Annotated in this window: 53 protein-coding genes (1 of these 53 running past the window's edge); 29 read left to right on the top strand and 24 right to left on the bottom strand. The window is 67.8% G+C overall.

Translation table 11 applies throughout. From position 1 onward, the window contains the following. Positions 1-436, top strand: the 3' portion of a protein-coding gene (locus tag H0X90_RS16395) for an MOSC domain-containing protein (RefSeq protein WP_058902432.1). 269 nt of this gene lie to the left of the window's left edge; the window shows 436 of its 705 coding nt (coding positions 270-705); its start codon lies beyond the left edge, outside the window; it ends in the stop codon at positions 434-436. Positions 437-453: 17 nt separating this feature from the next. Here H0X90_RS16395 and H0X90_RS16390 read toward each other — a convergent pair whose 3' ends face one another. Then, the gene (locus tag H0X90_RS16390) at positions 454-1,215 is read right to left on the bottom strand and encodes an SDR family oxidoreductase (protein ID WP_077189881.1); all 762 of its coding nucleotides are present in this window, start codon (positions 1,213-1,215) and stop codon (positions 454-456) included. A 404-nt stretch (positions 1,216-1,619) separates the two neighbouring features. On the opposite strand from H0X90_RS16390, the gene H0X90_RS16385 reads away from it, so the two are divergent. Then, the gene (locus H0X90_RS16385) at positions 1,620-2,330 is read left to right on the top strand and encodes a YceH family protein (RefSeq protein WP_012493633.1); all 711 of its coding nucleotides are present in this window, start codon (positions 1,620-1,622) and stop codon (positions 2,328-2,330) included. A gap of 43 nt (positions 2,331-2,373) precedes the next feature. Here the strand turns inward: H0X90_RS16385 and H0X90_RS16380 are convergent, their stop codons facing one another. After that, complete coding sequence (locus H0X90_RS16380) at positions 2,374-3,639, bottom strand: hypothetical protein (protein WP_006494324.1); 1,266 nt, start codon at positions 3,637-3,639, stop codon at positions 2,374-2,376. 55 nt (positions 3,640-3,694) lie between these two features. Continuing rightward, a complete protein-coding gene (locus H0X90_RS16375; RefSeq protein ID WP_077189914.1) occupies positions 3,695-4,249 on the bottom strand; it encodes a hypothetical protein in 555 nt (184 codons plus the stop codon). A 403-nt stretch (positions 4,250-4,652) separates the two neighbouring features. On the opposite strand from H0X90_RS16375, the gene H0X90_RS16370 reads away from it, so the two are divergent. From H0X90_RS16370 to H0X90_RS16360, 3 genes are all read left to right on the top strand, one after another. Continuing rightward, positions 4,653-5,969 (top strand): lipase family protein, encoded by a 1,317-nt coding sequence (locus tag H0X90_RS16370; protein ID WP_077189882.1) that lies wholly within the window; start codon positions 4,653-4,655, stop codon positions 5,967-5,969. A gap of 192 nt (positions 5,970-6,161) precedes the next feature. After that, complete coding sequence (locus tag H0X90_RS16365) at positions 6,162-7,292, top strand: 3-deoxy-7-phosphoheptulonate synthase (protein WP_077189883.1); 1,131 nt, start codon at positions 6,162-6,164, stop codon at positions 7,290-7,292. Positions 7,293-7,722: 430 nt separating this feature from the next. Next, on the top strand, positions 7,723-8,151 hold the full coding sequence (locus tag H0X90_RS16360) for a PRC-barrel domain-containing protein (RefSeq protein ID WP_006485034.1): 429 nt from the start codon (positions 7,723-7,725) through the stop codon (positions 8,149-8,151). A gap of 56 nt (positions 8,152-8,207) precedes the next feature. Here the strand turns inward: H0X90_RS16360 and H0X90_RS16355 are convergent, their stop codons facing one another. The 8 genes from H0X90_RS16355 to dapF all read right to left on the bottom strand — a co-directional run bounded on the left by H0X90_RS16355 (position 8,208) and on the right by dapF (position 14,466). After that, positions 8,208-8,960, bottom strand: coding sequence for an SDR family NAD(P)-dependent oxidoreductase (locus H0X90_RS16355; RefSeq protein WP_006485028.1), 753 nt, complete (start codon positions 8,958-8,960; stop codon positions 8,208-8,210). Between the two features lie 40 nt (positions 8,961-9,000). After that, positions 9,001-9,516 carry an Ohr family peroxiredoxin gene (locus H0X90_RS16350; protein WP_006485024.1) on the bottom strand — a complete coding sequence of 172 codons (516 nt, stop codon included), beginning with the start codon at positions 9,514-9,516 and terminating at the stop codon, positions 9,001-9,003. A gap of 25 nt (positions 9,517-9,541) precedes the next feature. Next, a complete protein-coding gene (locus H0X90_RS16345) occupies positions 9,542-10,297 on the bottom strand; it encodes an SDR family oxidoreductase (protein WP_077189884.1) in 756 nt (251 codons plus the stop codon). A gap of 205 nt (positions 10,298-10,502) precedes the next feature. Then, positions 10,503-11,507 (bottom strand): LysR family transcriptional regulator, encoded by a 1,005-nt coding sequence (locus tag H0X90_RS16340; protein WP_006485021.1) that lies wholly within the window; start codon positions 11,505-11,507, stop codon positions 10,503-10,505. 110 nt (positions 11,508-11,617) lie between these two features. Beyond that, a complete protein-coding gene (locus H0X90_RS16335) occupies positions 11,618-12,022 on the bottom strand; it encodes a cupin domain-containing protein (protein ID WP_048988824.1) in 405 nt (134 codons plus the stop codon). A gap of 76 nt (positions 12,023-12,098) precedes the next feature. Then, the gene (locus H0X90_RS16330) at positions 12,099-12,578 is read right to left on the bottom strand and encodes a carboxymuconolactone decarboxylase family protein (protein ID WP_006485066.1); all 480 of its coding nucleotides are present in this window, start codon (positions 12,576-12,578) and stop codon (positions 12,099-12,101) included. Positions 12,579-12,772: 194 nt separating this feature from the next. Then, entirely contained in the window at positions 12,773-13,657 is an 885-nt protein-coding gene (locus tag H0X90_RS16325; protein ID WP_060211052.1) for an RNA polymerase sigma-70 factor, read from the bottom strand. Further along, a complete protein-coding gene (dapF, locus tag H0X90_RS16320) occupies positions 13,654-14,466 on the bottom strand; it encodes a diaminopimelate epimerase (RefSeq protein ID WP_077189885.1) in 813 nt (270 codons plus the stop codon). Before dapF ends, H0X90_RS16325 begins: the two co-directional genes overlap by 4 nt. 268 nt (positions 14,467-14,734) lie before the next feature. Between dapF and H0X90_RS16315 the strand changes: the two genes are divergently transcribed. From H0X90_RS16315 to H0X90_RS16305, 3 genes are all read left to right on the top strand, one after another. Further along, positions 14,735-16,813 carry a carbon starvation CstA family protein gene (locus H0X90_RS16315; RefSeq protein WP_006485014.1) on the top strand — a complete coding sequence of 693 codons (2,079 nt, stop codon included), beginning with the start codon at positions 14,735-14,737 and terminating at the stop codon, positions 16,811-16,813. A gap of 12 nt (positions 16,814-16,825) precedes the next feature. Then, entirely contained in the window at positions 16,826-17,032 is a 207-nt protein-coding gene (locus tag H0X90_RS16310) for a YbdD/YjiX family protein (protein WP_006480280.1), read from the top strand. A 208-nt stretch (positions 17,033-17,240) separates the two neighbouring features. Further along, the gene (locus tag H0X90_RS16305; protein ID WP_006494332.1) at positions 17,241-17,861 is read left to right on the top strand and encodes a hemolysin III family protein; all 621 of its coding nucleotides are present in this window, start codon (positions 17,241-17,243) and stop codon (positions 17,859-17,861) included. Positions 17,862-17,920: 59 nt separating this feature from the next. On the opposite strand, the gene H0X90_RS16300 is transcribed toward H0X90_RS16305, so the two are convergent. Beyond that, positions 17,921-18,346, bottom strand: a complete 426-nt coding sequence (locus H0X90_RS16300) for a nuclear transport factor 2 family protein (RefSeq protein WP_077189886.1) — start codon at positions 18,344-18,346, stop codon at positions 17,921-17,923. A 118-nt stretch (positions 18,347-18,464) separates the two neighbouring features. After that, positions 18,465-18,818 (bottom strand): DOPA 4,5-dioxygenase family protein, encoded by a 354-nt coding sequence (locus tag H0X90_RS16295; protein ID WP_006494334.1) that lies wholly within the window; start codon positions 18,816-18,818, stop codon positions 18,465-18,467. A gap of 489 nt (positions 18,819-19,307) precedes the next feature. Here H0X90_RS16295 and H0X90_RS16290 point away from each other — a divergent pair, with 489 nt between their 5' ends. From H0X90_RS16290 to H0X90_RS16280, 3 genes are all read left to right on the top strand, one after another. Next, complete coding sequence (locus H0X90_RS16290; RefSeq protein WP_006485009.1) at positions 19,308-19,685, top strand: hypothetical protein; 378 nt, start codon at positions 19,308-19,310, stop codon at positions 19,683-19,685. A 223-nt stretch (positions 19,686-19,908) separates the two neighbouring features. After that, on the top strand, positions 19,909-20,388 hold the full coding sequence (locus tag H0X90_RS16285; protein ID WP_006485040.1) for a hypothetical protein: 480 nt from the start codon (positions 19,909-19,911) through the stop codon (positions 20,386-20,388). A 166-nt stretch (positions 20,389-20,554) separates the two neighbouring features. After that, entirely contained in the window at positions 20,555-20,815 is a 261-nt protein-coding gene (locus H0X90_RS16280) for a hypothetical protein (protein WP_006485063.1), read from the top strand. Positions 20,816-20,971: 156 nt separating this feature from the next. On the opposite strand, the gene hpnH is transcribed toward H0X90_RS16280, so the two are convergent. Both hpnH and ispH read right to left on the bottom strand, forming a co-directional pair. Then, positions 20,972-22,132 carry an adenosyl-hopene transferase HpnH gene (gene hpnH / locus H0X90_RS16275; protein ID WP_006480287.1) on the bottom strand — a complete coding sequence of 387 codons (1,161 nt, stop codon included), beginning with the start codon at positions 22,130-22,132 and terminating at the stop codon, positions 20,972-20,974. Between the two features lie 12 nt (positions 22,133-22,144). Beyond that, positions 22,145-23,086 (bottom strand): 4-hydroxy-3-methylbut-2-enyl diphosphate reductase, encoded by a 942-nt coding sequence (gene ispH, locus H0X90_RS16270; protein WP_006485062.1) that lies wholly within the window; start codon positions 23,084-23,086, stop codon positions 22,145-22,147. Positions 23,087-23,488: 402 nt separating this feature from the next. On the opposite strand from ispH, the gene H0X90_RS16265 reads away from it, so the two are divergent. Beyond that, positions 23,489-24,676 (top strand): glycosyltransferase, encoded by a 1,188-nt coding sequence (locus H0X90_RS16265; protein ID WP_077189888.1) that lies wholly within the window; start codon positions 23,489-23,491, stop codon positions 24,674-24,676. Between the two features lie 108 nt (positions 24,677-24,784). Here the strand turns inward: H0X90_RS16265 and H0X90_RS16260 are convergent, their stop codons facing one another. Both H0X90_RS16260 and hpnA read right to left on the bottom strand, forming a co-directional pair. Then, positions 24,785-26,200, bottom strand: a complete 1,416-nt coding sequence (locus H0X90_RS16260) for a hypothetical protein (RefSeq protein WP_060266885.1) — start codon at positions 26,198-26,200, stop codon at positions 24,785-24,787. Positions 26,201-26,308: 108 nt separating this feature from the next. After that, on the bottom strand, positions 26,309-27,316 hold the full coding sequence (hpnA, locus tag H0X90_RS16255) for a hopanoid-associated sugar epimerase (RefSeq protein ID WP_006494341.1): 1,008 nt from the start codon (positions 27,314-27,316) through the stop codon (positions 26,309-26,311). A gap of 152 nt (positions 27,317-27,468) precedes the next feature. Here hpnA and H0X90_RS16250 point away from each other — a divergent pair, with 152 nt between their 5' ends. From H0X90_RS16250 to H0X90_RS16240, 3 genes are all read left to right on the top strand, one after another. Continuing rightward, a complete protein-coding gene (locus H0X90_RS16250) occupies positions 27,469-27,765 on the top strand; it encodes an acylphosphatase (protein ID WP_006480292.1) in 297 nt (98 codons plus the stop codon). Positions 27,766-27,781: 16 nt separating this feature from the next. Continuing rightward, complete coding sequence (rarD, locus tag H0X90_RS16245) at positions 27,782-28,681, top strand: EamA family transporter RarD (protein WP_043204482.1); 900 nt, start codon at positions 27,782-27,784, stop codon at positions 28,679-28,681. Between the two features lie 429 nt (positions 28,682-29,110). After that, the gene (locus tag H0X90_RS16240; protein ID WP_006490174.1) at positions 29,111-30,235 is read left to right on the top strand and encodes an OpgC domain-containing protein; all 1,125 of its coding nucleotides are present in this window, start codon (positions 29,111-29,113) and stop codon (positions 30,233-30,235) included. Positions 30,236-30,277: 42 nt separating this feature from the next. Here the strand turns inward: H0X90_RS16240 and H0X90_RS16235 are convergent, their stop codons facing one another. After that, positions 30,278-30,484: a hypothetical protein gene (locus H0X90_RS16235; protein WP_006490170.1), complete on the bottom strand. Its 207-nt coding sequence runs from the start codon at positions 30,482-30,484 to the stop codon at positions 30,278-30,280. 120 nt (positions 30,485-30,604) lie between these two features. Beyond that, positions 30,605-32,125, bottom strand: a complete 1,521-nt coding sequence (locus H0X90_RS16230) for a peptide MFS transporter (protein ID WP_006490183.1) — start codon at positions 32,123-32,125, stop codon at positions 30,605-30,607. A 496-nt stretch (positions 32,126-32,621) separates the two neighbouring features. Between H0X90_RS16230 and H0X90_RS16225 the strand changes: the two genes are divergently transcribed. From H0X90_RS16225 to H0X90_RS16195, 7 genes are all read left to right on the top strand, one after another. Next, complete coding sequence (locus H0X90_RS16225; protein WP_006490124.1) at positions 32,622-33,200, top strand: cupin domain-containing protein; 579 nt, start codon at positions 32,622-32,624, stop codon at positions 33,198-33,200. Positions 33,201-33,379: 179 nt separating this feature from the next. After that, a complete protein-coding gene (locus tag H0X90_RS16220) occupies positions 33,380-34,993 on the top strand; it encodes a peptide ABC transporter substrate-binding protein (protein WP_077189889.1) in 1,614 nt (537 codons plus the stop codon). An 11-nt stretch (positions 34,994-35,004) separates the two neighbouring features. Next, complete coding sequence (locus H0X90_RS16215) at positions 35,005-35,943, top strand: ABC transporter permease subunit (RefSeq protein WP_006490137.1); 939 nt, start codon at positions 35,005-35,007, stop codon at positions 35,941-35,943. A 13-nt stretch (positions 35,944-35,956) separates the two neighbouring features. Then, positions 35,957-36,859, top strand: coding sequence for an ABC transporter permease (locus H0X90_RS16210; protein WP_006490122.1), 903 nt, complete (start codon positions 35,957-35,959; stop codon positions 36,857-36,859). Positions 36,860-36,861: 2 nt separating this feature from the next. Beyond that, positions 36,862-37,854, top strand: coding sequence for an ABC transporter ATP-binding protein (locus tag H0X90_RS16205; protein WP_048988809.1), 993 nt, complete (start codon positions 36,862-36,864; stop codon positions 37,852-37,854). After that, the gene (locus H0X90_RS16200) at positions 37,851-38,870 is read left to right on the top strand and encodes an ABC transporter ATP-binding protein (protein WP_006490168.1); all 1,020 of its coding nucleotides are present in this window, start codon (positions 37,851-37,853) and stop codon (positions 38,868-38,870) included. The genes H0X90_RS16205 and H0X90_RS16200 overlap by 4 nt, the downstream gene beginning before the upstream one ends. Positions 38,871-39,035: 165 nt before the next feature. Then, entirely contained in the window at positions 39,036-40,502 is a 1,467-nt protein-coding gene (locus H0X90_RS16195; protein ID WP_034178623.1) for an OprD family porin, read from the top strand. A gap of 61 nt (positions 40,503-40,563) precedes the next feature. Here H0X90_RS16195 and H0X90_RS16190 read toward each other — a convergent pair whose 3' ends face one another. The 3 genes from H0X90_RS16190 to H0X90_RS16180 all read right to left on the bottom strand — a co-directional run bounded on the left by H0X90_RS16190 (position 40,564) and on the right by H0X90_RS16180 (position 44,596). Beyond that, the gene (locus H0X90_RS16190) at positions 40,564-41,556 is read right to left on the bottom strand and encodes a DedA family protein/thiosulfate sulfurtransferase GlpE (protein ID WP_006490157.1); all 993 of its coding nucleotides are present in this window, start codon (positions 41,554-41,556) and stop codon (positions 40,564-40,566) included. Between the two features lie 154 nt (positions 41,557-41,710). Further along, positions 41,711-41,980 (bottom strand): hypothetical protein, encoded by a 270-nt coding sequence (locus H0X90_RS16185; RefSeq protein ID WP_012493620.1) that lies wholly within the window; start codon positions 41,978-41,980, stop codon positions 41,711-41,713. Positions 41,981-42,256: 276 nt separating this feature from the next. Then, positions 42,257-44,596 (bottom strand): phosphocholine-specific phospholipase C, encoded by a 2,340-nt coding sequence (locus tag H0X90_RS16180; RefSeq protein ID WP_034203163.1) that lies wholly within the window; start codon positions 44,594-44,596, stop codon positions 42,257-42,259. A 581-nt stretch (positions 44,597-45,177) separates the two neighbouring features. Between H0X90_RS16180 and H0X90_RS16175 the strand changes: the two genes are divergently transcribed. Next, complete coding sequence (locus H0X90_RS16175; RefSeq protein WP_006490146.1) at positions 45,178-45,678, top strand: GNAT family N-acetyltransferase; 501 nt, start codon at positions 45,178-45,180, stop codon at positions 45,676-45,678. Positions 45,679-45,937: 259 nt separating this feature from the next. After that, entirely contained in the window at positions 45,938-47,533 is a 1,596-nt protein-coding gene (locus H0X90_RS16170; protein ID WP_077189891.1) for a thioredoxin family protein, read from the top strand. A 39-nt stretch (positions 47,534-47,572) separates the two neighbouring features. On the opposite strand, the gene H0X90_RS16165 is transcribed toward H0X90_RS16170, so the two are convergent. Together H0X90_RS16165 and H0X90_RS16160 are read right to left on the bottom strand one after the other, a co-directional pair. Further along, the gene (locus tag H0X90_RS16165) at positions 47,573-47,824 is read right to left on the bottom strand and encodes a DUF4148 domain-containing protein (RefSeq protein ID WP_006490126.1); all 252 of its coding nucleotides are present in this window, start codon (positions 47,822-47,824) and stop codon (positions 47,573-47,575) included. 345 nt (positions 47,825-48,169) lie between these two features. Further along, positions 48,170-49,573: a GntP family permease gene (locus tag H0X90_RS16160; RefSeq protein WP_034203165.1), complete on the bottom strand. Its 1,404-nt coding sequence runs from the start codon at positions 49,571-49,573 to the stop codon at positions 48,170-48,172. 316 nt (positions 49,574-49,889) lie between these two features. Here H0X90_RS16160 and H0X90_RS16155 point away from each other — a divergent pair, with 316 nt between their 5' ends. The 5 genes from H0X90_RS16155 to H0X90_RS16135 all read left to right on the top strand — a co-directional run bounded on the left by H0X90_RS16155 (position 49,890) and on the right by H0X90_RS16135 (position 55,641). Continuing rightward, a complete protein-coding gene (locus tag H0X90_RS16155) occupies positions 49,890-51,377 on the top strand; it encodes a sigma-54-dependent Fis family transcriptional regulator (protein WP_006494351.1) in 1,488 nt (495 codons plus the stop codon). Between the two features lie 54 nt (positions 51,378-51,431). Further along, positions 51,432-51,959, top strand: coding sequence for a BON domain-containing protein (locus H0X90_RS16150; RefSeq protein ID WP_006490158.1), 528 nt, complete (start codon positions 51,432-51,434; stop codon positions 51,957-51,959). A gap of 61 nt (positions 51,960-52,020) precedes the next feature. After that, the gene (locus H0X90_RS16145) at positions 52,021-52,293 is read left to right on the top strand and encodes a hypothetical protein (RefSeq protein ID WP_012493616.1); all 273 of its coding nucleotides are present in this window, start codon (positions 52,021-52,023) and stop codon (positions 52,291-52,293) included. 103 nt (positions 52,294-52,396) lie between these two features. Continuing rightward, the gene (locus H0X90_RS16140; protein ID WP_006494353.1) at positions 52,397-52,702 is read left to right on the top strand and encodes an H-NS family nucleoid-associated regulatory protein; all 306 of its coding nucleotides are present in this window, start codon (positions 52,397-52,399) and stop codon (positions 52,700-52,702) included. Positions 52,703-53,283: 581 nt separating this feature from the next. Next, the gene (locus tag H0X90_RS16135) at positions 53,284-55,641 is read left to right on the top strand and encodes a GNAT family N-acetyltransferase (RefSeq protein WP_077189892.1); all 2,358 of its coding nucleotides are present in this window, start codon (positions 53,284-53,286) and stop codon (positions 55,639-55,641) included. Positions 55,642-56,198: the final 557 nt, after the last annotated feature.

Genomic DNA, 56,198 nt, shown 5'->3' with positions numbered 1-56,198 from the left:
GCCGGGCGCGTTCGGCGAGAACCTGTCGACGCGCGGCATCACCGAGCACGACGTGTGTCTCGGCGACGTGTTCACGCTGGGCGGCGCGGTGCTCCAGGTCTCGCAGTCGCGGCAGCCATGCTGGAAGCTCAACGCACGCTTCGACCATCCGCGGATGGCGGCGCTCGTGCAGCACAGCGGCCGGACCGGCTGGTACTACCGCGTGCTGCAGGAAGGCTGGGTGGCGGCGGGCGATGTGCTGGCGCTGCACGAGCGCCGCTACCCGCAGTGGCCGCTGTCGACGGTGCTCGACGTGCTGTATCGCCGCACGCTCGACATGGCCGCGCTCGATGCGCTGTGCGACGTGCCGCTGCTGCCGCCCGGCTGGCGCGCGATGCTGGAAAAACGCCGGACGGCGCGGCAGGTCGAGGACTGGACGAAGCGGCTCGAAGGATGACGGGCCGCGTCCGACGCCTACTGCGTCGGCAGATTGCGCACGTCGGCCGTCGGCTCGGTACCGAATGCGTCGCTCAGCGCATAGCCGATCAGTTGCCGGGCGGTCGCCTCGGGCGTCGCGAGCGCGCCGCTCGATTTCAACTGGTCGAATTTCTCGCGCATCGGGAAATTGTCTTCGTCGGTCGCGCGGATCGTGGCCTGCATGCCCGTATCGACGACGCCCGGCGCCACGCTGCAGATGCGCAGCCCGCCGTTCGCGTCGAGCGTGACCGCGCGCGCATGGTGATCGAGCGCGGCCTTGGTCGCGCAGTAGATGCTCCAGCCCGCATATGCGTTGCGGGCCGCGCCGCTCGACAGGTGCACGATCCGGCATTCGGTCGCGGCCGATGCGGCCTGCGCGAGCGCGGCCGACAGCATCAGCGGCGCGGCGACGTTCAGGCCGACCGCGCGGGCGACGATCGCCGGGTCCTGCGTGGCGAGCGGGCCGATCGGATCGACGATGCCCGCGTTGTTGAACAGCAGCACGAGCGACGCGCCGTCGACGAAGCGGCGCAGCGTGTCGCCGGCCAGCCAGCTCGCGATCGTCTTCGAGTCGGACAGATCGAGTTCGACCTCGGTCAAGCGCTCGCCGGCCCGTGACGCGAGCGACGGATGACGGCTGCGCGACACGCCGAGCACGGCGATGCCTTCCTGCAGCAGTTGTTCGGCGAGCGCCGCGCCGACGCCGCGGGTGTGTCCGGTGACGATGGCGCGCACGGGTGCGGAAGAAGATGCAGTCATGGTGGTGAACCGGTGAGGGGGTGAACGGGTTTGACGAGCGGCGCAGGCACGGCGGCAGCGCATTCAACGCGGGTGCTGCGTGGTGTCGACGTGTGACGGCGGTCGTGTGCGGCGCCGCTGATATCGGGATGAACGTCTATCGTAGCGCCGGCATGCGCATCGCGCAAACGCCCGGCGCGCGCGAAGGATGACGCTGCGGTGCCGCGCACGCGCATCGCCGCGCTGCGCCGCACGCTATCGCGCGCGCCGCTACGTCCGACGAAAGCCCGCTGCGGCAAGTCCGCACGCTGCTGCGCCAAGGGCGCCGGGCCGAGCGTCGCGAGCTATCATATGGCTCGCCCGTGCGCGATGCCGGACGGGCCGCGACCGTTTCCCTTCACCTGCTGCACGCTGCGATGTCACTCATGAACACCACGCCGGATACGCCCACGCCCCGCGCCCTTCGCGAACTCACGCCCCTCGAGGCCCGCATTCTCGGCGTGCTCGTCGAGAAACAGCACACGGTGCCGGATACCTACCCGCTGTCGCTGAACGCGCTGACCGCGGGCTGCAACCAGAAAACCGCGCGCGCGCCGGTGATGAACGTGAGCGAGGACGAAGTGACGACCGCGCTCGACGGGCTGAAGCACCTGAGCCTCGTGATGGAGGGCAGCAGCAGCCGCGTGCCGCGTTTCGAACACAACATGAACCGCGTGCTCGGCATCCCGAGCCAGGCGATCGCGCTGCTGACGATCCTGCTGCTGCGCGGCCCGCAGACGGCCGCCGAGCTGCGCCTGAACAGCGCGCGCCTGCACGGCTTCGCGGATATCTCGTCGGTCGAGGCGTTCCTCGACGAACTCGCGGCGCGCGCGCAACCGCTCGTCGTCCGGCTGCCGCGTGCACCGGGCGCGCGCGAGAACCGCTGGATGCACCTGATGTGCGGCGAGGTGAACATGGCCGACTTCGCGAGCGCGGACGCGGGCGGCGGCGCGGATTCGGTGCCGCCTTCCGAATTCGAGGCGCTGAAGGCCGAACAGAAGCGCCTTGCGGACGAAGTGACGCGCCTGAATGCGCTGGTTCAACGGATGGCGAGCGAACTCGGCATCGACGTTGACACGCCGGGCAACGCGTCCTGATCGCTTCCTGATGCAGTGCTGGCGGTGCGCGCGCACCGCCGCGTCACTTCAGCTTGACGCCCGGGACGAGGTAGCGCGCGCCGCCCGGTCTCAGGATCGGCTTGAGCGCGGCAAACGGCGCGTCGAGCTGCGGGCCGAGACAGGCACCCATTGCGTGACCGATGCCGGATACGACGAACGACAGCTTGCCCGGTGCATCGAGTTCGAACGCCAGATACTGCGGGAACACGTCGGCGCACGACAGCGAATCGCCGTCGCCGTCCGTCGGCTGGTTGCCCGGTGCGGCTTCGTCGCGCAGCCGCGCAATGAACTTCACCATCGCGGCGCTCGTTGCCGATTCACGGTCGTCGGCCGGCGCGGCCGCATCGATCACGCGATTCCAGTCGAGATACGCACCGCGCAGCAGGTCGAACGTGACCGGATCGTAGTGATTGGCCGGGTGCGCGCCGCCGCAGTACGTGCTGCCGGCTTCCACGATGCCCAGTGCCGCACGCGACAGCCACGTGACCGTCACGCGCTCGTCGTCGTAGCTGCCGAGCGTGCCGGCGGCCGGGCCGTCGTCGGTATAGCGGGTCGACGCGCATTCGAGCGCCGCGAGACTCATTTGCCAGTGCCGCTGTTCGAGCAGATGGTTGACGCGCGCCATCACGGCCGGGTCGGGATGGCGGCTCAGGCGCGGATACGCGAGCACCGTGCGCGGATCGCGCCACATCCGGTACGCCACCGTGCCGTCGCCAACCTCGGGGCCGACCGGCTGCGCATGCCCGGCGAGCTTCAACGCGGCGTAAGGCGCGTGCTGCATGTCGATGTCCGCGCCGCGGGCGATGCCGCTGCCGACACCGCCCGCCACGAGCGCGGTGACGGCTTCGACCGAGCCGGGCGCAACCGAGTCGGGATCGTATGCCGCCACGCGGCGCAACGCGAAGGTACGTGTCTTGCCTGAACGCGCATCGGTCCATCGGCCGCGATAGCCGTCCTTGTCCCGCGTGCCCTGCCAGGTGGCCGCCCCATGATCGAAATCGGGCTTGTCGCTGTATTCCGGCGCGGAGCGCGCATCGTCCGGCAATTGCGTGCGCACGAGCGGCTCGACGAGTCGCGCGGGCTTGCCGCGCAGCGGAATATCGACGCCGAACTGCGCGTAGAAATAGCGACCCGAGATCGTGCCGTCCGCGGCCGGGCGATCGTCGAGTTCCATCACGACGGTGCCGGCGCCTTGCAGCGTCCCTTCATAGACGGTGCGCGGCGCGGCATTCGCAGAGCCCGCGTGCAGTGCGATCAGGACGCACGCGCTTCGGAAGAACGGGCGCATCAACGGCGATAACCGGGTGGTTTTCATGAGGATGGGGGAACGATGAAGGTGCATATCAACCAACACGGATCCGCGTTGCGCCCGCGTCGACGAGCCGGAACAGCAGATCCTCGACGGCCGTCTCCGGCGCGGAACCGAGATCCGCGTGGATGCGCCAGCCCTGTTCCGTGCGAACCGGTTCCGACAGGTAGTGAACGATGCCGTGCAGCCCGTCCTCGGCCGGCGTGTTCTCGTCGTCCGCGTCGAACCACGCGAGGAACCACGTCTTGAACGCATCGTTCGCGGTGCTTTCGTCGAGACCGTCGGCTTCGACCGCGGCCCAGTCCCACACGAACGGCTGGATCGACACGGCCGCCGTTTCCAGTTCGAAGGCGAACGGCTCGAAATCCAGCTGCGTGGCCGAATCGACCATCGCGGGCTGGCCGGCCGCCTCGCCCTCGGTCGCGATGGTGTCGGCGCGGCACGGCAGCGCGAGCGGGCCTTCGGTGGCCAGCGTGCCGTCGGCGCGCCGGTAGGCCGGTTCGACGACGATCGCCGGTTGCGTGGCCGCTTTCGCGAGCAGGTCGGCATAGGGTTGGCGGATGGCGCGGAGCAGTTCGGAGACGGTCATCGTGGCGTGTCGGTTGAGCAGGAAACGATCGGTCACAGGCAAGCGGTGCACGGGGCGGCCGACGTGGCACGAGGGGCCGCCTCGCTATCGGACAGCCATGATCGTACGGTACTTCGCTCGAACGCGAACATTCGGCCGAACGGCCGGGGCGCTCGCCTCGCGTGGCAAGCCGGTTTAGACGTTTACCTTCAAACAGTCGAAAACGCATCTCGAACGCATTCGCGTTGTGCTTCAATGAATCAGCTTTGCAGTCCTACCAAATTACAGAACCGGAACAAACCGGATCATTCACTTACAGGAGACAGTCGATGGCAGGGAAACGCCGTTGAAGCGGCAATCGAGATGGTCTGCAACACCGCCGAATTTCCTTCGATGCAGCAGGTTATCCCAGGGGCCTCCACCCATGTCCTCCAGACGTTTCATGATGGCCGCGGCCGCGGTGTCGGCCGCACTGGCCGTCGCCGCACCGCCGGCCGGCGCAGCCGCACCGGCCGTTTCCGATCCGTTCTATACATACACCGGCACCACGCCGCTGGCATCGGTTCCACCGGGCACCGTGATCAAGACGCGCAACGTCACCTATCACGTGGCCGGCATGCCGACCGCGGTGACCGCGCAGCAGCTGCTGTATCGCACCCACAACGCGCTGAACCAGCCGGTCGTCAACGTGACGTCCGTGATCCGCAGCCCGGTCAGCAACGGCCGGGCGATCTCGTACCAGTCGGCTTACGATTCGCTGAACCCGTACGACGAGCCGTCGCAGGTGATCGCCGGCGACCGCGACGTGACCAAGGTGATCAACGTCGGCACGTTGCTGTACAGCGCGGAATCGATCCCGCTGGCGACGCTGCTGCTGCTCGGCTACAACGTCATCGTGCCCGATACCGAGGGCCAGACGGCCGATTTCGCGGCCGGCCCCGAATACGGGATGACGACGCTCGATTCGATCCGCGCCGCGCTCAATACGCCGTCGACCGGGCTGAGTCCGTCGAGCAAGGTCGCGATGATCGGCTATTCCGGCGGCGCGATCGCGACCAACTGGGCCGCGCAACTCGCGCCGAGCTATGCGCCCGACGTCAACCGGCAACTCGTCGGCGCGGCGGAAGGCGGCGTGCTGGTCGATCCGGCGCACAACCTGCGTTACGTCGACGGCAGCATCGTGTGGGGCGGCGTCGCCGCGGCCGCGCTGGCCGGGCTGTCGCGTGGCTACGGTTTCGACCTGACGCCGTACCTCAGCGAGACGGGCGTCGCCGTGTTCAAGGACATCCAGAGCCAGTCGCTCGCGTACATCCTGCCGAAGTACACGGGCTTGCGCTGGGGCACGCTGTTCAAGCCGCAATACGCGAACGACATCAACAGCATTCCGGTGTACGTCACCTATGCGAACAAGGTGAACGCGGGGCTGGCCGCGTCGCCGACGATCCCGATGTTCATCGGCCAGGGCACCGCGGGCGCGCTGGACGGCACGTTCGGCAGCCAGGTGGGCGACGGCGTGATGCTCGCGTACGATGTGCGCGCGCTGGCGCAGAAATTCTGCGCGAGCGGCACGGCGGTCACGTACACCGAGTATCCGCTCGAACACGCGGGCGCGATCGTGCCGTGGGTGGCCGGCATGCTGCCGTGGCTCTACGACCGCTTCAACGGCAAAGCCGCGCCGAACAATTGCTGGCTGACGTCGCTGCTGCCGAGCAATTCGCTCGCGCCCGAGACGCTGCACTAGTCGCTGCCGCGCAACGCGGCGAACGGCGGGCGACCCTTTTACGGGTCGCCTTTTTTGTCTCGTTTCGACGTCGGTCGCGTGACTGCGGCGGCCGCCGCCCGCACTGCCTCGCCGTACCCCGCTGCCACCTCGTCCGGGTGCCATAATCGAGCCTGCCCATCATTCCAGACAGACGTCCCCCGGAGAATCACCATGCAGAACCTCGACAATCCTTCCCACGATCGCGAGGTAGGCAGCGCCGACGCGACGCAGGACACCACCCGCATCGACGACGTCCGCATCGGCGCCGTGCGTCCGCTGATTTCGCCCGCGCTGCTGCTCGACGAGCTGCCGGTGCCGGCCGCCACGCAGACGCTCGTCGAGGATACGCGCCGCGCGATCGGCGACATCCTGCACGGCCGCGACGACCGGCTGCTGCTCGTCGTCGGCCCGTGCTCGATCCACGATCACGACCAGGCGCTTGATTACGCGCGCCGCCTGAAGGCCGCCGCGGACGCGCTGAAGGACGACCTGCTGATCACGATGCGCGTGTACTTCGAGAAGCCGCGTACGACGGTCGGCTGGAAGGGGTACATCAACGATCCGCGCCTCGACGGCAGCTTCCGCATCAACGAAGGGCTGCGCGCCGCGCGGCAACTGCTGCTCGACATCAACGCGCTCGGCCTGCCCGCATCGACCGAATTCCTCGACCTGCTGAGCCCGCAGTACATCGCCGACCTGATCGCGTGGGGCGCGATCGGCGCACGCACGACCGAGAGCCAGAGCCATCGCCAGCTCGCGTCGGGGCTGAGCTGCCCGATCGGCTTCAAGAACGGCACCGACGGCGGCGTGCAGGTCGCGTCGGACGCGATCGTCGCCGCGGCCGCGAGCCATGCGTTCATGGGGATGACGAAGATGGGGATGGCCGCGATTTTCGAGACGCGCGGCAACGACGATGCGCATGTGATCCTGCGCGGCGGCAAGAACGGCCCGAACTACGATGCCGAGCATGTCGAGGCGTGCTGCGCGGTGCTGCGCAAGGCCGGCTTGCGCGAGCAGGTGATGGTCGACTGCTCGCATGCGAACTCGAACAAGTCGCACGAGCGGCAGATCGAGGTGGCGCAGGATCTCGCGCGGCAATTGGGGCAGGGCGAGCACCGGATCGTCGGCGTGATGGTGGAAAGCCATCTCGAAGCCGGGCGGCAGGACCTGAAGCCGGGCGTGCCGCTGAAGTACGGCGTGTCGATCACCGATGCATGCCTGAGCTGGACGCAGACGGAGCCGGTGCTCGACGTGCTGGCGGAGGCGGCGCGGCATCGCAGGGTGTATTCGCGGAATGCGTGATACCGCGTCGCGTCCCGGCGCCCGCCGCGTCATTCGCGGCGCTGCGACGATCGGCGGCGCGTCAGCGACGGCGTCCTGATCGACAGGCCGCGGCGCCTTTATTTTCGCGCCGCGCGCCCCGCTGTTCTGCGTGGTCCTTGATCCTGATCCGGTTTGCCCCACCGGCCACGTCGCACGCCGAACGCACGATCCGCCGATTGCCGCTACCATGAACTCCGTGTTGCACGCTGCGGCCCGGCCATGCCGGTCCGCCACGCACACACGCAATGGCGGCGCGGCCGGCCGCCATGCGACCGACGAAGCGCGGGGCGGCCATCCGCGGGGCGGCCATCTGTGGGGCGTCCATCCGCTGGGTGCGTACCGATCAGCCGTTGCGCCCGCGCCGCTTCGTTCCCGGAATCCACAACAACCGAACCGGAGTGCAACGCATATGAAGTTCTACAAGACCCTCATCGCAGCAACCGTCCTCGCGTCGAGCGTCAGCGCGCATGCGCAGATCGCGGGCGCGCAGCCCATCAGCGTGACCGTCGAGCAATCGCAGGCGCTCCTCGAAGGCTGGAGCGTGAAGAAGAGCGTGCTCGGCAAGACCGTCTACAACGACGAGAACCAGAAAGTCGGCAAGGTGCGTGACCTGATCGTCGCGCCGGACGGCTCGGTGTCGGCCGCGATCGTGTCGGCCGGCGGCTTCCTCGGCGTGGCCGCGCACGACGTCGCGGTGCCGATCGCGTCGCTCGACGTGCGCAACGGCAACATCTACCTGCCGGGCGCGACGAAGGAGGCGCTGAAGGCCACGCCGGCGTTCCAGTACGCGAAGGTGCCGTCGCCGCCGAAGCCGAAGAAGCTCGACGAAAAGCACTGATTTGCCCCTTCGCGCGGCACGCGTCGTACGTCGCGTGCCGCGCGTCCTCGCGACGGTCAGGTTGCGTCGAGCCCGCCGTCGACCGTGATCACCTGCCCCGTCATCCATGCCGCCAGCGGCGACGCGAGCGACACGATCCAGTTCGCGACGTCCGCGGGCTCGCCGCGCCGGCCAAGCGGAATGCGCGTGCGCTCCTGCGCCTTGATTGCTTCGATGTCGGGCGCCGACAGCTTCATCCGTTCCGACAGGAAGTCCGTTTCCGTCGGGCCCGCCGCGACGGCGTTCACGCGTACGCCCGCCGATGCGAGCTCGAGCGCCCAGCAGCGCGTCAGATGCTCGAGCGCGGCCTTGCTCGCTGCATAGTGCGACAGCAGCGCCGCAGCCTTGTGTCCGAACGTGCTCGACACGTTGACGATGCTGCCGCGGGCTGCTTTCAGATGCGGCAATGCGGCGGTCGCGAGCATCGACGGTCCGAGCGTATTGACTGAAAAGATCGCGCTGATCGCTTCGAAGGTCGCCGACCCGAGCGGCAGGATTGCACCTGCGCCCGCATTGTTGACCAGCACATCGAGCCGCCCTGCGAGTGCGACCGCTTCGTCGATCGTGCGCGCGGCATCGGCCGGATCGCCGGCGTCCGCGACCACGTAGTCGATACCGGGCGCGCTGCGCGCGGCGGCGGACAGCGCATCTTCGCGGCGGCCCGTGATGACGACGCGCGCACCTTCGCGTGCGAACGCGACGGCCGCTGCCAGCCCGATGCCGGCGCCGCCGCCGGTAATGAGGACCACCTTGTTGTCGAATGACTGCATGACTTTCTCGTGAAGATGATGGGTTGAACGTGCGTGCCGTTTAGCGTTCGTGCGCATCGTCCGTCGGCGCCAGCGCCACCACGTGGCTGATCCCTTCGTGCGCCATCTTCGTATACGGACTGAAACGCTCGGTGTTGCGGACGAGTTCTTCCGCCACCGCGCGTTCGACGCCCGGCAGCCGCACGCGAATGTTCGCGTTCAGCATGAACAGTCCGTCCATCGGATCGCGGCAGAAGTCGATCGATGCGGACACCGAGGCACCGGCGATCGACACCCCCGCCCGTGCGGCCAGCAGGCTCAGCGCGCCATGAAAGCACGCCGCATAGCTGGCGGCGAACAACTGCTCCGGATTGGGGCCGTCGCCGGGCCCGCCGAGCGCGGACGGCAGGCGCAGCTCGACATCGAGCCGCCCGTCGTCGGAACGCGCGACGCCCGATGCGCGGCCGTGCTCCGCCGCGCCGCCCGTGACGGTCACCGTCGTCGAGTACAGCGTCTGCGGTTCTCGTCCGCGATACCGGTCGAGCAGCGAGAGCGGCGGCGGGCGCAGCGGCGTCATGGCGTGCGTGATCCGGCTGTGGCGTTCAGCGCGCGAGCGCGTTCTGCCGGAACCACGCGTCGAAGGTCGTCGCGCCGAGGCGCGCACCGGCTGCCGGCACGAGCGTGTCGTCCTGCAGCACCGCGCCGAAGTAGTCGGCGCTGGCGTCGCGCGTCACCGTGCGCGCGTCGTGCGTCGCCGACAGGAAACGCTCGACCAGATCGGCGATCCGTACGTGCTCGGGGCCGCCGATTTCGGCGATGCCGTTGCGCGGCGCGTCGAGCGCGAAGTCGGTCACGGCGGCCGCGACGTCGTCCGATGCGATCGGCTGGAAGTGCGCGGTGGTCAACCGGACCGTATCGCCCTGCGCGCCGGCCTGCGCGATCGCGCCGACAAATTCGAAGAACTGCGTCGAGCGCACGATCGTGTACGGCACGCCTGCTTCGCGGATCAGGTTTTCCTGGATGATCTTGCCGCGGAAATATGCGCTCTGCTGCAGCCGGTCGGTGCCGACCACCGACAGCGCGACGTGATGGCGCACGCCGGCCGCGCGCTCCGCGGCGAACAGGTTGCGCCCCGACGCCTCGAAGAACGCTTTCACGGCCGCTTCCTCGAACGACGGCGAATTTGCGAGATCGACCACGACCTCCGCGCCGGCGAGCGCGTCGTCCAGTCCCGCCCCGGTGATCGTATCGACGCCGGTCGACGGCGCCGCCGCCACCGCGTCGTGGCCGCGTGCGATCAGGTTCCTGACGACCTTGCTGCCGATGAGGCCGGTACCACCAATCACGACGATTTTCACGATTGCTCTCCTTGAACGGGCGCGCGACATGCGCGCCGCTTGAATCTGCCGAAACCGGCGCTCATCGCGTTCGCGCGATCGGGCCCGGACCTTGCCGAACGGCGCCTTGCCGGATCCGGATGCGTGTCGAACAGCCTGCATCGTAGGCATGCGCCGCCCGATCCGGTAGGGTCCGGCAGGCCCTCGCCGTGTTGTCGTGCATGCATCAATCGACGGTCTCCAGCGGCGCCATCGTCGTCATCGTCGTCAGGCACTGCAGGTCGCGCGCACGCGTCTGTTCGATCATGTAGTCGATGAACACGCGGATGCGCGTGGGCAGGTGCTTGCGGCTCAGGTAACAGAGATAGTGGCCGCCGTCGTCCGGCGCGTGCTGGCCGAGACAGCTCACCAGCCGGCCGTCGGCGAGCAGGTCGCACACCTGGTACGCGGGCAGTTGCGCGATGCCGAGGCCGTCGAGCGCCGCGCGCACGACGAGATCGATGTCGTTGAACGTGTGATGCGCGGCGAGCTGGCGCTGCTGCGTCAGCCCGTCGATCCTGAATTCCCATTCCGTCACGCGGCCCGATGCGGTGCACAGGTTGATGCAGCGATGTCGCGCGAGGTCGTCGACGTGGCGCGGCAGGCCGTGCCGGTGCGCGTACGACGGCGACGCGCAGACGATCATCTGCATCGGAATCAGCCGGCGCGCGACGATCGCGCTGTCCTCCATGCGGCCGTCGCGAAACGCGACGTCGATGCGGTCGGCGGAGAAATCGGCCGGCCGGTCGTTCAACAGCAGGTCGAGCGTGATGTCCGGATAGCGCGCATGGAAATCGCGCAACAGCGGCGCGACGACCTTGCGGCCGAAGCCGGGCGTCGAGCCGATGCGCAGGTGCCCGCTCGGCGGGCCGCTGCGCAGCTCGCGCATGTCCTCGAGCGCCTGCGCCAGGTGCTCGATGCCGGGCCGGCAGTTTTCGTAGAAGAGCTCGCCTTCGCGCGTCAGCGACATGCTGCGGGTCGTGCGCTGGAACAGGCGGGCGTCGAGCCGGTCCTCGAGCCGTTGCACGTGGCGGCTGACCGACGAGCGGCCGACGCCGAGGCGATCGGCCGCGCGTGCGAAGCTGCCCTCGGTGACGACGGCGAGGAACGTGACCACGCCGGCATAGCAGGTCGAGAAGCTGCGCGCGAACGGATCGTCGGCATCGGGGCGGCGAATGGAGGTGTCGGGCATGGGGGCGCTGGAATCGTGGTGTCCGTATGCGACTAGACGGTTCAGCGCTGCCGCCTGTGACACCGCCCGCCGCATTTTTTCAAAAAAGGGCGCGGCGGCGTGCGAGCCGGTTATTTTTCCGGCACGAGCACGGGCGCGCCCTTGCCCTTCAACAGCAGCACGATGAACTTCGCGGGCCGCGTCCGGCTCGCGTTGCGTCCGACCGTGTGCAGATCGTTCGGGCCCTCGTAGAAGGTCTGGCCCGGTTTCAGCGTGACGGGCTCGCCGCCCTTCACCTGCATCACGATCGAACCCTCGACGACATAGACGAACGCGTCGGCGTGGTGGCGATGGACCGGGTCGACCGCGCCGGGTGGATACTCGACCGAGATCATCAGGGCTTCCTTGCCCGGGTACGCGTCGAGCGGCTTCGTCATCAGCGGCGTGACGATGGCCGAGGGCGCCGCTCGGGCGACGCCGGTCGCGGCGCCCGCGACGACGAGCGCGGCCGCGAGCACGTGTTTCATGCGAATCATGGTGGTGGCTTCCGGTGGGCCGCCGGCCGACGGCCGGCAGCGAGGGAGGGGCGTGGCCTGCCGTCGGGCGCGGCCGTCAGGCGAGATTGGCCTTGTCGAGACCGAAGGCCTTGTCGGACGAGCCCGGCACGGTCCGGAACGCGACATTCGCGCGGTTCCAGCCGTTGATCGCCATCACTTCGAACGTCAGGTCCGACAATTCCTTTTCCGAGAGCTGGCCGCGCACGCGGTCGTAGAGGTCGTCCGGCACGCCGTGCGCGGGCAGTGTCGTCAGTGCTTCGGTCCACGCGAGCGCGGCCCGCTCGCGCGGCGAGAAGAGCGTCGATTCGCGCCACGTCGCAAGATGATGCAGGCGCAGCTCGCGCTCGCCGTGGATGCGCGCCTCCTTCACGTGCATGTCGAGGCAGAACGCGCAGCCGTTGATCTGCGACGCCCGGACGGACACGAGATCGCGGATCGATTCCTCGATCGCGCTGTTGCGCAGCAGGTTGCTGAGTTCGAGGAATTTCCGGAACAGCTCGGGCGACTGTTGAATGTAGTTGAGACGCTGCGTCATGATTTCTCCTGGCGACGAAGAGGCTGGCCCGCGTTGCGCGGGCGTCGTGGGCGGCAGGGCGCCGCGCGAAATCATCTTAGGAGTGTGCACCGGGGCGCGGTAGCCACGTACAGGGACGCATCGTGTTGCGCGCGCTGCACCAATCCGGGCTCGACGGCGAGCGCGGCCGGCGCCGGCGCGCGGCGATGCGCGCGTCAGCCGGCGGCGCAGGCGCTCGCGATCCGGGCGAGCTTCTCCGGGTTGCGCTGCACGAGAATCCGGCCGATGCGCGTGCCGTCGGTGTCGAACGACATCGCCGATTCGAGTTGTCCGTCGATGAAGCGCAGCATCGCCCACTCGCCGTTCAGCACGACCGGCCGCATTTCGACGCCGCTGCCGCAGCGCAACCACGTCGCATAGAACAGTTGAGCGATGCGCCGGCCGCCGACCATCGGTTTCGGGAAGCTCTGGACGTGGCCGCCGCCGTCGCCGATCAGCATCGCGTCTTCGGCGAGCAACGCCTGGATCGACGGGAAGTCGCCTTGCGCGAGCGCATGCGTGAACGTCTGCAGCAGCCGGCGATGCGTTTCATGCGGCACCGCATGCCGCGGCGGGGTGTCGTCGCGCAGCCGCGCGCGGGCCCGGCTGACGAGCTGCCGGCACGCGGCTTCGGTCTTGCCGATCGCGTCGGCGATCCGGTCGTAGTCGAATTCGAAGACTTCGTGCAGCAGGAACGCCGCGCGCGCTTCAGGCGTCAACCGTTCGAGCAACAGCAGGTACGCGACCGATACGTCGCTCGCGCGCTCCGTCATTTCCTCGGGCGTCGCGGGCGATTCGCCGAGCTCCGGTTCGGGCAGCCAGATACCCGTGTAGTGCTCGCGCCGGATCTTCGCCGCGCGCAGGCGATCGATCGACGTGCGCGTCGTGACCGCGACGAGCCACGCCTCGGCGTTCTCGATGCTGTCGCGCGCCGCGTCGTGCCAGCGCAGCCACACGTCCTGCACGATGTCCTCGGCATCCGCGACGGAGCCGAGCATCCGGTACGCGATCTTCTGCAGGCGCGGGCGCAGCGCGTGGAAGGTTTGTGCGTCGTCGGTCATGACGGCCACACTCCGCTGAAGCCGGCCGTCACGGGCCCGCTCAGGAACACGCTGCCGGCGCCGTCCCAGTGAACGGTGACGTCGCCGCCGTCGCAGGTCACCCGCACGGTATCGTCGAGCAGCCCGCGCCGGATGCCGTTGACCACCGCGCCGCACGAGCACGAACCGGAACCGAGCGGCACGCCGCCGCCGCGTTCCCAGATGCGCAGGCGAATGTGCGTGCGATCGATGACCCGCACGAAATGGACGTTGGTTTTCTGCGGAAACAGCGGATGTGCTTCGATCGCCGGGCCGAGTGCGGCGACGTCGAGCGTGTCGGGATCGTCGACGAAGAACGTGCAGTGCGGATTGCCCATGCTGCAGGCGGCCGGCGTGCCCGGCAGCGGCAGCGCGAGCGTGTCGGCGGCTTCGGCGAAGGGTATGTCCCGCCAGCCGAGCCGCGGCGCACCCATCTCGACCTTGATCAGCCCGTCCGCATCCTGCGAACAGTGCAGGCGGCCGCGATTCGTGCGCAGCACGATCGACGCCGCGCCGGTTTCCCGCATCAGCTTCCATGCGACGCCGCGCGTCGCGCTGCCGCAGGTATCGAGCGCCGAGCCGTCGGGGTTCCAGAACGCGACGCGCGCGGCCGCGTCGTCGCCGTCCGAGATCACCGCGAGCTGGTTGAAGCCGATGCCGCGATGCCGATCGCCCATGCGCCGCACGAGGTCGCCGTCGACGGGATGCGCGCGATCGTGTTTCCGACCGCGCAGGTCGACGATGACGAAGTCATCGCCATTCGCGTTCATCTTCTGAAATGCGATCGGCATGGGGATTCCGGAATGGAGGCAGGCAAATACTGTACGTGGCTCGCCGGTCGCGGGCAATCGTCGCCCGACGAGGTGCACGCGCCAACGATCTACGTAATTCTACGTAGATCGTCATACGTAGTTGTCCGCTTGTAAGCGGCCCCCGTCGCGCGGAATACTACGGCCCATCGCCGCAGTCTCCGCGAGGCTGCGGCACGGCGCATCGACGTCACGCGGGTTCGGCCCTCGCCGCATCCACTCAAAAACACATTGGAGACCAGGAGACGCCATGAATCGGGCTTCCAGTACCCTGCTCTGGATCGCGGTCGCGCTACTCGGCGCGTTCGCATTCGGCACGATCGCACTCGCGCACGGCGAGCGCGTCAGTGCCCTCTGGATCGTGATCGCCGCAGTCTGCGTGTATCTGATCGCGTATCGCTTCTACAGCCGTTTCATCGCCAGCAAGGTCATGCAGCTCGACGGGCTGCGGATGACGCCGGCGGTCAAGTACAACGACGGCCTCGACTACGTGCCGACCAACAAGTACGTGCTGTTCGGCCATCACTTCGCCGCGATCGCCGGCGCCGGGCCGCTGGTCGGCCCCGTGCTCGCCGCGCAGATGGGCTACACGCCCGGCATGCTGTGGATCCTGGCCGGCGTCGTGTTCGCCGGCGCGGTGCAGGACTTCATCGTGCTGTTCATCTCGACGCGCCGCGACGGCCGTTCGCTCGGCGATCTCGTCAAGATGGAGCTCGGCACGGTGCCCGGCGTGATCGCGCTGTTCGGCGCGTTCCTGATCATGGTGATCATCCTCGCGGTGCTCGCGCTGATCGTCGTGAAGGCGCTGACCAATTCGCCGTGGGGCACGTTCACCGTCGCCGCGACGATTCCGATCGCGCTGTTCATGGGCGTCTACACGCGCTACATCCGTCCGGGCCGCATCGGCGAAGTGTCGATCATCGGCTTCGTGCTGCTGATGGCGTCGATCGCGTTCGGCCAGCAGGTGCACGATTCGCCGACGCTCGCCGCGTGGTTCACGTTCAGCGGCACGCAGCTCACGTGGATCCTGATCGGCTACGGCTTCGTCGCGTCGGTGCTGCCGGTGTGGCTGCTGCTCGCGCCGCGCGACTACCTGTCGACGTTCCTGAAGATCGGCACGATCCTCGGCCTCGCGATCGGCATCCTGGTCGTCGCACCGGAACTGAAGATGCCCGCGCTGACGAAGTTCGTCGACGGCACGGGCCCGGTGTGGTCGGGCAACCTGTTCCCGTTCCTGTTCATCACGATCGCGTGCGGCGCGGTGTCGGGCTTCCACGCGCTGATCTCGTCGGGCACGACGCCGAAGCTGATCGACAACGAAACCAACGCGCGCTTCATCGGTTACGGCGCGATGCTGATGGAATCGTTCGTCGCGATCATGGCGCTGGTCGCCGCGTGCGTGATCGAGCCGGGCATCTACTTCGCGATGAACGCGCCGGCCGCCGTGCTCGGCTCGACGCCGGAAGCGGTCGCCAACACCGTCACGCAATGGGGCTTCGTGCTGACGCCCGACATGCTGACGCAGACCGCGAAGGCCGTCGGCGAAACGACGATCATCGCGCGGGCGGGCGGCGCACCGACGCTGGCCGTCGGCATGGCGCACATCCTGCACCAGGTGATCGGCGGCGAAGCGATGATGGCGTTCTGGTATCACTTCGCGATCCTGTTCGAGGCGCTGTTCATCCTGACGGCCGTCGATGCCGGCACGCGCGCGGGCCGCTTCATGCTGCAGGATCTGCTCGGCACGTTCCACCCGGCGCTCAAGCGTACCGAATCGCTGCCGGCGAACCTCGTCGCCACCGCGCTGTGCGTGGCTGCGTGGGGTTACTTCCTGTACCAGGGCGTGGTCGATCCGCTCGGCGGCATCAACACGCTGTGGCCGCTGTTCGGCATCTCGAACCAGATGCTCGCCGCGATCGCGCTGGTGCTCGGCACCGTCGTGCTGTTCAAGATGAAGCGCGAGCGCTATGCGTGGGTGACGATCGTGCCGACCGTCTGGCTGTTGATCTGCACGCTGACGGCCGGCTGGCAGAAGATTTTCGACGCGAACCCGAAGGTCAGCTTCCTCGCGCACGCCGCGAAGCTGCAGGCCGCGGTGGACGAAGGCAAGGTCCTCGCGCCGGCGAAGTCGATCGCGCAGATGAAGCGGATCATCTTCAACGACTACATCGATGCGGCGCTGGCCGGGTTGTTCATCTTCGTCGTCGTGGCGATCGCGGTGTACGGCGTGATCGCCGTGCTGCGCGCTCGCCGCGAGTCGAAGCCGACCGTGCGCGAGACGCCGTACGAAGCGATGCCGGCCGCGCAGGCGCTCGGCAGCGGACGTTAAGGGGAGGCCGCGATGTTCAGCGATCTTGGCAGCGACCTGCGCAGCGCGGGGCGTTACCTCGGGCAGGCGTTGCGGCTGATGGTCGGCCTGCCCGACTACGATACCTACGTCGCGCACATGCGCGAAACCCATCCGGACCGCGAGCCGATGACGTATGAGGAATTCTTCCGCGAGCGTCAGAATGCGCGCTACGGGTCGGGTGCCGGGAAGTGTTGCTGAACCGGGCCGTTGCAATCACCTGACGAATCGGTCCGGTGATCGAAAGGGAAGCGCCGCGACGAATGTCGCGGCGCTTTTTCTTTGGCGGGCCGGCGGCGCGCCTCGCACGGCGCGCGCCAGCCGTTTGCCCGGGCGCAGCACGGCGATATCCGGCCGCCGGTATCATAGGGCTCCCTCTTTTCCCGATGGCCCCGCAGGAGAACACGTCGTGCATGCCGGTGAGCGTTTCAACAGCATTTCCCATCTCGTCGGCGCGGTACTGTCGGTGGCCGGCCTCGTCGCGCTCGTGACGATGGGCGCGCTCGAAGGCGACCCGTACAAGGTGGTGAGCTTCAGCGTGTACGGCGCGATGCTGATCCTGCTCTACGCGATCTCGACCGCGTATCACAGCGTGCGCAACCCGCGCCTGAAGGCGATCCTGCAGAAATGCGACCATTCGGCGATCTACCTGCTGATCGCCGGCAGCTACACGCCGTTCACGCTGGTCACGCTGCGCGGCCCGTGGGGCTGGTCGCTGTTCGGCGTGAGCTGGGGGCTCGCCGTGTTCGGCATCGTGCAGGAGCTGACGCTCGGGCGCCGCACGCGCCTGCTGTCGATGATCCTGTACGTGCTGATGGGCTGGCTCGCGCTCGTCGCCGTGCGTCCGCTGATCCATGCGCTGCCGCCGATCGGCACCGCGTGGCTCGTGGCCGGCGGCGTGATCTACAGCGCGGGGATCTACTTCTTCATCAACGACGAACGCATCCGCCACGGCCACGGCATCTGGCACCTTTTCGTACTGGCCGGCAGCCTGTGCCAGTTCGTCAGTGTCGCGATGTATGTCGCGTGAGCGGCACGGGGCGTCGAGCGGGTGACGCCGCGTGCGCGGCGCGTCGGCCGGAGTAGGCGCTACCGGCGCGCGGCGCCGCGCAGCGCGCTGAACCCGACCCATCCCCAGTACACGCGATGATGCGCGATCAGCCCGTCGCGCAGATCCATCACTTCGACGAGATCCACCTGATCGCCGTCCGGCGTTGCGCGCGGGTATTCCCAGACGAGCTGACGGCCATTCGAGAAGAACAGCCCGGTCCGGTACCAGCGCCCGAGCGGGTTGTCCGGATTGCGCAGGCCGGCCGCGAAGAATGCGCCGATCGCGGCCTTGCCGTGCAGCACGCCGGAGCCGTGCGCGGGCAGCGTGGCGACGACGAGCGGGGTTTCGAGCACCGCGTCGTCGGCATACAGCGACATCAGCGCGTCGAGGTCGCGGGCGACGACGGCGGCGTGCCAGTCTTCATGGATGCGCCGGGTGTCGGCGTCGGTGTCTGCGGGTGTCATGGCGGGTTTCCGGAAGTCGATCACGGAAACCACTGTACGGGCGTACCGTCGCGAGACGTTTCACGTCGACCCGAAACGTGGATGCCCCGCCGCGGCGAACGCGGCCGGACGTCGGCCCTCAGCCGGCCAGCGCGTCGAGATTGAGCGCATACGACTTGCCGATCCACACCGCGCAATCGCGATGGTCGCGCAGTTCGTCGTGCGTATTCGGATGCAGGAAGATGTCGAGCGCGCCGTGGTTCAGCACGAGCCACGGCACGATGTCGTCGAATCGGGCGGCGTCGAACGCGATCTGGTACGACCAGGCCGGATGCGGGCCGACGAGGCGTTCGTGAAAGCGGCCGAGTTCGATGACCGCGCCGAACCGCGCGTCGACGACCTGGCGAAACGCCCAGGCCGCGTCGCGGCTCGCCGCATCGAAATAGACGTGCGCGTGCCAGCTGTCGATGGCGGTAATGTCGAGGGCAGCCATGGAGGGACTCGATTAAAAAGTGAAATGCGTGAGATGCCGTGCGAAACGACCGATGCGTGATTATCGCGCGTCCTCGCCGCTTGCGTCGTGTCTCGATCCGGCAAGTCGATGCGGATGATTTGTCCTGCATCAGGAGAATCGGCCGATCCGCTGAGATCGTTTCGGCGCGATCCGCGTGCGCGATATCACGCCGGAGCCTTGCGGGCGGGCGCGCTGGCCGGCATCGCACCGGCAACACGTCATTTCGAAAATTGAAAGAGCGGCGTGAGCGCCCCACCGGATCGTCGCTAAAAATCCGATCAGGTCATTGAATGAAATAAAGAAATTCCATGCCGGCGGGATTCGCGAATGACGCGGTGCGCACGCCGAATGCCGCACCTGAAAATAACAATTGCGGATTCGGCTATTCAAGCGGGATGCGGCCCGACATACGATGATTTCAACGCATCGATGATGGATCGATGCGGAGACAACCATCTGGAGGCCATTATGCGATCCCTCGTTCCCGTTGCTGTTCTTTCCTGCGCACTGGTTGCGCTGCCTGCCGTCGGTTTTGCGCAGTCGATCGGCGCTGGCGACACCCCGCATGCCGCGCCGTTGACCTGGTCGGCGGCGCGTGCCGAGACCGATGTGCAGTTGATGCAGATGACGCGCGCAGGCTATCGCGCGACGACGGCCGGCAACCAGAACTATCCGCTCGCGATGCAGCGCGCCCTCGCGCGCGTGAACAACCCGATGCCCGACCGGTGGCGCGACGAGAAGGCCGCGATGGAAGCGCGGGCGGCCCGCGACGCGCAGACCGGCCATCCGGTGAAGGCGTTCTTCGTGAAAACCGCGTACTACCTGAAGGGCGAGAACACGTTTTGATGCAGGAGACGAACATGGCATGCCCCAACCGATTGTCCGGCGTGTGGCGTGCGTCGGCGATACGCAGGCTGCCGGAAGCGGGCTCGACGCGACGGCGCGCCGATGTACACGGCATGCGACGCCGGGCGAACGCCCTGCGCGACGCGGGCCGCGGCGCCGTCGTGTGCCGTGGCGCGTGGCCGGGATCGGCGAAGGGCGACGTGTCCGCGAGCGGGGGCGAATCATGAAGGCTGCCCGAAAAGGTCGTCGCCATCCGCCATTGACGCGCGAATGGCTGCTGCCGCTGCCGCCCGCGCATGCCCGCGACATCTCGCTGAAATGCCACATGGCGCTGGTCGCGCTGCGCGGCGAGCACGGTAGCGAAACGCTGCTGATGCGGCTGCGCACGAGCGTGTATCTGGTGTTCCTCGCGCTCGACGATGCGGTCTCTCCCGATGCGACCATCGACCTGTGCGTCGACGCGGAGCGCGTGCTGGACGCGAGCGTGGCGCGCGCCGCGCAAAGCGGGGCATGGACGCTGCACGACGACGAATGCGCGGTACTCGAACGCGTGCTCGCCGCGAACGACGCGTGCGTCGCGACGCTCACGCGGCATCGGCTGGCTGAGCTGTGGCGTCATGTCTGCACGTTCGCCTCTGCCGAACAGCCGGGGCTCGTCGCGCAGGCCGCGGCGAAGATGCGGGAGCCGGCCGTTCTGCATTGAGTGGCTGCCCACGGGCCGTGTTTCATACGCGTCCGATTCCATCGCGCGGCCGCGCGCCGTCTAATGCCATGACTGGAACCCGGCGTGTCCGGACGACGATCCATCCTCGCGTTTGCGACGAACGTGCGTGTCGGCGCGAACGCATTCGTTTCGGTCAGGAGGAGCGATGGCGCTATACAGGAGCGGCGGCTACTTCACGTGCGGAAGTGGCCGCGCATTCAGCGAGAATCTGCCGCCGGGCAGCAAGGTGACGGTGGCGGGCATCTATCGATGCACCGTATGCGGCGACGAAATCGGCATTGCGAAAGCGCAGACGTTGCCGTCCGAGGAAGCGCATCCGCACGATCTCGATCCGCCGTCCGACCCGCTGCTCGATCCGGGGCCGACCGCCTGGCAGCTGATCGCCGCGGCGGAGTCGCGAAGCTAGGCAACCGACGTTCGCCCCCGCACGCAGGGCGCAAGCGCTGCGCGTCACACGGCGTCCGTCAAAACAAAAAGCGCCACGGAGCGAATGAACTCCGTGGCGCTTTTTCGATTCCAGCCGCTGCGAAGGCGCGAACCTTCTCGCGGCGCAACGCGCGACTTAAGCGGCCGTTGCCGACTTCGCCGGCTTCTGCAGCTTGCCCTTGCCGGCGCGCTGGATTTCCTCGAGCTTGATCTCGACGTGGCGCGAGAACACGTACTCGGCCGGACGCTGCTTCGCGATCGAGATGTCCGGTGCGAACGGGCCGTCGGTCTTGATGCCCTTGCGGCTCACGCGCAGCGCCTTCAGCGGGTTCGAGATCGTGTCCATCACGGCCGTCGCCTCGAAGCCGCAGTGGACCATGCAGTCCGCGCACTTCTCGTAGTTGCCGACGCCGTAGTTGTCCCACTCCGTCGTTTCCATCAGTTCCTTGAAGGTCTTCACGTAACCTTCGCCGACCAGGTAGCACGGCTTCTGCCAGCCGAACACCGTACGCGCCGGGTTGCCCCACGGCGTGCACTTGTACGTCTGGTTGCCGGCCAGGAAGTCGAGGAACAGCGACGACTGGCTGAACGACCAGCGCTTGCCGCCTTCGCCGCGCTTCAGGATTTCGCGGAACAGGTTCTTCGTCTTGTCGCGGTTCAGGAAGTGCTGCTGATCCGGCGCGCGCTCGTACGCGTAGCCCGGCGACACGGTGATGCCGTCGACGCCGATCGGGCCCAGCGTGTCGAAGAACTTCGCGACGCGCTCGGGGATCGCATCGTTGAACAGCGTGCAGTTGATGTTCACGCGGAAGCCGCGGCGCTTCGCTTCCTTGATCGCCGCGACCGCCTTGTCGTACACGCCTTCCTGCGACACGGAATGGTCGTGCATGTCCTTGTCGCCGTCGAGGTGGACCGACCAGACGAAATACGGGCTCGGCTGGTAGTCGTCCATCTTCTTTTCCATCAAGAGCGCGTTCGTGCACAGGTACACGAACTTCTTGCGCTTCATGATGCCCTTGACGATTTCCGGCATTTCCTTGTGGAGCAGCGGCTCGCCGCCGGCGATCGACACGACGGGCGCGCCGCACTCGTCGACGGCCTGCAGGCATTCCTCGACGGACAGGCGCTGGTTCAGGATCGGATCCGGATAATCGATCTTGCCGCAGCCGTTGCACGCGAGGTTGCAGCGGAACAGCGGCTCGAGCATCAGCGCGAGCGGATAGCGTTTGTTGCCGGACAGGTGCTGGCGCACGATGTAGGCGCCGACACGGACTTGCTGGAGCAGCGGAATAGACAAGGGATGTCCTCCTTAAACTTCGCGGGCGACAGCTTGCGTGAGCTTCGCCGGCAACTTGAATTCGACTTTTTCTTCACGGCCCGCCATCGTCGCGACATCGACGGGCCCCAGCGCGCGCAGCGCGCTGATTACATCCTCGACCATTTCTTCGGGCGCCGACGCGCCGGCGGTCAGGCCGACCGTCTGCACGCCCGCGAACCATTCGGCCTTCACTTCCGAGCCGTCGGCGACGAGATAGCTCGGCACACCGCTTTCGGTGCCGATCTCGCGCAGGCGGTTCGAGTTCGAGCTGTTCGTCGCACCGACGACGAGCAGCACGTCAACCTGTTCGCTCAGCTCGCGCACGGCGGCTTGGCGATTCTGCGTGGCATAGCAGATGTCGCGCGTGTCCGGGCCGACGAGGTCGGTGAACCGGCGCTGCAGCGCTTCGATGATGCCGCGCGTGTCGTCGACCGACAGCGTGGTCTGCGTGATGTACGCGACCGGCGTATCGACGGGCAGCGTCAGCGTATCGACTTCGGCTTCGCTCTGCACGAGGATCACCTCGGCCGGAATCTGGCCGATCGTGCCCTCGACTTCCGGGTGGCCCGCATGGCCGATCAGGATCAGCCGGCGGCCCGCCGCGACGTACTGGCGCCCCTGCACGTGCACTTTCGTGACGAGCGGGCAGGTTGCGTCGAGCACGTCGAGCCCGCGCGTCTGCGCGTCGCGCTCGACCGTCTGGGCGACACCGTGCGCGCTGAAGATCGCGACAGCGCCGTGCGGCACCTCGTCGAGCTCCTCAACGAATCGTGCCCCTTTATTACGCAGATTTTCGACGACATGCCGGTTATGCACGATCTCGTGACGCACATAGACCGGCGCACCGTGCTGTTGCAGCGCGCGATCGACGATCTCGATCGCACGGACAACCCCCGCACAAAAGCCGCGGGGCTGGGCAAGGATGACTCGCATAGGTGAGCGAACTCCGACGACAGACGCCGGGGTTCGAGGAGCTGGCACTCGCTCGCTCGCCCCGGCTTGATGTTATGAAGGCAGGAACGAACCGGCCGGCCAGGCCCCGGAACCCCGAATTAATCGCGCATTTTAACCCTATCGGGCCGTCCGTGCTTTGGTGCTGTGTCGGCACCGTTGCAATTGCGGGAGAGCCGCGTCGGCGCTGGCGGGCGCGGAACCCAGTAAACTACGCGGTTTCGCGGGCGGCCGCTCCGGCTGCCCGGCGTCGCGCTCATTTCAAGGCCATTCGATGACCGTCGATTCTTACGCGTATTGCCCTTCCGCCCGTGCGGTTTCGGGCGTTTTGTTCCCGACCCCTATTAATTCCTACCCGGCCCGCGGGCGGCAGGAGGCAGGCCGATGATGCTGGCGCTTGCTTTCCTGGTGTCCGGCCTGTCGCTGGTGATCTGGATCGTGCTGCTCGTCGCGCGCGGCGGCTTCTGGCGCGCGCAGCCCGCGCGGCCGCTGCCGCCCGAGGCTCGCGGCGCGGTGGCCGAGGCGGGCTGGCCGGCCGTCGTGGCCGTGGTGCCGGCGCGCAACGAAGCCGACGTGATCGCTCGCGCGGCGACTTCGCTGCTCGAGCAGGACTATCCGGGCGAATTCCATCTGATCATTGTCGACGACCACAGCGACGACGGCACCGCCGACGCGGCCCGCGCGGCCGCGCTCGCGATCAACCGCGCCGACCGGCTGACGGTGCTGACCGCGAAGCCGCTGCCGGCCGGTTGGTCGGGCAAGGTGTGGGCGCAGTCGCAGGGGATCGCGGCCGTGCAGACGCTCGGCCTGCCGGCCGACTACCTGCTGCTGACGGATGCCGACATCGGCCATCCGCCCGACGCCGTCGCGCAACTCGTCACGCGTGCGCAGGCCGAGCGTCGCGATCTCGTGTCGCTGATGGTGCGGCTGCGCTGCGACTCGTTCTGGGAAAAGGCGTTGATTCCGGCGTTCGTGTTCTTCTTCGCGAAGCTGTACCCGTTCTCGTGGATCAACAACCCGCGCAACCGGACGGCCGGTGCGGCCGGCGGCTGCATGCTCGTGAAGCGCACGGCGCTGGAGGAAGCGGGCGGCATCGAATCGATTCGCGGCGCGCTGATCGACGACTGCAGCCTCGCCGCGCAGATCAAGCACCGCGGCAGCGGCCGCCATCCGATCCGGCTCGATCTCGCCGATCGCAGCGTGTCGCTGCGCCCGTACGACAGCTGGCGCGACATCTGGAACATGATCGCGCGCACCGCGTTCACGCAGCTGCACTATTCGCCGCTGCTGCTGGCCGGCACGCTGCTCGGGATGACGATCATCTACCTGGTGCCGCCCGTCGTCGCGCTCGCCTACGGCGCGCGTGCATGGCCGGCCTGGCTCGCGTGGGCGTCGATGTGCGCCGCGTATGCGCCGATGCTGCGCTACTACCGGCGCTCGCCGCTGTGGGCGCCCGCGCTGCCGCTCGTCGCGCTGTTCTATGTGGGTGCGACGTTCGCGTCCGCGTGGCGTTACTGGCGCGGCAAGGGCGGCCAGTGGAAGGCGCGCGTGCAGGCGCCGGTGGATCGCTGAACGGGGCCGGGAGGCATGCCTCCCGGCAGCCGGACAGCAAACAGCCCGATCGGTGCGAACCGGTCGGGCTGTTTTATTTTCTGCCGTGTCGTATACCGATGCCGGCGCTTACCGCTGGGTCAGCATCATGTACATCTGGACCACGACGTCCGGCGAGAACGTGAACGGCACCCAGCCGTAGCCTGTGTGGCGAGCGACCAGCAGACGGTCGCCGTTCGACTGCTTCTGCACGGCCATCATCGGGTTCTTCGTCGTCACGAAACGCCAGCCGGCCGGAATGCCGGGCGGCGGCTCCGGCTGCATCGACGCGCGTGCGTGCGCGAGTTCCTCGATCAGCTGGCCCAGTTGCTCCGGATGCAGCGTGATCGATTCGCCGTTGATGGTCAGCGTGAGTTCGTTCTGGGACGGGCGCGCGACGTGCAGCGTCGCCTTGTCGGCCGGCGCGGCAACGGTGTCGCTGTCGGTTTCGGTTTCACCCGCGGCGCCGGCTTGCGCCGCCGGGACGATCGCGGTTTCGGCGTCGGCGCCTGAAGTCGGCACTTCGGCTGCTTCGGCCGCAACCGGCGCGACTGCGTGCACGGCCGGCTCCGCTGCCGGCGTATCCGCCGGTGCCGGCTCGACGGCTTCGGCCGTCACCGCCGTGGCGGCCACCGCGTTCGTCGCGGCTTCCTTGACGACGGCCTCGACCAGCGCCTCGGCGTCGGCGATGGCCTTCGCGTGGTGCTGCGCGGCCGCTTCAGCCTGAGCGATCGCTTCGGTATGGCGCTGCGTGAGGGCTTCGGCTTCGGCGGTCGCCTCGGCGTGGCGTTGCGCGGCGGCTTCGGCCTGGGCGATCGCTTCGGCGTGACGCTGCGTGATGGCTTCCGCCTCCGCGGTGGCTTCGTCGTGACGCCGGGCGGCGGCCTGCGTGTCGGCGAGCGCCTGCGTGTGACGCTGGGCGAGCGCCTCGGCCTCGGCAATCGCGGCCATGTGGCGCTGCGCGGCTGCTTCGGCTTCGGCGGTCGCTTCCGCATGGCGCTTCGCGGCGGCTTCCGCTTCGGCGGTCGCCGCGGCATGACGTTGCGCGGCCGCTTCGGCTTCGGTCGCGGCGGCGTGATGACGCTGCGCGGCGGCCTCGGCTTCGGCGATCGCCGCCGCGTGACGCTGCGACGCGGCTTCGGCATCCGCGTGACGTTGCGCGAGCGCTTCGGTCAGCGCGGTGGCTTCCGCATGGCGCTGCGAAGCGGCTTCGGCCTGCGCGGCGGCATCCGTATGACGTTGGGCGGCCGCTTCGGCGGCGGCGGTGGCATCGGCGTGGCGCCGCTGCGCGGCTTCGGCATCGGCGGCAGCGGCCGTGTGGCGCTGCGCGGCGGCCTGCGCGTCGGCTTCCGCCGCGGCGTGGCGCTCGGCCGCGGCCCGGGCTTCCGCTGCCGCGGCGCGCGCGAAGGCTTCCGCGCTGCGTGCCGCCTGCTGCGCGGCGTGGTGATCGTGGAGGAGCTGATCGACGCCCGTGGCGAGCGAAGCGATCTGATCGTTCAGGTTCATGCGTGTCTTCTCTGCGTAAGACCCGCGATTTTAACCGCTGCGCCGATGCCGGTCCGCGCGCGACGTGTAACAAAGTGCGCAAAGCGGCGCGAGGTGCGCCGCTTTGTGTTACTTGAGGTAGCCCGCCGAGCCGAACCAGTCCAGCGCATCGCGCAGCCCTTCGCGATACGGGCGCGCACGGTAGCCGAGCTCGCGCTCGGCTTTCGCCGACGTGAAATACATCTTGTTCTTCGACATCCGCAGCCCGTCGACGGTGACGAACGGCTCCTTCTTCGTGAACTTCGCGACCGCTTCGGCGCCGAGCGCGAGCGGGTACAGCGGCCAGCGCGGCAGCGCGATCGTCGGCGCCTTGCGGCCCGTCATCTGCGCGATGTCCGCGAGCATCTGCTGCAGCGGCAGGTTCTCGCCGCCGAGGATGTAGCGCTCGCCGATCCGGCCGCGCTCGAGGGCGAGGAAGTGGCCGTGCGCGACGTCGTCGACGTGCACGAGGTTCAGCCCCGTATCGACGAACGCGGGAATCTTGCCGAGCGCGGCCTCGACGATGATGCGGCCGGTCGGCGTCGGCTTCACGTCGCGCGGGCCGATCGGCGTCGACGGGTTGACGATCACGGCCGGCAGCCCTTCGTCGGCGATCATCCGTTCGACCGCGCGCTCCGCGAGCACCTTGCTGCGCTTGTAGACGCCGATCGCCTGCTCGGCCGTGAGCGGCCGGTTCTCGTCGGACGGATCGCCGGCGCTCGTCACCTTCAGCGTCGCGACGCTGCTGGTGTAGACGATCCGCTCGACGCCTGCCGCGCGGGCCGCGCGCATCGTCGCGACCGCGCCTTCGAGGTTCGCGCGCTCGATCTCGTCGGGGTCGGGCGCCCACAGCCGGTAGTCGGCCGCCACGTGCAGCAGGTAGCGCACGCCGCGCAGCGCGGCGCGCATCGACGCCTCGTCGCGCATGTCGCCGGTGACGATCTCGGCGTCGAGATCCGCGACGTTCGTGCGCGGGCTGGTCGGGCGCACCAGCACGCGCACCGCATAGCCTTTCTGCTGCGCGATGCGCGCGACGGCCGAGCCGACGAAACCGGACGCGCCGGTGACGAGAACGAGATCGCGGGAGGTATCAGTCATGCGTTTCCTTCAGGGCCGCGCGGGCGGCGCGGCGGTTGGGCATCGGCGAGATTGTACGTGGTCGGCGTGCGCGGCGACGCCCGGCCGGCGCGTGTGCGAAGCGGCCGACGCGACTACAATGCCGGGCTTGAATGCAACGGGAGGGCGACGCAATGAGCCGCAATGAGCTGGACGAACGGATCGAGACCTACTACGTGCGGGTGCGCGGCGTCGTGCAGGGCGTCGGCTTTCGTCATGCGACGGTGCGCGAGGCGCATGCGCTGAAGCTGCGCGGCTGGGTCGCGAATCTCGAGGACGGCACCGTCGAGGCGATGATCCAGGGGCCCGGCGCGCAGATCGACCGGATGCTCGCATGGCTGCGCCACGGGCCGCCCGCCGCGCGCGTGACCGAGGTGACGTTCGAGGAACGCCGGACCGAGAAGCGCTTCGAACGCTTCCAGCAGCAGTAAGAGGCGCACAACGATCATGACGGGGTATCCGGAGGCGGGGCGCGGCCTCATGCTGTCGGTGATGGCGTCGACGCTGTTCGCGCTGATGTCGGCTTACGCGAAACTGCTCGCGCCGCTCACGGGCCTCGACATCTTCGCGTGGCGCGTCGTGTGGACCGCGCCGGGCGCGCTCGCGCTGATCGCGCTGCGCGGCCGCTGGCCGGCGCTCGTCGGGCTGGCGCGGCGCAGCGCGCGCGACTGGCGCCTGCTGATCGCGCTGCCGGTGAGCGCGGCGCTGCTCGGCGTGCAGCTGTGGCTGTTCCTGTGGGCGCCGCTGCACGGCCGCATGCTCGAAGTGTCGCTCGGCTATTTCCTGCTGCCGCTGACGATGGTGCTCGTCGGCCGCTTCTACTATCACGAGCGGCTCGACCCGCTGCAATGGGCGGCGGTCGCCTGTGCGGCGCTCGGCGTCGCGCACGAGGTGTGGGCGACGCGCGCGTTCGCATGGCCGACGCTGGTCGTCGCGCTCGGCTATCCGCCGTATTTCGTGCTGCGCCGGCGCATCAACGCCGATTCGCTGGCCGCGTTCGCGATCGAGATCGCGCTGCTGTGCCCGATCGCGCTCGCGATGGTCGCGACGAGCACCACGCGCGTCGCCGGCCATCCGCTGCTGTGGGCCGTGCTGCTGCCGGGGCTCGGCATCCTCAGCACGCTCGCGCTGGCGAGCTACCTGAAGGCGAGCCGGATGCTGCCGATGGCGCTGTTCGGGATTCTCGGCTACGTCGAGCCCGTGCTGCTCGTCGTGGTGTCGCTGCTGCTGCTCGGTGAAACGCTGAGCGTCGCGCAGCTCGCGACGTACGGGCCGATCTGGATCGCCGTCGCGCTGACCGCGTGGCACAGCGCGATGCTGATGCGGCGCCTGCCCGCGCGCGGATAATCGCCTCGTCGCGATGCGCCGGCCGTGCGAAACGTGCCGCGCAGCGCGCTTCATCCCGAACGTCGAACACCGCGCGTGGCGCTGCCGACTTCCGCCGACTCCCGCCGAATCCCTCGATCCTGACCGCCAACTGGCGACGCGCTGACGCGAATCTGGCGACGCTGCCTGCTTCGCCGCGCAACGCTCGCGCTTGTAATCGAACAGAAGATTCGGTTGCACTTTGTTACTTAGGGTCTCCCCTGATCGGCTACTAGACTGGCCTGACCGACTTCCCTTCGTATGCAGCTTTTCCATGAACGGTCACCTCCGCGCCAAGCCGGCCGGGTTGGCGCGATGCGAGCATACGCGTATCGCCGCCGATCGCGCTCGCCTGCCTTTTCCCGATCCTTTCCACGGTGCGCGTCGCACCGCCGCCGCACAGGTGGGCTCATGTCGTTGAGCCCGCCGCCTTCCGTCACGGTCCAGCCGTCGCGCGGCGGCCGCCTGATCGAAATCGACTTCTTCCGCGGGCTCGTGCTGTTGATGATCGTCGTCGATCACATCGGCGCGAGCGTGCTGTCGCGCGTGACGCTGCACGCGTTCGCGCTGTGCGACGCGGCCGAGGTGTTCGTGTTCCTCGGCGGCTTCGCGACCGCGAGCGCATACGGCGCGATCGCCGAGCGGCACGGCGCGCGCGCCGCGCAGCGGCGTTTCGTGCGGCGCGCGATGCAGATCTACCGCGCGTTTCTCGCGACGTCGACGCTGATGCTCGTCGTGTCGGTGGTGCTCGATCACTACGGGATCGATGCGCCGAACCTCGCGCTCGACGACGTCAGCGTGATGCTCGCGTCGCCGCTCACGGGCGCCGCCGAGCTGCTGACGTTCCAGCGCCAGCCGTATCTGGCGTCGGTGCTGCCGATGTACGTGCTGTTCGCGCTCGCGTCGCCGGTGCTGGTGCCGTTCGCGCGGCGCCATCCGTGGCTGCTCGTGGCGCTCAGCGTCGCGTCGTGGCTGGCGGCGGGCTGGCTCGGCCCGGAACTGCTGGACACCGACGGTTTCCGCTGGAGCTTCAATCCGTTCGCGTGGCAACTGATGTTCGTCGCCGGCGTGCTCGCGCGCTGCCAGCCGTTCTACCGCCGCATCGCGCTCGGCCGCTGGGGCGCCGCGGCGACCGGGCTCGCATGCGCGATCGTGCTCGGCTGCGCGAGCTACAAGCTGTTCTCGGGGCTGCCGGTGCCGGAAGGCGTGCTCAAGCGCGATCTCGCGCTGCCGCGCGTCGTGAGCTTCGCGGCCGTCGCGTGGCTGATGGCCGATTGCGTGCGCTTCGGCTGGATCGCGCGGATCGCACAGGGCGTGCGGCCCGTCGTGGCGGTCGGCCAGCGCGGGCTGATCTGCTTCGTCGCGGGCGCGGCGATCTCGCTCGTGATCGATTCGCTGCTGCATCCGGCCGTGCGCAGCGCCGATCTGCGGCATGTCGGCGTGGGCCTCGTGGCCGACGCATGCGCGGTCGGGCTGATGATGGCGGTAGCCGGTTCGGGAACGTGGATCGCGCGATGGCGCGGCGCGGCGGCGTAGGCGCGCGACGGATGCGGGCGGCGCGGCAGGCGCCGCGCGGCGTCAGTGAGGTGAGCCGATACGGGAGCGGGGCGTGGCGGATGCGTCGTCGGATTCGGCGTCTTCGCGTTCGTCCTGCGCCGGGTCGTCGCGCTCCGCGAGGACCGCATCGGCTTCGGCCGCGGCCCGGGCGGCGCGCATCGCGGTGCAGCGCTGCGCGTGCCGGATGTCCGACAGAATCCTCAAAAGCCGCGTCGTCTTGCTTTTCATCGTGTTCTCCCGCCAGTGCGCATCGCGCGAAGCGGATGCGTTGCCTGCAACCAGTGTAGGACGCGTTCGCGTGTCTGGCGGGAGAATGTGGCGTGCGAGCCGCACGCCGAGGGATAGTCCTTACTGCGCGGCGGTGGCGGCCTGCGCCTGCAGCGCTTCTTCGCGGCGCTCGTCGGTGCAGCGCTGATGCTGGCGCGACAGGCGGTTCATCAGCGGCAGCAGCAGCAGCGCGAGCAGCATGCCGATCGCGGCGAGCCAGCCGAGCTTCTCGAACAGCGACAGGTAGAGCGGCAGCGATTCGGTGGCCGGCAGTTCGTGCGACGGCATCTGCGCGAAGTTCGCGACGACGCTGCCCAGATACTGCGACACGCCCGTCGCGACGAAATACGCGCCCATCATGAAGCCGCTCATGCGCGCCGGCACGTAGCGGGCGATCATCGCGAGGCCGAGGCCGCTCACCAGCAGCTCGCCGAGCGAGTACAGGCCGTAGCCCCACACCATGAACCACGACGACACGCGGCCGTCGACCGCGTAGCGGCCGCTGATCGTGAACACCAGGTAGCCGGCGGCGACCGCGCCGAAACCGAGCGCGTACTTCGCCGCGACCGGCAGGTCGCGGCCGCCCTTCGCGACGGCGTTGTAGACCCACACGAGCACCGGGCTCAGCAGCATGATCCAGATCGGGTTCAGCGCCTGGAACTGCGCGGCGCTCCACGTGAACAGCGTCGTGCCGAACAGCATGAAGCGCGGATCGACGTTGCGCAGCGCGAACAGCGTCAACGACGTCGACATCTGCACGTAGAAGATGAAGAACAGGATCACCTGGCCGATCAGCACGAGCGCCGCGATCAGGCCCGCGCGCTCCGAGCGCTCCGACTTCGCGATCATGTACGCGAAGATCGCGAGGATCGCGAATGCCGCCGTCCACACGCTCGCGACCGCGAGCTGCTTGTGCTGCAGCACGTACAGCGTGATCAGCGCGAGCCCGACGCCGCCGGCCGCGACCGCGCCGAGGCGCTTCCAGCGGATCGGCTCGTCGTCCGGCTGCGAGCCGACGTGCGCGAGCGTGCGGTGCATCAGCATGAAGTTGAGGATCGCGAGCAGCATGCCGCCGCAGCAGACCGCGAACGCGGTGTGCCAGCCCCAGTGATCCTTGATCCACGGCGTCGCGAGCATCGACACCGTCGAGCCGATGTTGACCGCCATGTAGTAGATCGTGAACGCGCTGTCGATGCGCGCGTCGTCGCCTTCGTAGATGCGGCGCACGAGGTTCGCCGCGTTGGCCTTGAACAGGCCGTTGCCGACGACGATCACGCCGAGCGACGCATACATGTACGTCAGGTGATCGTTCGGCACCGCGAGCATCAGGTAGCCGGCGCACAGCACCGACGCGCCGATGATCATCGTGCGGCGGGCGCCGAGCACCTTGTCGCCGATCCAGCCGCCGATCGACGGCGCGGCGTAGACGAGTGCGGTGAACGCACCCCAGGTCAGGTTCGCGTGGCTGTCGGTGAAGCCGAGCCGGTCGACCATGAAGAGGACCAGGAGCGCGGCCATGCCGTAGTAGCCGAAGCGCTCCCACATTTCGATGAGGAAGACCGTCGTAAACGATCGGGTTTGGGAAACAGGTGAATGCATCATCAATCTCGTTGAAACGGACGGCACGGATCACGCGTCGTCTTGGGTCGAACTGGCGCCGGTGCACAATCGGCCGGATAGGCTTGTGCAGGCGATGGAACAGTCGGGCGGTTAGCCCGGGCCGGGGTCGGACACCGCCTGATGGGGCGGGGAAGGTCCCCGACCGGCGCGCGCATGGTAGCGGGTGCCGGTCCGGTGCGACAGGTGGGCGCTACCTAGGGAAACTCCCGATGTGGCAGCAGCTTTCAGCAACATTCGTCTCATCATCTAGTTGTAAGCATTGGCGCAGGTCCTCCGAAGATTCCCGGAGAGCCGCTTGCAGCTTGCCTGTGAAGCCGGCGAGTCTGGCAAGATAGCGCGTCGTTTCGTTCGCTTCGTGCCCTGTTTAGTGCACCAGGCTCAACACCGAAGACGTGTACGAACCCGAAGATTAAGCTATCTCTAATTAACTTAGTTACTTTCCATCAAACATTTTTTGACGATCACTTTTCGGCCTGCTATGGTTCCCCCCACTGAAAACTCGCGATCGGCAGACGCTGTCGCACTCGGCAGCAAGATTCGCGCGTTGCGCCAACGTCTGAAGCGCACGCTCGACGACACCGCTACCGCCGCGGGGATTTCGAAGCCGTTTCTGTCTCAAGTCGAGCGCGGGCTCGCGTCGCCGTCACTGACGTCGCTGGCCGGTATCGCCCACGCGCTCGGTGTGACGGTGCAGTACTTCGTGGATACGCCGAGTGAAGAACGCTCGGTCTGCCGAGGCGATCAGTTGCGCTTCTTCGGGTTCGCCGATTCGACGAACCTGTTCGCGAGGCTGACGAACGTGTCCGAAGGGCGCCAGCTGGAGGCGATCCTCGTGAGGATGCCGCCGGGGCAGAAACGGTCCGAGGTGACGACACATGCAGGAGAGGAGTTCCTGTACGTGATTGAAGGGGAAGTGTCGCTGACGCTGGAAGGCAAGACGTTCGTCCTGCAGGCCGGTGACAGTTCGCACTATCAGTCGACGGTCCCGCACAGCTGGGTCAACACCGCGAAGATCGAGTCGGTGGTGGTCTGGGTCGGGACACCGAGGCTGTTCTAACGCACAGGTATTCCTTCGTTTCTTCGACGGGATGCCTGTCGAAAGAAATGTAAGGAATACTAACATGCAATACGAGAACCACGGGCCTCCTCAATCGCTGCACCCGTCAGCGTCTCACGCGTAAGCCGCGGCATCCGCCGCGCGACGCTCACCGAACACACCTTCTCAAGACTGCCACGATGAAATCCTTGCATGCCATGTCGGCCGTGCTGGCCGTGCTCGCCCTGACGACGCCCGTCGCCCACGCCGTGACCGTTCCGTCCAACGTCACGCTCGCTCCGCAACAGGACCTGACGCGACAGGTGCCCGCCGAAGTCGAGTCGCTCGACCCCGCGCACATCGAATCGTGGACCGGCAACACGATCGGCCTCGACCTGTTCGAAGGGCTCGCGCGCATCGATGCGGCCGGCCAGGTCGTGCCGGGCGTCGCGCTGTCGTGGGAACGCAAGACGCCGCAGACGTGGATCTTCAAGCTTCGCCACGACGCGAAGTGGAGCAACGGCCAGCCGGTGACGGCCGCCGATTTCGTCTATTCGTGGCAGCGCCTCGTCGATCCGAAGACGGGCTCGAAATACACGATCCTCGTCGAGTTCATCAAGAACTCGAAGGACATCATCGCGGGCAAGGCCGCGCCGTCGACGCTCGGCGTGCGCGCCGTCGATCCGTACACGCTCGAGGTGACGACCGACGTGCCCGTCGCGTTCTTCCCCGAACTGACCGCGATGGCGCCGCTCGCGCCGGTGAACAAGGACGTGGTCGCGAAGTTCGGCGACGCATGGACGCGCCCGGGCAACATCGTCAGCAACGGCGCGTACCAGCTCGTCGACTGGCAGCCGAACAACCGCATCGTGGCGACGAAGGACGCGAAGTACTGGAACGCATCGAAGGTCGTGATCAACAAGGTCACGTACCTGCCGATCGAAAGCGACGAAACCGCGATGCGCATGTACCAGGCCGGCCAGATCGACTACAGCTACTCGATCCCGTCGGGCATCTTCCAGCAGGTCAGCAAGCAGTTCGGCGCTGAACTGCGCCCGGGCCTGCAGCTCGCGACCTATTACTACTACCTGAACAACAGCGACGCGGCGCTGAAGGACAAGCGCGTGCGCCAGGCGCTGTCGATGGTGATCGATCGCGATGTACTGACGTCGAAGCTCACGCAGGCCGGCGAGAAGCCGATGTACGGGTTGATGCCGAACGGCACGAAGGGCGTGCAGCCGTTCACGCCGGAATGGGCGTCGTGGCCGATGGCCAAGCGCATCGCGACCGCGAAGGACCTGCTGAAGCAGGCTGGCTACTCGGACGCGAAGCCGCTGTCGTTCACGCTCACGTACAACACCAACGACCTGCACAAGAAGGTCGCGCTGTTCACCGCATCGGAATGGCGCACCAAGCTCGGCATCACCACGAAGCTCGAGAACGTCGAGTTCAAGGTGCTGATGAAGCAGCGGCATGACGGCAAGGTGCAGATCGCGCGCGACGGCTGGTTCGCCGACTACAACGACGCGATGACCTTCTTCGACCTGATTCGCTGCGGCAGCTCGCAGAACACCGTCGGCTACTGCAACAAGCAGATGGACGCGCTCGTCGACGAAGGCAACCAGAAGCTCGACGACCAGGCGCGCACCGCGCTGCTCACGCAGGCGCACGACATGGCGATGAAGGACACGCCGATGGTGCCGCTGTTCCAGTATTCGGCCGATCGTCTCGTGAAGCCCTACGTGGGCGGCTATTCGCTGAAGAACGTGATCGACATGCGTGCTTCGCAGGACCTGTACCTGATCAAGCACTGAGCGGAGCGATCATGCTGGCCTATGCATTGAGGCGCACGTTGTGGGCGGTGCCGACGATCCTCGCGGTCATCACCGTCTGCTACCTGCTGCTGCATTTCACGCCCGGCGGCCCGTTCGATACGGAGAAGCAGCTGTCCGCCGCGACGCTCGCGAACCTGAACGCGAAATACCACCTCGACGAGCCGCTGTGGAAGCAGTACCTGCTGTATCTCGGCTCGCTGCTGCACGGCGATCTCGGCCCGTCGTTCCGTTACGTCGACTGGTCGGTGAACGATCTCGTGAAGAAGGCGCTGCCGGTGAGCCTCGGCGTGGGCGGCGTGTCGATCCCGGTCTCGATCGTGCTCGGCGTGCTGCTCGGCACCGTCGCGGCCGTGCGCCGCGACAGCGTGATCGACCGCTTCGTGATGCTGATCGGCAACTTCGGCAACGTCGTGCCGCCGTTCGTGCTCGGCCCGGTGCTCGTGTGGATCTTCGCGATCCTGCTGAAGACGTCGGCCGGCAACGGCTGGCTGCCGGCCGGTGGCTGGGGCGACGGCGGCTGGCAATACCGGCTGCTGCCGATCGTGCTGCTGACCTTCATCAACGTGTCGCTGCTCGCGCGCGTGATGCGCGGCTCGATGATCGAGACGCTGTCGAGCAACTACATCCGCACCGCGCGCGCGAAGGGCCTGCCGGGCTCGACGATCGTGCTGCGTCACGCGCTGAAGCCCGCGCTGATGCCGGTGGTGTCGCTGTTCGGCACGGTCTGCATCACGTCGATCACGGCGGCCGTCGTCACCGAATCGGTGTTCGCGCTGCCGGGCCTCGGGCAGCTCGTCGTGAACGGCGCGATCAACCGCGACTACACACTGGTGCTCGGCCTCGTCGTGCTGACGACCGTCTGCGCGGTGCTGTTCAACCTGCTGGTCGACCTCGCGTACGCGTGGCTCGATCCGCGCATCCGTTATTGAGCGAGGCACAGCGATGACTCCGACCACTCCCGTCGTCGGCCTGCCCGTGCAGACCGATTCGCCGCCGCGTTCGCGCTCGCCGCTCGAGCTGGCGTTCGCGCGCTTCCTTCACAACCGCGCGGCCGTGTTCAGCCTCGTGCTGCTCGCGCTGATCACGCTCGCGTGCTTCGTCGGCCCGTGGCTGCTCGCGGCCGATCCCGCCGCGAGCGACTGGGGCGCGATCAGCCTGCCGCCGACCTGGGCGAACCAGCACTGGTTCGGCACCGACGAGCTCGGCCGCGACCTGCTCGTGCGCACGCTGATCGGCGGCCGCGTCTCGATCGAGGTCGGCCTGCTCGGCACGCTCGTGTCGGGCCTGTTCGGCGTCGCGTGGGGCGCGACCGCGGGCTTCGCGGGCGGCCGCGTCGACTCCGTGATGATGCGCGTCGTCGACATGATGTACGCGATCCCGTACCTGCTGATCGCGATCCTGATGATGACCCTGTTCGGCCGCTCGTTCATGCTGGTCGTGCTGACCATCAGCGCGTTCTCGTGGATCGACATGGCGCGCGTCGTGCGCGGCCAGACGCTGTCGCTGCGCAATCGCGAGTTCGTCGACGCGGCGCGCGCGATCGGCGTGTCGCCGGGGTCGATCGTGCTGCGCCACGTCGTGCCGAACCTGCTCGGCGTGGTCGTCGTGTACGCGACCGTCTCGGTGCCGAACATCGTGCTGACCGAATCGGTGCTGTCGTTCCTCGGCCTCGGCGTGCAGGAACCGATGACGAGCTGGGGCGTGCTGATCCAGGACGGCGCGCAGAAACTGGAATCGATGCCGTGGCTGCTGCTGGCCCCGGCCGTCATGCTGTGCGTGACGCTCTACTGCGTGAACTTCGTCGGCGACGGCCTGCGTGACGCGCTCGACCCGAAGGATCGCTGAAGATGGCAGCTCTATTGGAAGTGGAAAATCTCGGCGTGCGCTTCACGCGCAAGGATGCGCCGCCGATCGACGCCGTCAACGGCGTGTCGTTCTCGCTCGAAGCCGGCAAGACACTGGGCATCGTCGGCGAATCGGGCTCGGGCAAGAGCCAGACCGTGATGGCGCTGCTCGGCCTGCTGGCCGGCAACGGCACGACGACCGGCACCGCGCGCTACCGCGGCGACAACCTGCTCGACATGGATACGCGCGCATTGAACGCGGTGCGCGGCGACCGCATCGCGATGATCTTCCAGGATCCGATGACGTCGCTCAATCCGTTCCTGACGATCGAGCGGCAGATGACCGAGACGCTGCAGCTGCATCGCAGGCTGTCGCGCAAGGAAGCCACGAAGCGCGCGATCGACGCACTCGAATCGGTGCGCATTCCCGACGCGGCGCGCCGCATCCGCATGTATCCGCACGAGTTCTCGGGCGGCATGCGGCAGCGCGTGATGATCGCGATGGCGCTGCTGTCCGAGCCGGAAATCCTGATCGCCGACGAGCCGACCACCGCGCTCGACGTGACCGTGCAGGCGCAGATCATCGACCTGCTGCGCGAGCTGAACCGCGAGCGCGGCACCGCGATCGTGCTGATCACGCACGACATGGGCGTGGTCGCCGGCCTCGCGGACGACGTGATGGTCATGTACGCGGGCCGCACCGTCGAATACGCGCCGGCCGACTCGATTTTCGCGGCGCCGTCGCATCCGTACACGATCGGCCTGCTCAACGCGCTGCCGCGGCTGACCGATGCGGACGATGCGCCGCTCGTCGCGATTCCCGGCAACCCGCCGATGCCCGGCACCGCGCCGGCCGGCTGCGCGTTCGCGAAGCGCTGCACATATGCGGAAGAACGCTGCGGCGCCGCGCGCCCGGCGCTCGAAACCTATGGCGCCGCGGGCGCGGTGCGCGCGTGCCACCGCCCGGTGGCCGATCTGACGGGAGGTCTGCGATGAGCGTCGATGAACGCCGCCCAGCCGGCGCGACGGACGACACGCTGCTGTCCGTCGAGAACTTGAAGGTGCATTTCCGTGTGCCGCTCGGCGGCTATCCGTGGTCGCCGAAGGGCACGCTGCGCGCAGTCGACGGCGTGTCGTTCGACGTGAAGCGCGGCGAGACGGTCGGGCTCGTCGGCGAGTCGGGCTGCGGGAAGTCGACGCTCGCACGCGCGCTGATCGGCCTCGTGCCGATGACGGCCGGCACCGTGAAATGGCGCGGCCAGGCCGTCGCGCCCGATCACCTGCGCGGCACCGCGATGCGGCGCGAAGTGCAGATGATCTTCCAGGATCCGCTCGCGTCGCTCGACCCGCGCATGACGATCGAGCAGGTCGTCGCGGAGCCGCTCGTCACGCATCACGCCGGCCTCGGCCGCACCGAAGTGCGCCGCCGCGTGGTCACGATGCTCGAACGCGTCGGCCTGAACGCGCATCACCTGCTGCGTTATCCGCATGAATTTTCCGGCGGGCAGTGCCAGCGCGTCGGCATCGCGCGTGCGCTGATCGGCGAGCCGAAGCTCGTGATCTGCGACGAACCCGTATCGGCGCTCGACGTGTCGATCCAGGCGCAGATCGTGAACCTGCTGCGCGATCTTCAGCGTGAACTGTCGTTGTCCTATCTGTTCGTCGCGCACGACCTGGCGGTGGTGAAGGCCATCAGCCAGCGCGTGCTCGTGATGTATCTCGGCCGCGTGATGGAGTTCGGCACGCGGCAGGACGTGTACGGCGTGCCGCAACACCCGTACACGAAGGCGCTGCTCGATGCGGCGCCGACGCCGGAGCCGGCGCGCGAGCGTGCTCGCCGTCCGATGCTGCTGGCGGGCGAGATGCCCTCGCCGCTCAACCCGCCGTCCGGCTGCGCGTTCCGCACGCGCTGCCCGGTCGCGATCGACGCGTGCGCGCAGGACGTGCCGCTGCCGGAAGTACGGCACGGCTCGGCGGCGCGCGTCGCGTGCATCCGCGCGGGCGCGGCGTGATGTGAAGTGACGCAGCAAACATAACCAAGGCAGGTCAACAGGGGTAGGTGCGGCGCGAACGATCTTCGCGCTGCGGGTACAGGCGCGTCCTTAGCCGGGCTCGCCGGGGGGCTGGAAGCGGATCGCAACCGGCGTGGACGATATCAACACAAGACGAGAATGATGATGAAAAAGCAGAAGACGATCGGGACGGCATCGAAGATGCTGCTTGCATGGGGACTGCCGGCGCTCGCCGGCGTCTCGCTGACGGGTGTCGCGCACGCGGACGACGCGGTGCCGCTGACGGTCGCGCAGGCCGCACCGGCCGCCGGTACGGGCACGGCCGTTGCGCAGGCGCCGACCCAGAACGCCATTGTCAACGCCGAGGCGACCCAGGCCGTCACGCCGCCCGACGAGCCGTCGGCGCAGTCGAAATCGAAGGGCTTCATCGCCGACAGCCATCTCGACTTCCTGTTCCGCAACTATTCGGACATCCTCGACAACAAGGGCGGGCCGCACCGCCATGCGTGGGTCCAGGGCGTGATGGCGAACTTCGAGTCCGGCTATACGGCGGGCCTGATCGGCTTCGGCGTGGACGCGTCGCTGTACGCGGGCCTGAAACTCGACGGCGGCGCGGGCGCCGGCAACATGGTGCACGTGGCGAAGGGCGGCGGCGGGTCGAACCAGCTTGCATGGGCGTACCCGGGCATCTACGACGTGAAGGCGCGCATCTCGAACACGGTGGTCAAGTACGGTCTGCAGGCCGTCGACAACCCGTTCATGGAGCAGCACGACAACCGTGCGCTGCCGCCGACGTTCCTCGGCGCGACGATCGTCAGCAATGAATTCAAGAACGTGATGCTCGAGGCCGGCAGCTTCACGAAGACCGACGCGCGCGGTCATACGACGCTCACCAACCTGACGACGCAATACGGCGGCACGCGCGTCAATCGCCTGACCTACGTCGGCGGCACGTGGGACTACTCGCCGAACGGCGAAGTCGCGCTGTACGCGAACCAGGCCGACGACGTGTGGCACCAGTACTACGCGTCGGTGAAGCACAGCATCGGCAGCCCGCAGACGATCAAGTGGACCGGCTTCGGCAACGTCTACTCGACGCACGACACGGGCGATGCGCTGCAGGGCAAGATCAACAACAACGCGTACAGCCTGTCGGTGGCCGCGCAGCACGGCCCGCACGAGCTGCTGCTCGGCTTCCAGCAGGTGCTCGGCGACCAGTTCTTCGACTACCTGAACGAAACGAACGGCATCTTCCTGACCAACTCGATGGACGTCGACTACAACGCGCCGCACGAAAAGTCGCTGCAGCTGCGTTACACGTTCTACGGCAAGGAAGCGGGCCTGCCGGGCTTCAAGGCGATGGTTTGGGGCGTGACGGGCTGGGGCGCGGACGGCAGCGCGGGTGCGGCGAACGACCCGAGCAAGTCGAGCATCTACTGGAGCAACGGCGCGCCGGTGCAGGGCCGTCACCACGAGTTCGGCTTCATCCCGTCGTACACGTTCCAGAGCGGCAAGCTGAAGGACACGAAGGTCACGTTCATCGCGATGTGGCACAACGGCTCGTCCCACTACTCGGACGCGACCAACAAGGAATACCGTCTGGTCGTGAACCTGCCGCTGCACGCGTTCTGATGCGAAGGGGGCGCAACGCCCCCTGTCCGGACCCGGTGCGGCCGGCCCGCGATCGGTGCGATCAGGCCGGCTTGTGCCATCCCGCTACGGCATCGTTCGCGGCGGGCGTTTCTTCCACGAGCGACGTGAGCTGGCGGCCCGTGTCGCGCCATGCGTCGAGGCCGCCGCGCAGCGCGAGCGCATCGGTGAAGCCTGCATCGAGCAGGCGCTTCGCCATCAGCGCGGCCGTCACTTCGTTCGGGCACGAGCAATAGACGACGAACTTCTGCGTGAGCGGATAGCGCGCGACGATGTCGCCGATCTGGCGTTCGTCGGCGAACTGCGCACCGGGAATCGTGAACGGGTCGAGCTTGCGGTGCTCGGGCGAGCGGACGTCGAGCACCACCGGGGCGGCAGTGTCGCGCAGCAGCACGTCGAGCTCGTCGACGCCGATCCGCGCGTTCGCGAGCTGGCGGATCAGCGCGCGGCGGCGCATCCACCGCACGGCCGCATAGACGGCGAGCAGCGCGACGATCACCAGCAGCACCGCACGGCCGAGGCGGCTCGCGCCGGCGAACAGCCAGTCGATCTGCCGGTAGAACACGAGGCCGGCCATCAGCCCGACGATCGTCCACAGCGCGGCGCCGAGCGCGTCGTAGCCGGCGAACGTGCGGTAGCGCGTGCCGAGCGCACCGGCCATCGGCACCGACACCAGCGACAACCCCGGAATGAAGCGCGCGACCGCGAGCACGCGCACGCCGTAGCGGCCGAAGAAGCGCTCGGTCTTTTTCACGCAGGTATCGCGCGACAGCGACAGCCGGCAGATCGTCTTCAGCGTCGTGCCGCCGTAACGCCGCCCGGCGACGTACCAGACCGTGTCGCCGATCAGCGCGCCGAGCACGGACAGCGCCACGACCGTCACGAGCTGCGAGCCGATCATCGCCGGATGCATCGCGGACATCGCGCCGAACAGCACGAGCGTCGGCATCGCGGGCACCGGCAGGCCGATGGCCGCCGCGAGCACGTTGGCGAACACGAGAAGCGGCCCGTACTGGGCGACGAGGTCACGGAGCATGACGGCTGGCCGAAAAGGAAACGCGTGGGCAGGAAAGGCAGATGGGCCGATTATCGGCCTTTTTCAAGGCAGCGGCGGGAATGACGGAAAGCGCCTGACGGCGGCAGGGGGATGTCGGTGAGCCGGCGCGTGGCACGCGGCTCACCGTCCGGAATCAGGAAGGCGTGCGGGCGAGCGAGGCGGCGCCATGGTTTTCGCCGGGCAGCTCGGCGCCGTGCGAGCGGATCGCGGCGATCAGTTCGGCCGGCGTGATCTCGTAGCGGACCTCGCGATGGATGCCGGGCTTGCGTTCGTCGATCTCGATCAGCAGCACGCTCTTGCCGTCGCCGGTCGCTTCGAGCCGGAGCGAGCGCAGTTCGCGGCCGTCGGCCGGGTCGTGTTCGGTGAGCAGGGTCATTGCCCCGGATGAGCCGGTAGTGCGCATCGAACCTATCCTCGTATCGTGTCGTGGATGCCGGAGCGGCAAAGATGTCTTTGTTGAATACGGCTTGACGCAGTTTAACGCGAACGGGCCGCGACACGGAGCATTTTCGTGGGGGTGAAATGAGGGCTGCACCACCGATCCCTCTGATGTTTGAGCCGCGCCGGGCGGGCGTCTCAGCCGGATCGGGCACCAGGTGAAACCGGTGCCCGACCGGCGTTCGCGGCTACGCCGGCGCGGGTGGCGACACGCGCTGCGCCGCGCGTCGCCGCGGCGGCGTCAGAAGCGGTCGGCGAGCCCCATTGCCGGGTCGCTCACCGAGTGGCGGCCGGTTTCCACGCGGCCGGCCACGCGGCGCGAGAAGCTCGCGTCGCTGTCGGCGGTGACGATGAAGTCGTACCAATGGCCGGTCGAGTCGAGTTTCCAGTGCAACTCGGACTGGTCGCCGGCGCGCACCGTGACGGTCCAGGTGGTGCCGGTGCCATGGCCGGTGGCGTTGTCGGTGCCGTGGCCATGACCGTTGCCGCGGTCGTCGTTTCCGCCGTGCCCGGACAGCGGCCCGTAGACCTGGTTCGATTTCACCGTGAAGCGCACCGTGCCGCCGCCGTCGTTGCGCAGCCGCAGATGGAGGTTGCCGCTCGCGCCCGCATAGCCGACGCGCACTTCGGGGTGCGGCGCACGCGCGCCGGCCAGACGGCTCAGGTCGCCGGTGAAGCGGCGGTGATAGCCGTTCGGGCCGAGCACCCACAGGTCATATTTGCCGCCATTGTCGGCGCGCGCGGCCCAGTCGCCGTGCAGTGTCTTGCCCGGCTCGACGACGTAGCGCTGCGGCAGCCGGTCGAGGTGCAGCTTGTCGTAGACGTGAAACACGGCGGCGGCGTGGCCGGTGTTCGCGAACTTCAGCGTGACCGTGCCGGCGCCGGCATCGGTGCGCGCGCTCGCGTGCAGTTCGTACGGCAACGCGCGCGACGGGCGCACGCCGGTCGCCTGCGTCGGCAGCGCGGGCGTGGCGGGCGGCACGATCTTCGGCGCGGTTTGCTGCGCGGCGCTCAGCGCGTCGACCTGGCTTTTCGTCGTACGGCCCGCGAGCGTCGGCAGCGGCTCGTTGTTCGGCGTGCGGAAGTTGAACGCGCTCGTCAGGTCGCCGCACACCGCGCGGCGGTACGCGCTGATCTGCGGCTCCGCGACGCCGAAGCGCTTCTCGAGGAAGCGCAGCGTCGACGTGTGGTCGAACACCTGCGAGTTGACCCAGCCGCCGCGGCTCCACGGCGACACGATCCACATCGGCACGCGCGGGCCCGGGCCGTACGGACGGCCGTCGACGGCCGGCTGGCTCGACGTGGCCGGCGTGAAGTCGTGGTATTCGACCGCGACGTCGGCGGCCGACAGCGTATGGCCGCCCGCGAGCGTGCCGTCGGGGTTGCGCGACGGCACGGCCGGCGACGGCATGTGGTCGAAGAAACCGTCGTTCTCGTCGTAGTTGACCAGCAGCACGGTCTTGCTCCAGACCTCCGGGTTCGCCGTCAGCGCGTCGAGCACGGCCTGCACGTACCAGCCGCCCTGCGCGGGGCTCGACGGCCCCGGGTGTTCGCTGTACGCGGACGGCGGGATGATCCACGACACTTCCGGCAGCTTGCCGTTGCGGATGTCGTCGCGGAACGTCTCGAGAAAGCCGTACGGCATCGTGTTGCCGAAGCCCTTCGCGAGCGGGCTCAGCGGGTCGTCGATCGCCGGATCGTAGAATGCGCCGGCCGCCGTCACCGGCTGCGTGATGTCGGTCGACGCGACGTACGTGGGCCGGCGCGCGGCCGGCATCTGCTCGATCGCCGCGCGCCAGTGGCGGAAGCTCATCATCTCGTTGCAGCCGAAGTTGTCGATCAGGCTCTGGTAGACCTTCCAGTTCACGCCGGCCTGTTGCAGCCGGTCGGCATAGGTCGTCCAGGTCCAGCCCTGGCTCGACGGGCCGATGTCGTTGCCGCCGTTGAACTGGTTGTTCAGCGCGGCGATCTTCACGCGGTTGCCGTCGGCCGGGCTGATGCCGTTCGGGCCGTTGGTGCCGCTCCAGTAGAACAGGCGGTTCGCGATCGTGCCCGTGTGCATCCCGCAGTGGTAGTGGTCGCACAGCGTGAACGCATCGGCGAGCGCGCGCTGGAACGGCACCTCGGCCGCGTCGTAGTAGCCCATCGACAGCGGCGTCTTCGCGTCGGGCCAGCGGTTCATCCGGCCGTGGTCCCACGCGGCCTGCGCATCGGCCCACGTGTGCGGCGTGCCGCCCGCGCGCTGCGCGTTGCCCTGGCGCGCGTCGAGGTGATACGGCGTCACGGTCGCGGCGGGCGTCGCCTTCGTGTACGCCTGGTAGAACACGTCGCGGCCGTTCGGCGACGGCACCGCGAAGCGGTCGCCGTAGCCGCGCACGCCCTTGAACGTGCCGAAGTAGCTGTCGAACGCACGGTTCTCCATCATCAGCAGCACCACGTGCTTAACGTCCTGGATGGTCCCCGTTTCGTGGAAGGCGGGAATCGCGAGCGCGCGGCGGATGCTTGGCGGAAACGCGGACAGCGCGGCGGCGGCGAGGCCGGAACCGGCGGTTTGCTGAAGGAATTTGCGGCGTGACGTCATGGCGTTCGGATCCTGTGAGGGTGGGAGCGTTCGTGCGTTCGTCTGGCGGTGCCCCGGGCGTCGTCTCGCGCCGGAACGACCGGCGATGCGTGCGCGTTGGGCGCATCGGACGCCTGTTGCAGCGGTGCGCGCATCGCCCGATGCGCGACGTCGCGCGGCTGCCGCGGCCGCCGTCGCGATCCTGCGCGCCGTGCGCTCGTGATGCGCGGGGCAGGAGTCGGCACACACCGGGCCGGCGCATGCTGGGCTGGGGCGGCGCCCAGTCTAGGGACGCGACATGACGCAGGCGTGATGAAGAAATGACATCGCATGTCGCGCACGTGACGTTGCGTGCGCAACGATTCGTTCGAGCGCGATGCGAGGTCGAAAACGGTAAGAAATTACCGATCGCCGCACGCGTGACCGGTCAGAATTTTCCGGATGGGCGCGGATCGCGCGAGCGCCCTTGGTTGCGGATGCAACCTGACGTGCAACGGCGTGACACCCGTGTTTCAAATGCGTGAAATCGGCTAAGCTCGATGCGTTGCTGCGCGCCTGCGCAGTCCGCGCGTTCGGCGCGACTTTTCGGAACCGGCCCACCCATGACCGATATCACGATCCGGCACAGCGAGACGCACGACGTCGACGCGATCCGGCAGATCGCCGCGCATCCCGCGGTGTACATGAATACGTTGCAGCAGCCGTTTCCGTCGCTCGAAAAATGGCGGAAGCGGCTCGACAACGTGCGCGAGCACGGCGTGAGCCTCGTCGCCGAAATCGACGGCACGGTGGTCGGCCATCTCGGTCTGCATCCCGAGCCGAATCCGCGCCGGCGCCACGCGGCGGCGCTCGGCATGATGGTCGACGCGGCGCGTCACGGGCGCGGCATCGGCGGTCGGTTGCTCGCGGCCGCGATCGATCTCGCGGAGAACTGGCTGAACATCACGCGTCTCGAGCTGACGGTGTTTACCGACAACCGCGCGGCGATCGCGCTCTACGAGAAACACGGTTTCCGCATCGAGGGCGAATCGCCGGATTACGCGTTGCGCGACGGCGTGCATGCGTCCGTGTATCACATGGCCCGGCTCAAGGCGCGGCCGTGAAGGGCCGGCCGCTGCGGACGTGACGGCACACGCGGCCGCGATGCCGCGCGTCATATTCAATCGAGAATTCGTTCGTTTTCCTTCGGCTGTACCCGTCGTATCGTCGAACGATTTGCCGGTCGCCGCGGCCGGCTTCGCTTTTCCGTATCGATGCATGCGCGGCGCTGCAGGTCGGCCGGCCTCGTCGTCATCGCTTCACGGCCCTCGTTGCGTGCGCGGCATCTCCCTGAAACTGTCTTGTTCAACGGAACCCGCTTCGATGAAAACCGTTCTTCGCAATCTCACCGCCGCCTGCCTGTTCGCCGCCGCCGGTGCGGCGCTTGCCGCTGCCGCGCCCGTGGGCGCCCCGGTGGCGAACGCATCGCCCGACGGTGCGCATCTGCCGCCCGGCATCGCGTGGCAACACGGCGACGTCGACGCCGCATTCGCGCTCGCGAAGCGCGAGGGCAAGCCGCTGCTGCTGTACTGGGGCGCGGTATGGTGTCCGTCGTGCAACCAGGTGAAGTCGACGATCTTCAGCCAGCAGGCCTTCAAGACGCGCTCGTCGTTCTTCGTGCCCGTGTATCTCGACGGCGACACCGAGAGCGCGCAGAAGCTCGGCGAGCGTTTCAAGGTGCACGGCTATCCGACGATGATCCTGTTCCGCCCCGACGGCACCGAAGTGACGCGGCTGCCGGGCGAAGCCGATCTCGACCGCTACATGCAGGCGCTGTCGCTCGGGATGACGGCCGCGCACCCGGTGCGGCAGACGCTCGCGACGGCGCTGAAGAACGGCGCGTCGCTGACACCGGACGAATGGCGCCTGCTGGCCGACTATTCATGGGATACCGACGGTGCGCTGCCGGTGCCGGCCGATCGCGTCGCGCAGACGCTGCAGTCGCTCGCGCAACGCGCGCGGGCGGCCGGGGCGAAAGCCGAAGCGGCGCGCTTCGCGCTGAAGTCGGCGGTGGTCGCCGCGTCGGACGACCCGACGCAGGCCGGTGCGCTCGACAAGGCCGCGCTGGCCGATTCGCTGCGCACGGTGCTGCACGATGCCGCGCTGTCGCGGGCCGATTCGGACGTGCTGGTCGCGGCCCCTGCGCGCGTGGTGGCGTATCTCGGCGGCGACGACGCGCAGCGCACGAAATTGCGCGGCGCGTACGACACGGCGCTGGCGCGCCTGTCGACCGACACCACGCTGTCGTCGATCGACCGGCTGATGGCGCTGCACGGCCGCGTGTTGCTCGCGCGCGGCGATGCGCGCAAGGGCACGCCGGCTGCGGCACCGGCGCTGGCCGACACCGCGCGCAACCAGATCGCCGCGTCGGTGCAGGGCGCGGCGAACGCGTACGAGCGGCAGGCGCTCGTCAGCGAAGGCGCGGACACGCTGACCGACGCCGGCCTGTACGACGAATCGGATGCGTTGCTGAAGGCCGAGCTGCCGCGTTCGTCCACGCCGTACTATTTCATGTCGGGGCTGGCCGCGAACGCGAAGGCGCGCGGCGACAAGGCGGCGGCGCTCGACTGGTATCGCAAGGCGTACGACGCGGCGAACGGGCCGGCGACGAAGCTGCGCTGGGGCGCGACTTACTTCGCGAATGCGGTGGAGCTGGCGCCGAACGATGCGGCGCGCATCGAAGGAATTGCCGCCAGTGTGCTCGCGCAGGCCGACAAGACCCGCGACGCGTTCTACGGCGCGAACCTGCGCGCGCTGACCAAGGTCGTCACGCAGTTGAACCGCTGGCGCGGCAGCGGCGCGCACGACGCGTCGGTCAGGTCGGTCGTCAAGCAGTTCGACGGTGTGTGCGGGAAGCTGCCGGCCGGCGATCCGCAGGCGGCGGCGTGCGCGAAGCTGATCCAGCCCGTGAAGGCGTAACGACGCGCGAGCGCATCGTCGAGCGGGCCGGACGTTCCGTTACCGGCCCGACTGCGACGACGCGCCGCGGTCGCTGCCGTATCCGGCGTCGTGCTGGCGGGCGATCTTCGCTTCGGCGGACATGATGCTGGCCGGATAGAACCAGTCGCTCGACTGGAAGCCGGCCTGCTTGAGCGCCTTGACTTCGGCGTGGACCTGCGCGCGCGTGAGCGGCTGGTTCGACTGGGCTTGCGCGGCAAACGGGGCCGAGACGGCCAGGGCGATGGCGACGGCAGGGATCAGGCGCTTCATGATCGGGACCTCCACGATTCCGGTGAATCGCAGCGCTTCGTTCGTCGAAGCGCCAGGCGACATTGAAACCAGTGTAGGCCCGGGCGGAGGTGTGAAAAATGCGATCGCGCCCAACGCAGTGTTTTGCTCCCGGCAACAATCGGCGGATGGCGGCGGGGCCGCGCAATGCGGCCGGGCGGCCCCACGCGCGCGCGGGCACGGTGGCGTGGATTGGACCTGATTGGCCGGGCAGGGAAATGAAATCGGACCGGATGCGCATTCCGGAATCCGTTCCGGTGCGCATGCGGTCCGATCCTGAAACGCGATGCGGACGGCGACGGACGAACGCCGCCTCGATGCCAGGGCTTACACGAGCCCCGTGGCGTAGTAGACGGCGATCACGAAGAACACCGCGAGCGTCTTGATGACGGTGACCGCGAAGATGTCGCGATACGACTCGCGGTGCGTGAGGCCCGTGACCGCGAGCAGCGTGATGACCGCGCCGTTGTGCGGCAGCGTGTCCATGCCGCCGCTCGCCATCGCGACGACCCGGTGCAGTACGTCCATCGGGATGTTGGCCGCCTGTGCGCCCTTGATGAACAGGTCCGACATCGCGGCGAGCGCGATGCTCATGCCGCCGGACGCCGAGCCCGTGATGCCGGCGAGCGAGCTGACCGACACGGCAGCGTTGACGAGCGGGTTCGGGATGCTCTTCAACGCATCGCTGACGACGAGGAAGCCCGGCAGCGCGGCGATCACGCCGCCGAAGCCGTATTCCGACGCGGTGTTCATCGCGGCGAGCAGCGCGCCGGCGACGGCGGCCTTGGAGCCGGCCGCGAAGCGGTCGCTGACACGCTTGAATGCCGTCAGCACGACCAGCACGATACCGAGCAGCAGCGCAGCCTCGACCGACCAGATCGCGACGACGGTCTTGATCGACGTCGTGACCGGCGCATGCACGCCGGGCAGCACGTCCGGCGCGACCGTGTACGACGCGGCGCCGTACCACTGCGGGATCAGCTTCGTGAACGCGAAGTTCGACACGCCGACGAGGATCAGCGGCAGGATCGCCAGCGCGGGATGGGGCAGCGCCTTCGCCTCGACGCGTTCCGGCTCGTTGACGAGCGACGAGCCGTAGCCTTCGCCCTTCGCCATCGCCGAACGGCGGCGCCATTCGAGATACGTGAGGCCGACGACGATGATGAACAGCGAGCCGATCGTACCGAGCGCGGGCGCGGCCCAGGCGGTCGTCTTGAAGAACGTGGTCGGGATGATGTTCTGGATCTGCGGCGTGCCGGGCAGCGAATCCATCGTGAACGAGAACGCGCCGAGGGCGATCGCGCCGGGCATCAGTCGTTTCGGGATGTTGCTCTGGCGATAGAGTTCGGCCGCGAACGGATAGACCGCGAACACCACGACGAACAGCGAGACACCGCCATAGGTGAGCAGCGCGCACACCGCGACGATCACCGCATTCGCGCGCGAGCGGCCGATGTAGCGGATCGCCGCGTGGACGATCGATTCGGAGAACCCGGACAGTTCGATCACCTTGCCGAACACGGCGCCGAGCATGAAGACCGGGAAGTACAGTTTGACGAAGCCGACCATCTTCTCCATGAAGATGCCGGAGAAGACCGGTGCGACGGCGGCGGGTTCGGTCAGGAGCACCGCGCCGAGCGCGGCGATCGGCGCGAACAGGATCACGCTGTAGCCGCGATACGCGGCGAACATCAGGAACGCCAGCGCGGCGAGGACGATCACGAAAGACAAGGGAGTCTCCTAATGGCTTTGGTTGTTGTTCGATCGCGCGACGCGCCGCGGACCGGCTCAGGTTCGTGCAGGTTTCGTGCCATCGGCCGGATTGCGCCGCCGGACATGGGTCCGCCGGCGGCCGGCGGGCCCGCGCCGACGCAAGTCTGACGATTCTACATAAAACGTCTCCATCCGGAGACGTTTCGGCCATCCGGTCACCCCTCGAAATCGTGCAGGGCATTCCCGGACAACGCATTGCGACGTGTCTCCATAGTGAGATAATCCGTCTCGTTCCGGAGACATCCGGTCGACGATACACGGAGACGAAGACACGATGATGAACGACTGGGCGCGCCTGCCCGTCAACTACGGCGACGTGCTGCGGCGCGCCGCCGAGTCGCTGTTCCGGACCTTCGAGGATTCGAGTGCGGGTACGGTGGTCGTCGATCGCGACGCGCGCGTCGTGTGGATGAACGAGCGTTACGCGGCGCGCTTCGGTTTCGCCGATCCGCAGCAGGCCGTCGGCCTCGACTGCGAGGCCGTGATCCCGAACAGCCTGATGCGGGAGGTGGTGTCGACCGGACAGCCGATCCTGCTCGACATCATGGAGACGGGCCGCGAGCCGCTCGTCGTCACGCGCCTGCCGTTGAAGAACGAAGCCGGCGAGACGGTCGGCGCGATCGGCTTCGCGCTGTTCGACCAGTTGAAGACGCTCACGCCGATTTTTTCCCGCTACGCGCAGCTTCAGCAGCAACTGATCGCGACGCAGCGCTCGCTCGCCCAGGCGCGCCGAGCGAAATACACGTTCGCGAGCTTCGTCGGCACGAGTGCCGCGAGCCTCGAGACCAAGCGCCAGGCGCGCCGCGCCGCGCAGGTCGATTCGCCGGTGCTGCTGCTCGGCGAGACGGGCACCGGCAAGGAGTTGCTCGCCCATGCGATTCACGCGGCGTCGGCGCGTGCGCTCCAGCCGCTCGTGACCGTCAACGTCGCCGCGATTCCCGACACGCTGCTCGAAACCGAATTCTTCGGCGCGGCGCCGGGCGCGTACACCGGTGCCGATCGGAAGGGACGCGTCGGCAAGTTCGAGCTGGCCGATCGCGGCACGCTGTTTCTCGACGAGATCGGCGACATGCCGCTGCCGTTGCAGGGCAAGCTGCTGCGCGTGCTGCAGGATAAGGAGTTCGAGCCGGTCGGCTCGAACCGGATCGTGCGCGCGGACGTGCGCATCATCGCCGCCACGTCGGCCGACCTGCCGGCGCTGGTGACGGCCGGGCGTTTTCGCGCGGATCTCTATTACCGGCTGAACGTGCTGACGATCCATGCACCGCCGCTGCGCGAACGCGCATCCGACATCGCGGCGCTGGTTTATGCGACGCTCGAGGAGCTGGCCGCCCAGCACGGACGCGCCGCGCACTGCGAGCTGACTGACGATGCGCTGCGGATGCTGTGCGCGTATCCGTGGCCCGGCAACGTGCGCGAGTTGCGCAATACGCTCGAACGCGCGCTGATGCTGTCGGACCGTTCGGTGATCGATGCGCGCGCGCTCGCGCCGTTTCTCGGGCCGGTGCGGATCTCGCCGGACGGCGCGGCGCCGGCGCAGCAGGGTGGCGCGGTGCCGGCCGAACAGCGTGCGGACGATGCGTCGACGGCATCCGGTGCGCCGGCCGCCTCGTATGCCGATGCGCTGGCGGCGTGGGAGCGTCAGTTCCTGACCGACGCACTCGCGGCCTGTGACGGGAAGGTCGTCGAAGCGGCCGCGCGCATCGGCATCGGTCGCGCGACGCTGTACAAGAAACTGGCGGCGCTCGGCATCGACCGATAGGCCGATCGGCGATGCCGATGCGGCCCGATGTAACGCATCGAACAGGAGATCACGATGAAGCGGATCGGCATCGCAGGGTGGCTGACCATGTTGCTGGCGAGCTCCGCATTCGCGCAGGCCGGCGACGCCGACACGGCCGACGCGCGGCGCAACTGGTACAACGACCCGTTCGTCGCGCTGTCGCAGGACGTCGCCGAATGCCCGTTGCCGCTCGGCCCGTGGATGACGCGCGCGGAGATGACGGACGATGCGCACTACCGCGCCGAACGCGGCACGACCTGCTGGCTCGCCCATCGCTGCACGAAGCCGAACTCGTATATGTACGATGCGTCGATCGCCGATGCGGCGAAGGCGCACTTCGCGGGCTCCGATCGTCTGCGCGGCACGAGCCTGTGGATTACCGTGCAGCGACGTTTCATCTACGTCGAAGGATGTGCGGATACGAGCGTCGATCGCCAGGCGTTGCAACGTGAATTCGAGGCAATTCCGGACGTCGAGCAGGTGTTCATTCGCATCACCGACGATCCGCGCAAGCGCTTGCCGTACAAGGCGCGCGGACAACCCGACCGCGCGCCGGACTGACGCTCGACGGGCCGCCCATGGCATACTCGCGACATTCAAAAAAAGGTTGACGGGAACCATAATGAAACACATGCTTGCGTCGGTCTGTCGGTGGCCTCGGGCGGCCGTGATGTTGGCTCTGGTTGCAGGGCTCGGCGGGTGCGGTGGCGGTGCTCCGCTGTTCACTTCGGACGGGCGCCCGACCACTCAGGTGCAATGCACCGGCAGCGACTGGAGCAATTGCACGGACAATGCCCGGGCCATGTGCAACGGAGATTTCGACGTGATCCAGCAATCGACGGATGACGCCGTGCGAAATCTTCTCTTCGCGTGCAAGAAGAAGAGCGGTTATTGATCCCGAAATGACCGGCTGAGGAGACCACGATCGGGCGAAGCGCTTTTCTGTTTGCTTGGTGTTACCTATTTTTCACGAATAACACTCACGGAGTCCCATCCATATGGCGACCTACAGGCAACTGTCCGCACAGCTCGAACGGCTTCAGCAAAAGATCGACAAGGAACGTGAAAAGGCGATTGCCGACGCGATTGCCGAAATCCGCGCGAAAATCGACGAATACGACATTACGCCGGAAGAACTCGGTTTTCGCCCGGCAGGATCGGGCGCAGCCGCTGCCGCCGCGAAGCCCAAGCGGACCTTGCCGCCGAAGTACCTGAACCCGAAGACGGGCGAAACCTGGAGTGGTCGCGGGCGGGCGCCGGCATGGCTCGGCAAGAATCGCGGACGTTTCCTGATCAAGGACTGACTCCCGAAAATCCTCACCTTTCGCGTATCGACTGACGGTGCGAACGGCCATGCGGCCTTCGCACCGTTTTGTTTTTGGGCGGTCGCCATGCGATTTTCCGTCGCGAATTGAAGTGCAATGCCGCGCAATGAACGGATCCCGTTTTGCGAATTCGCCGCGATCCGACTGCATATTGCGGGGAATTTCCGTAAACAAGCGCGTAATGGCGCAATGCACGCGCATTGGCATTCGCCATTTTCGAGGTGCACGCGCGACGCGGACTTTCATCACCTTTCGCGTATTGGCGCGGTATGTCGTGCGATTCCCGAAGATACTCACCATGGCTCCTGTAAAACCTCACCTTTGAGCGCGCGACTGCAGCATCGTGCCGCGTTGCCTGCATCGTGCGAGCGGCACTGCGATGCCGTGCCGCGTGTGTTGCAGACCCATGATGCGAGCGTTGACGTCCGTCGAATAGTCGGCCGTTCGGCATATAGGCAGTCGCAGGCGCTTCGCCTATGCTTGGGGTTCGCGTCGATCGGCGCACGGCCCGCGTGGCCGCATGCCGATCGTGTCGTCTTTCGTCACCGCAGGGAGCCGATGTGACCGTTCGCCATCTCGATGCGTTGTTCCAGCCCAAGTCCGTTGCGGTCGTCGGCGCGTCGTCGCGCGCGGGCAGTATCGGCGCGATGGTGTGGTCGCGTGTGCTCGACGGCGCGTTCCAGGGGCCTGTCTGGCCGGTCAATCCGAAATATCGCGAGCTGGACGGGCATGCGGTCGTCTCGGATGTCGACCGGTTGCCCGCGCCGCCGTCGGTTGCCGTGATCTGCACGCCGCCCGCGACCTGGGCCGGCATCGTGCGCAAGCTCGGTGAGCTGGGCACGCGGGTCGCGGTGATCGTCGGCGAGGCGCGCACCGATGCCGATCGCGCCGCGGTCGATCGCACGCTGAAGGCGGCGAAGCCGTTCGTGCTCCGTATCGTCGGGCCCGGCAGCCTCGGCGTGTTGTCGCCGGCGCGGCATGCGCATTTCGGCGCGCCTGCGTATACGGCGCGATCGGGCGGCGTTGCATGGGTATCGCAATCGAATGCGCTGACGAACGCGGTGCTCGGCTGGGCCCATGCGCGGGGCCTCGGCTTTTCGCATGTCGTCGCGCTCGGCGGCGAATCGGACGTCGATGCGGGTGACGTCCTCGACTATCTGGCGAGCGATCCCGGCACGCGCGCGATCCTGCTCGAGCTCGATACCGTGCGCGCGGCGCGCAAGTTCATGTCGGCGGCGCGCGCGGCCGCACGCAACAAGCCGGTGCTCGCGTTACGTACCGGCCGTGCCGATCCCGGCGATGCGCTCTACACGGCGGCGTTCCAGCGCGCGGGCATGGTGCGCGTCGATGCGCTCGACGACCTGCTCGACGAAATCGAGACGCTCGGCGTGGGCCGCGTCACCGCACGGGGGGCGGCGACGCTCGTGACCAGCGATGCGGGCGTGGCGAAACTCGCGGTCGATGCGGTGGCCGAGGTGCGCGACGTGCTGACCGACTGGTCGCCCGCGGCCACGTCGGCCGTCGCGGCCGCGCTGCCGCATCTCGCGGCGCCGGGCAATCCGCTCACGCTGGGCGACGATGCACGCCCCGAACACTTTGCCGCGGCGATCAAGGCGCTCGCCCCGTTTCCGCAGACGGGCACGCTGTTCGTCGTTCATTCCACTTCACACAGTGCGCCGGCCGACCTGGTCGCGCGCACGCTGATCGATTCGCGGCAGTACGCGCATCGCGGCATCCTCGCGTGTTTCTTCGGCGCGGTCGATGCGGCGACACGCGATGCGCTGCACGCGAACGGTATTCCGGTGCACACGACGCCGCAGCGGCTCGCACGTGCGTATGCGCGTCTCGTCGACTACAACCTCGGGCGCCAGCTGCTGATGCAGACGCCGGAGGGCACGCCGCCGCAGCCGGCCGAATGCGTGGCGTCCGCCCAGGCCGACGCGCGCCGCATGGTCGAAGCCGGGCAGCATGAACTGGCCGGCGAAGCCGCGCTGCGCTGGCTGTCCCATTTCGGTCTGCAGGGCGAGCAATCCAGCGAGCCGGCCGGCAAGAAGGTCGTCGATATCACGGTCGACATGTATGACGATTCGAACTTCGGTCCGGTGTTTCGCTACGCCGTGCCGCCGGCGGATGGCGTATCGGCGCCGTTCGTCGTCTACGGTCTGCCGCCGCTGAACACCGTGCTCGCCCGCGCGGTGATGGAGCGCTCGCCGTATGCGCGCAGCACGCCCGTCGAGCCGACGCTCGACGCGCTGACGGCGCTGTCGCAGGTCGTTTGCGACGTGCGCGAAGTCGTTGCGATGTCGGTCACGCTGCGCGTGCTGTCCGACCGCGCATGGGTCGTCGCGCCGCGCATCACGTTGGCTGCAGGGCGCAGCCGGCTCGCGATCATGCCGTATCCGCGGCACCTCGAGCAGACGCTCGAGTGGCATGGCGAGACGGTGACGATCCGTCCGATCCGTCCGGAGGACGAGGCCGCACACAACGAGCTGCTCGGTGCGATGACGCCGGAAGATCTGCGGATGCGTTTCTTCGGCGCGGTGCGCAGCTTCGATCATTCGCAGGTGGCGCGCATGACGCAGATCGACTACGACCGCGAGATGGCGTTCATCGTGTCGTTCACCGACGTGTCGGGGCGCGACCACACGCTCGCGGTGGCGCGCGCGGTCGCCGATCCCGACAACGAGACGGCGGAGTTCGCGATCGCGGTACGGCCCGACCAAAAGGGCAAGGGGCTCGGCCGGCTGATGATGATGCGCATCATCGACTACGCACGCTCGCGCGGCACCGCGTGGATGGTCGGCGAGGCGTTGCGCGAGAATACGGCGATGATTTCTCTCGCGAAATCGTGCGGGTTTGCGGTATCGACGACGGAGGAGCCGGGCGTCGTCGGGTTCAGGATGAAGTTGCAGCCGTAGGCGTCAGTCTGTGGTCCCACGTTGCGAAGGTAACGCATGGCGTCGATGCGGCAATGTCTCGCCATGCCGCACGGTCACTCAGGAATGCAAAGGAGTTGAAGCCAGTATCCGGCATGAAGCGCTCGCCGACGTGGCGAACCTGCCGGTCGAGGCGATATCGTGAAGCCCGGAGGCGCGCCAGCGTACTGCGATATTCGCCCTGCGCAACCGTTCCAAGCGATGTGCTTGCACGCATTCGTGGCCCTATTCCGGCTTCGCACATGCAAAGCCATCACGAAGGTGAGACTTTTCGGGAGCAGCGAGTGAGCTTTTCCGGGACAGCGCGGTGAGCCGATACGGGAGCGTTCGGTGAGCTTTCCCGGGAACGGCCGGTGAGCGCCTGCGGGAAAGGCCGGTGAGCCTTTCCGGGACACCTCGGTGAGCACTTGCGGGAGCGATCGGTGAGGATGTTCGGGAGGCGTCAGTAAGCGTCTCCAGGAGCCTTCGGTGAGACTTTACGGGAGACTGCGGTGAGCGCTTGCGGGATGCCGAGGTGAGCTTTTTCGGGAGCATGCGAA

It is taken from the genome of Burkholderia sp. 9775_39 (assembly GCF_015712225.1).
Taxonomy (GTDB): domain Bacteria; phylum Pseudomonadota; class Gammaproteobacteria; order Burkholderiales; family Burkholderiaceae; genus Burkholderia; species Burkholderia cenocepacia.
This window is presented reverse-complemented; position numbering and strand designations above follow the sequence as displayed.

What these genes read in the sequence shown, in the direction of transcription:
- H0X90_RS16260 (WP_060266885.1), bottom strand. Translation starts at nt 26,200, where the DNA reads ATGAACCTGAACGATCAGATCGCTTCGCTCGCCACGGGCGTCGATCAG.
- H0X90_RS16140 (WP_006494353.1), top strand. Translation starts at nt 52,397, where the DNA reads ATGGCGACCTACAGGCAACTGTCCGCACAGCTCGAACGGCTTCAGCAA.
- H0X90_RS16145 (WP_012493616.1), top strand. Translation starts at nt 52,021, where the DNA reads ATGAAACACATGCTTGCGTCGGTCTGTCGGTGGCCTCGGGCGGCCGTG.
- H0X90_RS16370 (WP_077189882.1), top strand. Translation starts at nt 4,653, where the DNA reads ATGTCCTCCAGACGTTTCATGATGGCCGCGGCCGCGGTGTCGGCCGCA.
- H0X90_RS16170 (WP_077189891.1), top strand. Translation starts at nt 45,938, where the DNA reads ATGAAAACCGTTCTTCGCAATCTCACCGCCGCCTGCCTGTTCGCCGCC.
- H0X90_RS16230 (WP_006490183.1), bottom strand. Translation starts at nt 32,125, where the DNA reads ATGATGCATTCACCTGTTTCCCAAACCCGATCGTTTACGACGGTCTTC.
- H0X90_RS16185 (WP_012493620.1), bottom strand. Translation starts at nt 41,980, where the DNA reads ATGCGCACTACCGGCTCATCCGGGGCAATGACCCTGCTCACCGAACAC.
- H0X90_RS16350 (WP_006485024.1), bottom strand. Translation starts at nt 9,516, where the DNA reads ATGACGCCGCTGCGCCCGCCGCCGCTCTCGCTGCTCGACCGGTATCGC.
- H0X90_RS16280 (WP_006485063.1), top strand. Translation starts at nt 20,555, where the DNA reads ATGGCGCTATACAGGAGCGGCGGCTACTTCACGTGCGGAAGTGGCCGC.
- H0X90_RS16285 (WP_006485040.1), top strand. Translation starts at nt 19,909, where the DNA reads ATGAAGGCTGCCCGAAAAGGTCGTCGCCATCCGCCATTGACGCGCGAA.
- H0X90_RS16240 (WP_006490174.1), top strand. Translation starts at nt 29,111, where the DNA reads ATGTCGTTGAGCCCGCCGCCTTCCGTCACGGTCCAGCCGTCGCGCGGC.
- H0X90_RS16315 (WP_006485014.1), top strand. Translation starts at nt 14,735, where the DNA reads ATGAATCGGGCTTCCAGTACCCTGCTCTGGATCGCGGTCGCGCTACTC.
- H0X90_RS16310 (WP_006480280.1), top strand. Translation starts at nt 16,826, where the DNA reads ATGTTCAGCGATCTTGGCAGCGACCTGCGCAGCGCGGGGCGTTACCTC.
- H0X90_RS16150 (WP_006490158.1), top strand. Translation starts at nt 51,432, where the DNA reads ATGAAGCGGATCGGCATCGCAGGGTGGCTGACCATGTTGCTGGCGAGC.
- H0X90_RS16250 (WP_006480292.1), top strand. Translation starts at nt 27,469, where the DNA reads ATGAGCCGCAATGAGCTGGACGAACGGATCGAGACCTACTACGTGCGG.
- H0X90_RS16390 (WP_077189881.1), bottom strand. Translation starts at nt 1,215, where the DNA reads ATGACTGCATCTTCTTCCGCACCCGTGCGCGCCATCGTCACCGGACAC.
- H0X90_RS16210 (WP_006490122.1), top strand. Translation starts at nt 35,957, where the DNA reads ATGACTCCGACCACTCCCGTCGTCGGCCTGCCCGTGCAGACCGATTCG.
- H0X90_RS16235 (WP_006490170.1), bottom strand. Translation starts at nt 30,484, where the DNA reads ATGAAAAGCAAGACGACGCGGCTTTTGAGGATTCTGTCGGACATCCGG.
- H0X90_RS16195 (WP_034178623.1), top strand. Translation starts at nt 39,036, where the DNA reads ATGAAAAAGCAGAAGACGATCGGGACGGCATCGAAGATGCTGCTTGCA.
- H0X90_RS16385 (WP_012493633.1), top strand. Translation starts at nt 1,620, where the DNA reads ATGAACACCACGCCGGATACGCCCACGCCCCGCGCCCTTCGCGAACTC.
- H0X90_RS16330 (WP_006485066.1), bottom strand. Translation starts at nt 12,578, where the DNA reads ATGACGCAGCGTCTCAACTACATTCAACAGTCGCCCGAGCTGTTCCGG.
- H0X90_RS16215 (WP_006490137.1), top strand. Translation starts at nt 35,005, where the DNA reads ATGCTGGCCTATGCATTGAGGCGCACGTTGTGGGCGGTGCCGACGATC.
- H0X90_RS16325 (WP_060211052.1), bottom strand. Translation starts at nt 13,657, where the DNA reads ATGACCGACGACGCACAAACCTTCCACGCGCTGCGCCCGCGCCTGCAG.
- hpnA (WP_006494341.1), bottom strand. Translation starts at nt 27,316, where the DNA reads ATGACTGATACCTCCCGCGATCTCGTTCTCGTCACCGGCGCGTCCGGT.
- H0X90_RS16175 (WP_006490146.1), top strand. Translation starts at nt 45,178, where the DNA reads ATGACCGATATCACGATCCGGCACAGCGAGACGCACGACGTCGACGCG.
- H0X90_RS16205 (WP_048988809.1), top strand. Translation starts at nt 36,862, where the DNA reads ATGGCAGCTCTATTGGAAGTGGAAAATCTCGGCGTGCGCTTCACGCGC.
- H0X90_RS16360 (WP_006485034.1), top strand. Translation starts at nt 7,723, where the DNA reads ATGAAGTTCTACAAGACCCTCATCGCAGCAACCGTCCTCGCGTCGAGC.
- H0X90_RS16290 (WP_006485009.1), top strand. Translation starts at nt 19,308, where the DNA reads ATGCGATCCCTCGTTCCCGTTGCTGTTCTTTCCTGCGCACTGGTTGCG.
- H0X90_RS16155 (WP_006494351.1), top strand. Translation starts at nt 49,890, where the DNA reads ATGATGAACGACTGGGCGCGCCTGCCCGTCAACTACGGCGACGTGCTG.
- H0X90_RS16295 (WP_006494334.1), bottom strand. Translation starts at nt 18,818, where the DNA reads ATGGCTGCCCTCGACATTACCGCCATCGACAGCTGGCACGCGCACGTC.
- H0X90_RS16380 (WP_006494324.1), bottom strand. Translation starts at nt 3,639, where the DNA reads ATGCGCCCGTTCTTCCGAAGCGCGTGCGTCCTGATCGCACTGCACGCG.
- H0X90_RS16165 (WP_006490126.1), bottom strand. Translation starts at nt 47,824, where the DNA reads ATGAAGCGCCTGATCCCTGCCGTCGCCATCGCCCTGGCCGTCTCGGCC.
- ispH (WP_006485062.1), bottom strand. Translation starts at nt 23,086, where the DNA reads ATGCGAGTCATCCTTGCCCAGCCCCGCGGCTTTTGTGCGGGGGTTGTC.
- H0X90_RS16335 (WP_048988824.1), bottom strand. Translation starts at nt 12,022, where the DNA reads ATGATTCGCATGAAACACGTGCTCGCGGCCGCGCTCGTCGTCGCGGGC.
- H0X90_RS16375 (WP_077189914.1), bottom strand. Translation starts at nt 4,249, where the DNA reads ATGACCGTCTCCGAACTGCTCCGCGCCATCCGCCAACCCTATGCCGAC.
- H0X90_RS16225 (WP_006490124.1), top strand. Translation starts at nt 32,622, where the DNA reads ATGGTTCCCCCCACTGAAAACTCGCGATCGGCAGACGCTGTCGCACTC.
- H0X90_RS16220 (WP_077189889.1), top strand. Translation starts at nt 33,380, where the DNA reads ATGAAATCCTTGCATGCCATGTCGGCCGTGCTGGCCGTGCTCGCCCTG.
- H0X90_RS16200 (WP_006490168.1), top strand. Translation starts at nt 37,851, where the DNA reads ATGAGCGTCGATGAACGCCGCCCAGCCGGCGCGACGGACGACACGCTG.
- H0X90_RS16365 (WP_077189883.1), top strand. Translation starts at nt 6,162, where the DNA reads ATGCAGAACCTCGACAATCCTTCCCACGATCGCGAGGTAGGCAGCGCC.
- H0X90_RS16180 (WP_034203163.1), bottom strand. Translation starts at nt 44,596, where the DNA reads ATGACGTCACGCCGCAAATTCCTTCAGCAAACCGCCGGTTCCGGCCTC.
- H0X90_RS16355 (WP_006485028.1), bottom strand. Translation starts at nt 8,960, where the DNA reads ATGCAGTCATTCGACAACAAGGTGGTCCTCATTACCGGCGGCGGCGCC.
- H0X90_RS16300 (WP_077189886.1), bottom strand. Translation starts at nt 18,346, where the DNA reads ATGACACCCGCAGACACCGACGCCGACACCCGGCGCATCCATGAAGAC.
- H0X90_RS16190 (WP_006490157.1), bottom strand. Translation starts at nt 41,556, where the DNA reads ATGCTCCGTGACCTCGTCGCCCAGTACGGGCCGCTTCTCGTGTTCGCC.
- rarD (WP_043204482.1), top strand. Translation starts at nt 27,782, where the DNA reads ATGACGGGGTATCCGGAGGCGGGGCGCGGCCTCATGCTGTCGGTGATG.
- dapF (WP_077189885.1), bottom strand. Translation starts at nt 14,466, where the DNA reads ATGCCGATCGCATTTCAGAAGATGAACGCGAATGGCGATGACTTCGTC.
- H0X90_RS16265 (WP_077189888.1), top strand. Translation starts at nt 23,489, where the DNA reads ATGATGCTGGCGCTTGCTTTCCTGGTGTCCGGCCTGTCGCTGGTGATC.
- H0X90_RS16340 (WP_006485021.1), bottom strand. Translation starts at nt 11,507, where the DNA reads ATGCCCGACACCTCCATTCGCCGCCCCGATGCCGACGATCCGTTCGCG.